General features: G+C 73.7%; 51 protein-coding genes (2 of these 51 running past the window's edge). 32 read left to right on the plus strand and 19 right to left on the minus strand.

Annotation, left to right across the window (positions count from 1 at the left end; translation table 11 throughout):
* Both ACZ6EM_RS08570 and ACZ6EM_RS08575 read left to right on the plus strand, forming a co-directional pair.
* Positions 1-331 carry the 3' end of a hypothetical protein gene (locus ACZ6EM_RS08570; protein WP_465772078.1) on the plus strand. 2057 nt of this gene lie to the left of the window's left edge, so the window shows 331 of its 2388 coding nt (coding positions 2058-2388); its start codon lies beyond the left edge, outside the window; it ends in the stop codon at positions 329-331.
* Positions 332-507: 176 nt separating this feature from the next.
* Positions 508-3564, plus strand: a complete 3057-nt coding sequence (locus ACZ6EM_RS08575; RefSeq protein ID WP_465772079.1) for a hypothetical protein — start codon at positions 508-510, stop codon at positions 3562-3564.
* A 275-nt stretch (positions 3565-3839) separates the two neighbouring features.
* Here ACZ6EM_RS08575 and ACZ6EM_RS08580 read toward each other — a convergent pair whose 3' ends face one another.
* On the minus strand, positions 3840-5105 hold the full coding sequence (locus ACZ6EM_RS08580; protein WP_452180597.1) for a polysaccharide deacetylase family protein: 1266 nt from the start codon (positions 5103-5105) through the stop codon (positions 3840-3842).
* Positions 5106-5415: 310 nt separating this feature from the next.
* On the opposite strand from ACZ6EM_RS08580, the gene ACZ6EM_RS08585 reads away from it, so the two are divergent.
* The 5 genes from ACZ6EM_RS08585 (at position 5416) to ACZ6EM_RS08605 (ending at position 12004) form a co-directional block, all read left to right on the plus strand.
* Positions 5416-6456 (plus strand): phosphotransferase family protein, encoded by a 1041-nt coding sequence (locus ACZ6EM_RS08585; protein ID WP_452180598.1) that lies wholly within the window; start codon positions 5416-5418, stop codon positions 6454-6456.
* A gap of 7 nt (positions 6457-6463) precedes the next feature.
* Entirely contained in the window at positions 6464-7690 is a 1227-nt protein-coding gene (locus ACZ6EM_RS08590; RefSeq protein WP_401055649.1) for an acyl-CoA dehydrogenase family protein, read from the plus strand.
* Between the two features lie 119 nt (positions 7691-7809).
* Positions 7810-9087, plus strand: a complete 1278-nt coding sequence (locus tag ACZ6EM_RS08595) for an alpha/beta hydrolase family protein (RefSeq protein WP_452180599.1) — start codon at positions 7810-7812, stop codon at positions 9085-9087.
* A gap of 433 nt (positions 9088-9520) precedes the next feature.
* Positions 9521-11419, plus strand: a complete 1899-nt coding sequence (locus tag ACZ6EM_RS08600) for a putative Ig domain-containing protein (protein WP_465772080.1) — start codon at positions 9521-9523, stop codon at positions 11417-11419.
* A gap of 141 nt (positions 11420-11560) precedes the next feature.
* On the plus strand, positions 11561-12004 hold the full coding sequence (locus ACZ6EM_RS08605; RefSeq protein WP_465772081.1) for a hypothetical protein: 444 nt from the start codon (positions 11561-11563) through the stop codon (positions 12002-12004).
* Positions 12005-12014: 10 nt separating this feature from the next.
* On the opposite strand, the gene ACZ6EM_RS08610 is transcribed toward ACZ6EM_RS08605, so the two are convergent.
* Complete coding sequence (locus tag ACZ6EM_RS08610) at positions 12015-12428, minus strand: winged helix-turn-helix transcriptional regulator (protein ID WP_401051919.1); 414 nt, start codon at positions 12426-12428, stop codon at positions 12015-12017.
* An 81-nt stretch (positions 12429-12509) separates the two neighbouring features.
* On the opposite strand from ACZ6EM_RS08610, the gene ACZ6EM_RS08615 reads away from it, so the two are divergent.
* Positions 12510-13331 (plus strand): NAD(P)H-binding protein, encoded by an 822-nt coding sequence (locus ACZ6EM_RS08615; RefSeq protein ID WP_452180600.1) that lies wholly within the window; start codon positions 12510-12512, stop codon positions 13329-13331.
* Between the two features lie 100 nt (positions 13332-13431).
* Here ACZ6EM_RS08615 and ACZ6EM_RS08620 read toward each other — a convergent pair whose 3' ends face one another.
* Complete coding sequence (locus ACZ6EM_RS08620; protein ID WP_465772082.1) at positions 13432-15723, minus strand: DUF7507 domain-containing protein; 2292 nt, start codon at positions 15721-15723, stop codon at positions 13432-13434.
* A 556-nt stretch (positions 15724-16279) separates the two neighbouring features.
* Between ACZ6EM_RS08620 and ACZ6EM_RS08625 the strand changes: the two genes are divergently transcribed.
* Positions 16280-16654, plus strand: a complete 375-nt coding sequence (locus ACZ6EM_RS08625; protein WP_465772083.1) for a chaplin — start codon at positions 16280-16282, stop codon at positions 16652-16654.
* Between the two features lie 84 nt (positions 16655-16738).
* Here ACZ6EM_RS08625 and ACZ6EM_RS08630 read toward each other — a convergent pair whose 3' ends face one another.
* The 3 genes from ACZ6EM_RS08630 to ACZ6EM_RS08640 form a co-directional block, all read right to left on the minus strand.
* Positions 16739-17710 carry an NADPH:quinone oxidoreductase family protein gene (locus ACZ6EM_RS08630; protein ID WP_401051444.1) on the minus strand — a complete coding sequence of 324 codons (972 nt, stop codon included), beginning with the start codon at positions 17708-17710 and terminating at the stop codon, positions 16739-16741.
* Complete coding sequence (locus tag ACZ6EM_RS08635) at positions 17707-18465, minus strand: SDR family oxidoreductase (protein WP_465772115.1); 759 nt, start codon at positions 18463-18465, stop codon at positions 17707-17709. The genes ACZ6EM_RS08630 and ACZ6EM_RS08635 overlap by 4 nt, the downstream gene beginning before the upstream one ends.
* A 71-nt stretch (positions 18466-18536) precedes the next feature.
* Positions 18537-19295 carry an SDR family oxidoreductase gene (locus ACZ6EM_RS08640; RefSeq protein WP_380551174.1) on the minus strand — a complete coding sequence of 253 codons (759 nt, stop codon included), beginning with the start codon at positions 19293-19295 and terminating at the stop codon, positions 18537-18539.
* Positions 19296-19507: 212 nt separating this feature from the next.
* Here ACZ6EM_RS08640 and ACZ6EM_RS08645 point away from each other — a divergent pair, with 212 nt between their 5' ends.
* The 4 genes from ACZ6EM_RS08645 (at position 19508) to ACZ6EM_RS08660 (ending at position 22941) form a co-directional block, all read left to right on the plus strand.
* Positions 19508-20134, plus strand: a complete 627-nt coding sequence (locus tag ACZ6EM_RS08645; protein WP_401053394.1) for a TetR/AcrR family transcriptional regulator — start codon at positions 19508-19510, stop codon at positions 20132-20134.
* 335 nt (positions 20135-20469) lie between these two features.
* Positions 20470-20733, plus strand: coding sequence for an ABC transporter permease (locus ACZ6EM_RS08650; RefSeq protein WP_359909251.1), 264 nt, complete (start codon positions 20470-20472; stop codon positions 20731-20733).
* Positions 20734-20751: 18 nt separating this feature from the next.
* Positions 20752-21534 carry a hypothetical protein gene (locus tag ACZ6EM_RS08655; protein ID WP_401053391.1) on the plus strand — a complete coding sequence of 261 codons (783 nt, stop codon included), beginning with the start codon at positions 20752-20754 and terminating at the stop codon, positions 21532-21534.
* Positions 21535-21540: 6 nt separating this feature from the next.
* A complete protein-coding gene (locus ACZ6EM_RS08660; protein ID WP_452180848.1) occupies positions 21541-22941 on the plus strand; it encodes a hypothetical protein in 1401 nt (466 codons plus the stop codon).
* A 96-nt stretch (positions 22942-23037) separates the two neighbouring features.
* Here the strand turns inward: ACZ6EM_RS08660 and ACZ6EM_RS08665 are convergent, their stop codons facing one another.
* From ACZ6EM_RS08665 to ACZ6EM_RS08675, 3 genes are all read right to left on the minus strand, one after another.
* Complete coding sequence (locus tag ACZ6EM_RS08665; RefSeq protein ID WP_452180849.1) at positions 23038-24111, minus strand: M14 family metallopeptidase; 1074 nt, start codon at positions 24109-24111, stop codon at positions 23038-23040.
* A 15-nt stretch (positions 24112-24126) separates the two neighbouring features.
* Entirely contained in the window at positions 24127-24456 is a 330-nt protein-coding gene (locus ACZ6EM_RS08670) for a hypothetical protein (protein WP_401056033.1), read from the minus strand.
* Between the two features lie 100 nt (positions 24457-24556).
* Positions 24557-25279, minus strand: a complete 723-nt coding sequence (locus ACZ6EM_RS08675) for a TetR/AcrR family transcriptional regulator (RefSeq protein ID WP_401056035.1) — start codon at positions 25277-25279, stop codon at positions 24557-24559.
* Positions 25280-25852: 573 nt separating this feature from the next.
* Between ACZ6EM_RS08675 and ACZ6EM_RS08680 the strand changes: the two genes are divergently transcribed.
* From ACZ6EM_RS08680 to ACZ6EM_RS08690, 3 genes are all read left to right on the plus strand, one after another.
* A complete protein-coding gene (locus ACZ6EM_RS08680; RefSeq protein WP_452180851.1) occupies positions 25853-26482 on the plus strand; it encodes a maleylpyruvate isomerase N-terminal domain-containing protein in 630 nt (209 codons plus the stop codon).
* 160 nt (positions 26483-26642) lie between these two features.
* A complete protein-coding gene (locus ACZ6EM_RS08685; protein ID WP_465772085.1) occupies positions 26643-28478 on the plus strand; it encodes a M1 family metallopeptidase in 1836 nt (611 codons plus the stop codon).
* Between the two features lie 234 nt (positions 28479-28712).
* Positions 28713-30395, plus strand: coding sequence for a S53 family peptidase (locus ACZ6EM_RS08690; RefSeq protein ID WP_452180748.1), 1683 nt, complete (start codon positions 28713-28715; stop codon positions 30393-30395).
* Between the two features lie 131 nt (positions 30396-30526).
* Here the strand turns inward: ACZ6EM_RS08690 and ACZ6EM_RS08695 are convergent, their stop codons facing one another.
* Positions 30527-31414, minus strand: a complete 888-nt coding sequence (locus ACZ6EM_RS08695) for a lysozyme (protein ID WP_452180747.1) — start codon at positions 31412-31414, stop codon at positions 30527-30529.
* A gap of 335 nt (positions 31415-31749) precedes the next feature.
* Here ACZ6EM_RS08695 and ACZ6EM_RS08700 point away from each other — a divergent pair, with 335 nt between their 5' ends.
* The 3 genes from ACZ6EM_RS08700 (at position 31750) to ACZ6EM_RS08710 (ending at position 36709) form a co-directional block, all read left to right on the plus strand.
* The gene (locus ACZ6EM_RS08700) at positions 31750-32319 is read left to right on the plus strand and encodes a GNAT family N-acetyltransferase (protein ID WP_401053307.1); all 570 of its coding nucleotides are present in this window, start codon (positions 31750-31752) and stop codon (positions 32317-32319) included.
* A gap of 267 nt (positions 32320-32586) precedes the next feature.
* Complete coding sequence (locus ACZ6EM_RS08705; protein ID WP_401053309.1) at positions 32587-34326, plus strand: glycosyltransferase family 2 protein; 1740 nt, start codon at positions 32587-32589, stop codon at positions 34324-34326.
* Positions 34327-34456: 130 nt separating this feature from the next.
* Positions 34457-36709, plus strand: a complete 2253-nt coding sequence (locus ACZ6EM_RS08710; protein ID WP_465772087.1) for an acyltransferase family protein — start codon at positions 34457-34459, stop codon at positions 36707-36709.
* A gap of 108 nt (positions 36710-36817) precedes the next feature.
* Here the strand turns inward: ACZ6EM_RS08710 and ACZ6EM_RS08715 are convergent, their stop codons facing one another.
* Positions 36818-37279 (minus strand): hypothetical protein, encoded by a 462-nt coding sequence (locus tag ACZ6EM_RS08715; RefSeq protein ID WP_401054183.1) that lies wholly within the window; start codon positions 37277-37279, stop codon positions 36818-36820.
* 271 nt (positions 37280-37550) lie between these two features.
* Between ACZ6EM_RS08715 and ACZ6EM_RS08720 the strand changes: the two genes are divergently transcribed.
* From ACZ6EM_RS08720 to ACZ6EM_RS08730, 3 genes are all read left to right on the plus strand, one after another.
* The gene (locus ACZ6EM_RS08720; protein WP_380549316.1) at positions 37551-37781 is read left to right on the plus strand and encodes a hypothetical protein; all 231 of its coding nucleotides are present in this window, start codon (positions 37551-37553) and stop codon (positions 37779-37781) included.
* Between the two features lie 162 nt (positions 37782-37943).
* Complete coding sequence (locus ACZ6EM_RS08725; protein ID WP_465772088.1) at positions 37944-38444, plus strand: hypothetical protein; 501 nt, start codon at positions 37944-37946, stop codon at positions 38442-38444.
* Positions 38441-39046 (plus strand): class I SAM-dependent methyltransferase, encoded by a 606-nt coding sequence (locus ACZ6EM_RS08730; protein WP_465772089.1) that lies wholly within the window; start codon positions 38441-38443, stop codon positions 39044-39046. Before ACZ6EM_RS08725 ends, ACZ6EM_RS08730 begins: the two co-directional genes overlap by 4 nt.
* Before the next feature lie 4 nt (positions 39047-39050).
* Here ACZ6EM_RS08730 and ACZ6EM_RS08735 read toward each other — a convergent pair whose 3' ends face one another.
* The 6 genes from ACZ6EM_RS08735 to ACZ6EM_RS08760 form a co-directional block, all read right to left on the minus strand.
* The gene (locus ACZ6EM_RS08735) at positions 39051-39338 is read right to left on the minus strand and encodes a hypothetical protein (protein ID WP_465772090.1); all 288 of its coding nucleotides are present in this window, start codon (positions 39336-39338) and stop codon (positions 39051-39053) included.
* A 33-nt stretch (positions 39339-39371) separates the two neighbouring features.
* Positions 39372-39530, minus strand: a complete 159-nt coding sequence (locus ACZ6EM_RS08740) for a hypothetical protein (protein WP_465772091.1) — start codon at positions 39528-39530, stop codon at positions 39372-39374.
* A 330-nt stretch (positions 39531-39860) separates the two neighbouring features.
* Positions 39861-40916: an SDR family oxidoreductase gene (locus ACZ6EM_RS08745; RefSeq protein ID WP_465772092.1), complete on the minus strand. Its 1056-nt coding sequence runs from the start codon at positions 40914-40916 to the stop codon at positions 39861-39863.
* 96 nt (positions 40917-41012) lie between these two features.
* Positions 41013-41588 carry a TetR/AcrR family transcriptional regulator gene (locus ACZ6EM_RS08750; protein WP_401056483.1) on the minus strand — a complete coding sequence of 192 codons (576 nt, stop codon included), beginning with the start codon at positions 41586-41588 and terminating at the stop codon, positions 41013-41015.
* Between the two features lie 121 nt (positions 41589-41709).
* Positions 41710-42339 carry a histidine phosphatase family protein gene (locus ACZ6EM_RS08755; RefSeq protein WP_465772093.1) on the minus strand — a complete coding sequence of 210 codons (630 nt, stop codon included), beginning with the start codon at positions 42337-42339 and terminating at the stop codon, positions 41710-41712.
* Positions 42340-42458: 119 nt separating this feature from the next.
* Complete coding sequence (locus tag ACZ6EM_RS08760) at positions 42459-43388, minus strand: aldo/keto reductase (RefSeq protein WP_452178646.1); 930 nt, start codon at positions 43386-43388, stop codon at positions 42459-42461.
* Positions 43389-43461: 73 nt separating this feature from the next.
* Here ACZ6EM_RS08760 and ACZ6EM_RS08765 point away from each other — a divergent pair, with 73 nt between their 5' ends.
* The 5 genes from ACZ6EM_RS08765 to ACZ6EM_RS08785 all read left to right on the plus strand — a co-directional run bounded on the left by ACZ6EM_RS08765 (position 43462) and on the right by ACZ6EM_RS08785 (position 47722).
* A complete protein-coding gene (locus tag ACZ6EM_RS08765; protein ID WP_401049131.1) occupies positions 43462-43845 on the plus strand; it encodes a hypothetical protein in 384 nt (127 codons plus the stop codon).
* 170 nt (positions 43846-44015) lie between these two features.
* Positions 44016-44984 carry a glycerophosphodiester phosphodiesterase gene (locus ACZ6EM_RS08770; RefSeq protein ID WP_465772094.1) on the plus strand — a complete coding sequence of 323 codons (969 nt, stop codon included), beginning with the start codon at positions 44016-44018 and terminating at the stop codon, positions 44982-44984.
* Positions 44985-45280: 296 nt separating this feature from the next.
* Positions 45281-45517: a hypothetical protein gene (locus tag ACZ6EM_RS08775; RefSeq protein ID WP_465772096.1), complete on the plus strand. Its 237-nt coding sequence runs from the start codon at positions 45281-45283 to the stop codon at positions 45515-45517.
* Positions 45518-45695: 178 nt separating this feature from the next.
* Entirely contained in the window at positions 45696-46664 is a 969-nt protein-coding gene (locus ACZ6EM_RS08780) for a D-2-hydroxyacid dehydrogenase family protein (RefSeq protein ID WP_452178643.1), read from the plus strand.
* Between the two features lie 41 nt (positions 46665-46705).
* Complete coding sequence (locus ACZ6EM_RS08785) at positions 46706-47722, plus strand: hypothetical protein (RefSeq protein ID WP_465772098.1); 1017 nt, start codon at positions 46706-46708, stop codon at positions 47720-47722.
* A gap of 4 nt (positions 47723-47726) precedes the next feature.
* Here ACZ6EM_RS08785 and ACZ6EM_RS08790 read toward each other — a convergent pair whose 3' ends face one another.
* On the minus strand, positions 47727-49322 hold the full coding sequence (locus tag ACZ6EM_RS08790; protein WP_401049140.1) for a M4 family metallopeptidase: 1596 nt from the start codon (positions 49320-49322) through the stop codon (positions 47727-47729).
* 159 nt (positions 49323-49481) lie between these two features.
* Between ACZ6EM_RS08790 and ACZ6EM_RS08795 the strand changes: the two genes are divergently transcribed.
* Together ACZ6EM_RS08795 and ACZ6EM_RS08800 are read left to right on the plus strand one after the other, a co-directional pair.
* Positions 49482-49883, plus strand: coding sequence for a GNAT family N-acetyltransferase (locus ACZ6EM_RS08795; RefSeq protein WP_465772100.1), 402 nt, complete (start codon positions 49482-49484; stop codon positions 49881-49883).
* A gap of 19 nt (positions 49884-49902) precedes the next feature.
* Positions 49903-51231, plus strand: a complete 1329-nt coding sequence (locus ACZ6EM_RS08800; protein ID WP_465772101.1) for a hypothetical protein — start codon at positions 49903-49905, stop codon at positions 51229-51231.
* Between the two features lie 12 nt (positions 51232-51243).
* Here ACZ6EM_RS08800 and ACZ6EM_RS08805 read toward each other — a convergent pair whose 3' ends face one another.
* The gene (locus ACZ6EM_RS08805; RefSeq protein ID WP_465772102.1) at positions 51244-53388 is read right to left on the minus strand and encodes an amino acid adenylation domain-containing protein; all 2145 of its coding nucleotides are present in this window, start codon (positions 53386-53388) and stop codon (positions 51244-51246) included.
* A 205-nt stretch (positions 53389-53593) separates the two neighbouring features.
* On the opposite strand from ACZ6EM_RS08805, the gene ACZ6EM_RS08810 reads away from it, so the two are divergent.
* From ACZ6EM_RS08810 to efeB, 3 genes are all read left to right on the plus strand, one after another.
* Positions 53594-54418, plus strand: a complete 825-nt coding sequence (locus ACZ6EM_RS08810) for an ABC transporter ATP-binding protein (RefSeq protein ID WP_380549262.1) — start codon at positions 53594-53596, stop codon at positions 54416-54418.
* 129 nt (positions 54419-54547) lie between these two features.
* Entirely contained in the window at positions 54548-55696 is a 1149-nt protein-coding gene (gene efeO / locus ACZ6EM_RS08815) for an iron uptake system protein EfeO (protein WP_380549259.1), read from the plus strand.
* A 112-nt stretch (positions 55697-55808) separates the two neighbouring features.
* Positions 55809-56475, plus strand: the 5' portion of a protein-coding gene (efeB, locus tag ACZ6EM_RS08820; protein ID WP_380549256.1) for an iron uptake transporter deferrochelatase/peroxidase subunit. The gene runs 635 nt beyond the window's last position; only the first 667 of its 1302 coding nucleotides appear in the window; it begins with the start codon at positions 55809-55811; its stop codon lies beyond the right edge, outside the window.

Here is a 56475-nt window from a genome sequence, read left to right on the forward strand (position 1 = left end):
TCGCGTCCACGGCGACCCGCGCCCGCTCGCCGCGATCAAGGACGCGGCGTACGCGTGGCGGCAGATGGTCTTCCACCTCTCGCTGTGCGCACCGGAGGAGCGGGCCCGGACCATCGCCGGCCTGGACGCGGAGGCCGCCCGCCACCCCGCGCACGTCGCCGCCCGCCTCGCCCCGGCCCTGACCGGCCTGCGCCGGGCCGCCGCCGGGGGCTCGGCGGACGAGGGGGCGGGCCGGGTGCTCCTCGGCTGGACCACGGGCCCGCACTGGCTGCGCGCCGACCCCCGCCTGCCCGTCGGCCACCTGCCGCCGGCCGTCGCCGTCCTCCCGTGACGTCGGGGGCGAACGACCGCCCGCCGGAGCGGGGTTGTGGTACGGCCGTTCGTATCCACCCCCTATGATCCCAGCCCGGGGGGAAGTGCGCCGAGCTGGTACGAAACAGCCGTGTCCGCTCCCTTCGGCGACGCACGCCCGCGCCGCCGATTCGACGACCGGAAGACGAAGACTCGGTGATACTCACTCAACGCCTGCGCCGGAGGCTGCTGGCCGGCGCCTCGGCGCTCGCGCTGGCGCTGCTGCCCGCGGGCCTCGCCCCCACCACGGCAGGCGCCACCACGGCAGGCGCCACCACGGCCGGCGCCGCACCGGCCGGTGCCGCACCGGCCGGTGACGGGTCCGGGCCGACGCCGGTGGACCTCGACACCACGCGCGCCTTCGCGGACACCTTCCGGCTGGACCCGTCCCAGGACACCGACCCGATGTACGGGCTGAACGTCGGGATCGACGCCCGGCAGTCGCCCCCGGAGAAGCAGCACGGGATCTCCTACACCCGGGTCTCCGGCCGCTGGGACACCTCGGTCGCGCCCGACCAGTGGTTCGTCCAGACCAGCCACCCGGACCACCCGAACAAGCTGCTGTTCGCCAAGGGCGTCTCCGCGGTCATGCTGGGCGCGCCGGCCGTCGCGGACGGCACCGGCCACTACACCGTCTCGACGGTGATCGACCCGGTCGTCGGCGACACCACCAGCAAGGACTGGGGCTCGATCGTGCTGAGCCGCAGCCACCGCGGCAACGGCTACGTCACCGGCGGCGACGTCGACCTCGGCCTGACCGTCAACTCGCGCGGCGAGCTCGCCCTCTTCCACGGCGGGGGCGGCGAGACGCCCTTCTGGACCGGTTCGGTGGCACCCACGGCGCAGTACGCCGTCGCGCTCACCGTCTCCACCGGCGCCGACCGGGCCGTCACCCTGACGGTGAACGGCACCCCGTTCACCGTCTCCGCGCCGGCCGGGGTGACCCGCTGGCCGGGCAGCGAGTTCCTCTACCTCGGCGCCTACCTCTCCGACCCGAACCGCGTCACCACCTTCGGCGACGGCGCCGGCCACGGCCTGAACGTCAGCCGGATCGACACCAGCGCCACCCGCAGCGCCAAGCCGCTCGTCGACACCTTCGACGGCGCGCCCAACGCCACCGCCGACTTCGGGCTCAACCAGGACCTCAGCGCCCGCCAGCCGAGCCTGATCTCCGCCGACTACACCGCCGTCTCCGGCGTCAAGGGCCTGGCCCTCGACCCGCCGGCGGGCTCGGTGCAGGTCAACAGCCCGGCCCAGCCGAACGTGCTGTCGTTCCCCAAGGGCACCTCGGCGGTGCGCCTGAACAAGCCGGCCACCTCGGACGTCCAGAGCGGCGCCTACACGGTGCACGCCGTCCTGACCCCGGTCGTCGGCGCCACCACCGGCCAGGACTGGGCCTCCCTCGCCGTCAGCAACGCCTCGGGCGGCACGGGCGCCGTGGACGCCGAGGACGTCGCGCTCGGCCTGCGCGTCCAGGCCGACGGCGGGCTGACGCTCTTCCAGGGCGGCACGCCGACCGCCCTGACCGCCGTCCCGGCGGCGGGCTCCTACGAGGTGTCGGTCGCGCTGAGGACCGGCGACAAGCAGCAGGCGACCGTGCGGGTCAACGGCGCGACGGTCTTCTCCGGCCGCACCGCCGCCCAGCTGCCCCGCGACGGCTACGTCTCGCTCGGCGCCCACCACTCGGCGGCCGGCCGGGTCACCACGGTGGACGACCTGCGGGTCTCCATGCTGGGCGGGCTCGGCTACTACGGGTTCTTCGACATCCGGGACCCGAACGAGCCGAACTACGGCGCCAACCACGCGCCGGAGGTGGCGCAGTGGACCAACTTCAACAACTACCTGCGCGACCAGGACCCCCGCCTGGAGTTCCTGGACCAGTGCCTGCCGGCCTCCTGCGTGATCGACCTCAACCAGGAGACGGTGATCCCGCGCTCGCCGGGTGACTGGCAGGTCACCCCGAACCCGAACGCCGCGCAGAACCTGCTCGATCTGGTGCAGCGCATCGGACCGAACATCGACAAGATCGCCGCCGTCGACATGACGGACGAGGCCTACTCCCACGGCCTGCACGAGGACCAGGTCAAGACGCAGGCCCAGCAGATCAGGGCCGCGTTCCCGGACAAGACGCTGATCATGAGCCTCGACCGCTGGAACGCCGAGCAGGGCGCGCCGATCCCGCCCGAGGTCGACATCGTCGGCTTCGACTACTACTGCGTGGGCCGCGGCGAGATCCAGTGGCGGCTGGCGAACCTGAAGACCTTCCTCTCCTCGCCCGACCAGCACCTGATGCTCTTCCCGGAGTCCACCAACGAGCAGGGCGTCGCCGACGGCTGCTACTCCGGCAGGACCGACGCGGACATCGCGGCGTACAACGCCGAGTACCGCGCGATCGCCGCGCAGGACCCCCGGGTCGTCTACCTGCAGAACTTCCGCTGGCTCGGCCCGGACCAGCCGACCAAGGTGCCGCTGACCGTCGCGGCGCAGCAGCGGATCGGCAGCGCGGTGGTCAACGCCACGCCCACGCCGGCACCCGCCTCGGTGGGCGTGTACCGGCCGTCGGACGCCGGCTTCGCCGAGGCCGCCCACAACGGCCGGTACACCGGCCGGACCGGGTTCGGCGCCGGCGGCGACGCCGTCCCGCTGACCGGCCACTGGAACGGTCCCGGCACCGACACCATCGGCGTCTACCACCCCGACACCTCGACCTTCCAGCTGTCGAACGACAACGCCACCGTGGCCGCCACCTTCCCGTTCGGGGTCCCCGGCGACATCCCGCTGGTCGGCGACTGGAGCGGACAGGGACGGACCACGGTCGGCGTCTACCGGCCCAGCGACCAGTACTTCTACCTGTCCGACGACAACTCCACCATCACGTACCGGATCAAGCTGGGCAACGAGGGCTGGAAGCCGCTGGTCGGCGACTGGGACGGCAACGGCACCACCACCGTCGGCGTCTACGACCCGCAGACCCAGACCTTCTACCTGAACGACTCCAACCGGACGGAGCACCCGCGCCCGGGCGTCAGGTTCGGCAACCCCGGCGACATCCCGGTCAAGGGCGACTGGGACGGCACCGGCAAGGAGACCATCGGCGTCTACCGGCCCGGCGACCAGAGCTTCTACGGGGCCGCCGAGAACTCCGACCTGGTGATCTACAGCAAGAAGTTCGGCAACCCGGGCGACGTCCCGCTGGTGGGCAACTGGGGCTGACGCCTCCGCCCCGCCCGCGCGTCCGACAGGGCGCCCTCCCGGCCGCCCCGCGGCGACCGGGAGGGCGCCCTCGCGCCGTCCACGGGGCGCGGGTCGGCCGTGCCCCGCGCCGAGCATGATCCGTGCGATCAGCTCCCGGCGGCCGCCCACGCCGCCCCATCCGGCGAAGCTGACACGCACCCGGCCGGCGCCCCCACGCCCCGAACGGCGGGGGTGCGCCTCTTCCTACCGGCAGCCCGGCGGCCGGGCCGACCCCGGGGAGCGGTCCCGTCCGGTCACTTGACCAGGCGGGACCATTCGGCCGGCTGGGCGGGGTCGAGTTGGCGGAGCTGGTCGAGGACCTTCGGGTCCTGGGCGTCGAGCCAGTCGGCGACCTGGCGGAAGGAGACGCAGCGGACGCCCTCGCGCTTGCAGACGTTCTTCATCACGTCCTCGATGGCCTGCATGTAGATGCCGCCGTTCCAGGACTCGAAGTGGTTGCCGATGAAGAGCGGGGCGCGGCTGCCGTTGTAGACGCGTTCGAAGCCGGCCAGGTAGCTCTCGCGGGTCTCCTTCTCCCAGGTGTCGTACTTCTTGGGGTCGCCGTTGGTGGTGTTCCCGGACTGGTTGGCCAGGAAGTTGAAGTCCATCGAGAGGCTCTGGGTCGACCTGCCGGGGTAGGGGAGCATCTGCAGCGGGAAGTTCCAGATGCCCTCCTTCTTCACCGGCCAGACCTGGAACTCGCCCGGGGAGCTGGCGTCGTAGCGGAAGCCCGCCGCCTTCTCGGCCGGCAGCAGGTTCTTCTGGCCCTCCAGGCAGGGGGCGCGGCCGCCGACCAGTTCCTTGGTGTAGTCGAAGGGGAGGGGCGGGACGTCCTTGAAGCCGGTGTTGGTCTTCCAGTTGGTGACGAAGGAGACGGCCTGGTCCAGCTCGCTCTTCCACTCCTCGGTGCTCCACTCGCCGCCGCCCTTGGCGTTGCAGAAGTGCCCGTTGAAGTGGGTGCCGATCTCGTTGCCGTCCTGCCAGGCGAGGCGCAGCTGTTCCAGGGTGTCCTTGATGTGGGGGTCGGTGGCGTAGTCGATGGAGGCGTCGCCGGGCTTGTGCTGCGGTGGCTTGTAGAGCGTGCTCTTGGACTTGGGGAGGGTGTAGAGGCCGCTCAGGAAGAAGGTCATCTGGGCGTTGTTCTCGACGCCGAGTTTGCGGAAGCGGGAGAACATGCGATCGTCGCCCTCCAGCGCGCCGTCCCAGGAGAAGACGACGAACTGCGGCGGCTTCTCGCCGGGCTTGAGCTTCTCGGGCGTGGGCTGCTTGGGCTGCGGGCCGGTGTAGGAGGTGGAGCCGTCGCCGAGCACCTTGACCTGGCCGTCCCAGGTGGGAGTGGGGGTGGGGGCGGGTGGTGGCGGGGCGGGGGTGTCGGTCGTGGCGCTCGGGGCGGGGCTGGACGGGGTGGTGCCGGTGGCGGCCGTGGGTCTGCTCTGCGTGCCGGAGCATCCCGTCGCCAGGGCGGAGGTCCCGAGGACCCCCATCGCCAGCAGGATGGCCGAGCCGCGAGCAGTCCTCACCGGACCCCATTTCTCTGATCTTCGATCAGGCGGTGTTCAGAAGACGATCGATGGAAGTGATCATCAGAACACTTTTGATCGACCTCTGTCGAGGCGGGGCCGGTGCGACCGCGGTGGCGGAGGGGCCGGCGAGCAACTCCCTTGTGTCGCACGGCGGATGCGTGATGAGCAGGCCTCGCCGGCGGCCCCCGCGCCGATCGGACCCCGGAGCCGTGCGGCGCGGGGGTTCGCGGCATTGACAGGGGGCCTCCTGCGGTTGAATGCTAAGCAAGCGCTTAGTCAATGATCCGCTTCCCCGAGGAGCCGCCCGATGGCCGAGACCCCCGTCGACCCGCCAGGCCTGGACCTGGCCCGCCTCCGGGCCCACCTGGACCGCGAGCTGCCCGGCATCCTCCAGGGCCGGGGCCGGGGGCCGCTGCGGGCCGACCTCATCGAAGGGGGCCGCTCGAACCTCACGTACGTGCTGAGCGACGGCGCCTTCCGCGCGGTCCTCCGGCGCCCGCCGCTCGGGCACGTCCTCGCCACCGCGCACGACATGGGCCGCGAGTACCGGGTGATGACCGCGCTGCGCGACACCGGGGTCCCCGTCCCCCGCACCCTGCTGCTCGATCCGGACACCGACACCCTCGGCGCCCCCTGGTACCTGATGGAGTACGTCCCCGGCACCGCCCACCGGGACGCCGCCCCGCTGGCCGCCCTCGGCGAACAGCGGGTGCACGCGCTCGGGCGCAGGCTGGTCGACACCCTCGCCACCCTGCACGGGATCGACCCGGCCGCCGTCGGCCTCGCCGACTTCGGCCGCCCGGAGGGCTACCTGGAGCGCCAGCTGCGCCGCTGGTCGAAGCAGTTGGAAGCCTCCCGCAGCCGCGACCTGCCCGACCTCGACCGCCTGCGCGCCGGGCTCGCCGAGCGGCTGCCGGTCTCGCCCGCGCCCGCGCTGGTGCACGGCGACTACCGGCTCGACAACGTCCTGGTCGACGCGGACGACACCATCGCCGCCGTCCTGGACTGGGAGATGTCCACCCTCGGCGACCCGCTCACCGACGTCGGCCTGCTGGTGATGTACACCGAACTCGCCGGCGTCGGCGGCGGCATCATCCCCTCCGCCATGACCGCCCCCGGCTTCCCGAAGCCCGACGAGATCGTCTCCTCCTACGCCGACGCGACCGGGCGCCGGGCGGAGGACCTCGACTGGTACGTCGCCTTCGCCTCGTTCAAGCTCGCCGCCGTCGCCGAGGGCATCCACTTCCGCTTCCGGCAGGGCCGCACCCTGGGCGCCGGCTTCGAGCGCGCCGGCGAGATGGCCCCGATCCTCGCCCGGTACGGCCTGAGCACCCTCAAGGAGAGCTGAGAACCCGATGGACTTCGCCTACGACGCCCGGACGAACGAGCTCCGCGAGCAGCTGCTCGCCTTCATGGACGAGCACGTGCACCCCGCCGAGCCCGTCCTCGCCGCCCAGCTCGCGGCCCGACTCGCCGACCCGGCCCGCGACCGGTGGGCCGTCCCCCCGGTCGTCGCCGACCTCCAGACCGAGGCCCGCAAGCAGGGGCTCTGGAATCTCTTCCTCCCCGGCGAGCCCGGCGCCGGCCTGACCAACCTCCAGTACGCCCCGCTCGCCGAAATCACCGGCCGCAGCATCCAGTTGGCCCCGCCCGCGCTCAACTGCGCGGCGCCCGACACCGGCAACATGGAGCTGCTCGCCCAGTTCGGCAGTGCCGAGCAGCGCGAGCGCTGGCTGCGCCCGCTGCTGGACGGCGCGATCCGCTCGGCCTTCGCGATGACCGAGCCCGAGGTGGCCTCCTCGGACGCCACCAACATCGCCACCCGGATCGAGCGGGACGGCGAGGAGTACGTCGTCAACGGCCGCAAGTGGTACATCACCGGGGCGATGAACCCCGATTGCCGGATCCTCATCGTGATGGGCAGGACCGACCCGGCGGCCGAACCCCACCGGCAGCAGAGCATGGTGCTCGTCCCGCGCGACACCCCGGGCGTGACCGTGCGGCGCGGCATGACGGTCTTCGGGTACGACGACGCCGACCACGGCGGCCACGCCGAGGTGCTGTTCGAGGACGTCCGCGTCCCGGTGGAGAACCTGATCGGCGAGGAGGGTACGGGCTTCGCCATCGCCCAGGCCCGGCTCGGCCCCGGCCGCATCCACCACTGCATGCGCGCCATCGGCATCGCCGAGCGGGCGCTGGAACTGATGTGCCGCCGGGCCGACGAGCGGGTGGCGTTCGGGAAGCCGCTGGCCGAGCAGGGCGTGGTGCAGGACTGGATCGCCGAGTCCCGGGTGCGGATCGAGCAGTTGCGGCTGCTGGTGCTGAAGACCGCCTGGCTGATGGACACCGTCGGCAACCGCGGTGCGCACACCGAGATCCAGGCGATCAAGATCGCCACCCCGCGCACCGTCGAGTGGATCCTCGACAAGGCCGTCCAGGCCCACGGCGCCGCCGGCGTCAGCCAGGACACCCCGCTCGCCCAGCTCTGGGCCGGCAACCGCACCCTGCGGCTGGCGGACGGCCCCGACGAGGTGCACAAGCGCTCGCTGGCCCGGAGGGAACTGCGCAAGTACCGGCGCTGACCCGTAGGGGTGTCATACCCGGGTATTCAGGGACGTGTTGGCCCTCTGGTATGACGGCCGCGGCCCGTTCCCGACCGTAGTGTCCTGCGTGTTCGATCGATCGGAGCACGGAGGACATCATGGGCATTCCGGGACGGGCCGTGGCGGCGGTGGTGCTGGCGGCGGCAACGGCGGTGGGCACGATCGGTACGGCCGTGGGAGCGGTCGGGCCGGGGGACGCGAGCCCCGGGCGGCAGGCCCGGGCCTGGCTGCCCGAGCCCAGCGGGCCGTACCCGATCGGGACCACCGCGCTGCACCTCACCGACACCGGACGGGAGGACCCCTGGCACCCCGGGCAGCGGCGCGAGCTGATGATCAGCCTCTGGTACCCGACCTCCCACCCGGCCTCCGGCGACGAGCGGGCCCCGTACATGGAGCCCGCCGCCGGTCGGCACTTCGACGGCCCGGACGGCGTCGGCCTGCTCAACTACGGCACCGAGCCCGGCCGCACCGACTGGTCGGCCATCCGCACCCACGCGCGCAAGGACGCCCCGGCACTGCCCGGCGGCCCGCGCCCGGTCGTGCTGTACTCGCCCGGCCTCGGCGACCCGCGCACCTGGGGGACGGCGCTGGTCGAGGACCTCGCCTCGCGCGGCTACGTGGTGGTCACCGTCGACCACACCTACGAGGCCTCCGAAGTCGCCTTCCCCGGCGGCGACCTGGCCACCTCGGTGCTCCCCGGCATGCTCGGTCGGCCCGGCCTGGACATCGGCGCGGTGCTGCGCAAGGCGATGGACACCCGGGTCGCCGACACCCGCTTCGTCCTGGACCGGCTCGCCGGCCTGGGCGGGCGTCCGGGCCTGCCCGCCGGGGTGGCCGGGGCCCTCGACCTCGGCCGGATCGGCATGGTCGGCCAGTCGGCGGGCGGCTTCACCGCGCTCCAGACCATGCACGACGACCCGCGGATCGCGGCCGGGATCAACATGGACGGGCAGATGCACTTCCCCGGACCCGACGGCCACACCGGCGTCCTCCTGCCCAGCGTCGCCGAGGACGGCCTGAACCGGCCGTTCCTGCTGATGGGCACCGGCGGCGAGGACTCCGGCGGCTACCGCGACCAGCCCGGCTGGAACGCCCTGTGGCAGCACAGCACCGGCTGGCACGCCGACGTCACCCTCACCGGCTCCCGCCACGGCTCGTACACCGACGCCCAGCCGCTGCTGCCGCAGCTCGCCCGCCAGGGCGTGCTCAGCGCCGAGCAGCTGCGCAAGGACGTCGGCGACATCCGCCCCGGCCGCGCCGAACTCGCCACCCGCTCCTACGTGGCGTCCTTCTTCGACCGCTGGCTGCGCGGCCAGGACGACCACCTGCTGGACGGGCCCTCGGCCCGCTTCCCCGAGGTGGCGTACGAGCGGTAGCGGGCCGGGGCGGCGGGCGGATTCCCCGCGCCGCCCCCTTCCGGACGCGCCGAGGGGGGAAGGTTCCGCACGGCGCCGAATTGCCGTCAGGGGGCCTCGCCGCACGGCCGCTCACGGATTTCGAAACGGCATTTCCTGTCGTATTCAGTGAATGACTACGCGCGTTGATCCCCTTTCATCAACGTTGCTTGACCTGCTTGGACGCGCTTCTTAATCGTTCCTTACCCAGCGCCGTTGACCGGTGTTCATCAGCTCTGCTTTCCTTCTTGCCACGCAGGCGGCAAAAGGCCGACGGGCAGTCAATTCCGGGTGTGCGAATGAATTCGACCGGAACCCGACCCGACGGAATCCGCCGCCGGCCCTTCCCCCACAAAGGGATCGTTCCCGGTCCCCGAGGCCGCGGACGATCGGCAGAAGAGAGGCACCCTCACCCATGGGTCACTCCCCCAGGACCGGACGCGCGAGGTACGCGGCGCTCACCGGAATAGCGTCGCTCGCGCTCGCCGCCGCCGGCTTGGCCGGCGCGGCCGGTCCGGCCTCCGCGCAGGACATCTCCGGCTCGCAGGGCAGCACCACCAACGAGTTCAACCCCTGGAGCCCGCAGAACGGCCACCCCTACCGGCACGGCGCGGTCCCCGGCATGTCCCAGCACGAGAACTACAAGAAGTGGCTCGCCGCCCATGACCAGGCCGCGGCGACCGGTCAGCAGACGCTGTCGTACGGCGGCGGCGTCGACGGCATCGGCGTGCAGAGCGGGCACTCCAAGGTCTACCTGGTGTTCTACGGCAACCAGTGGGGCACCCAGACCACCGACGCCAGCGGCAACGCGAAGTTCTCCAACGACTCGGCCGGTGCCGCCGGTGCCACCCAGCAGATGTTCAAGGGCATCGGCACCAACGGCGAGACCTGGTCGGCCGACCTGACCCAGTGGTGCGACGGCCCCACCGTCGCCACCGGTGCCGTGAGCTGCCCGTCCAACGCCAACTTCATCCCGTACCAGAGCGGCGGCGTCCTGTCCGGCGTCTGGTACGACAACGGGGCCGCCTCGCCGAGCCAGGCCAGCGGCAACCAGCTCGCCCAGGAGGCCGTCAAGGCCGCCGGACACTTCGGCAACACCACCGCCGCCGCCAACCGGGACGCGTACTACATCGTCCTGTCGCCGCACGGCACCAACCCGGACGACTACCAGAACCCGACCACCGGGTACTGCGCCTGGCACGACTGGAACGGTGACACCACCCTCACCGGCGGTGCGGCGAGCTCGCCCTACGGCGACATCGCCTTCTCCAACCAGCCGTACAACATCGACGCGGGCTCCAACTGCGGCGTCGGCTTCGTCAACTCGCCCGGCACGCTGGACGGCTGGACGATGACCCTCGGCCACGAGTGGCACGAGATGATGTCCGACCAGAACCCGGCCGGAGGCTGGACCAACCACGTCTCCGGCAGCAGCTACAACGGCCAGGAGAACTCCGACGAGTGCGCCTGGATCCAGCCCGGCAGCACCGGCGGCGCCGCCAACATCTCCTTCGGGGCATTCGGCAGCTACGCCGAGCAGGCCAGCTGGTCCAACGACACCAACTCCTGCGCGATCTCGCACGCCATCCTGACCCACGGCAACACGGTCACCGTCACCAACCCGGGCAACCAGAGCGGCACCGTCGGCACCGCGGTCAGCCTGCAGATCAACGCCACCGACTCGGCCACCGGCCAGACGCTGGGCTACTCGGCCACCGGCCTGCCGGCCGGCCTGTCGATCAACCCCTCGACCGGCCTGATCTCCGGCACCCCGACCGCCGCCGGCACCTCCAGCGTCACGGTCACCGCCACCGACACCACCGGCGCCGCCGGCAGCACCACCTTCACCTGGACCGAGTCCACCGGCGGGGGCGGCGGCAACGCCGTCACCAACGGCGGACTGGAGACCGGCAGCCTGACCGGCTGGACCACCGCCGGCAGCACCTCCGCCACCGCCTCCGCCGCCCACAGCGGCGGCTACGGCGCCATGGTCGGCTCCACCGGCCCGACCGGGGACTCCTCGATCGCCCAGACCTTCACCGCGCCGACCGGCACCAGCAAGCTGTCCTTCTGGTACAGCAACACCTGTGACGACACCGTCACCTACGACTGGGCCACCGCCACCCTGAAGGACAACACCACCGGCACCACCACCACGGTCCTGGCCAAGACCTGCACCACCACCGGTACCTGGACCAACAGGACGGCGACCGTCACCCCGGGCCACTCCTACACCCTCACCCTGAGCAACCACGACGACAACTACCCGGGTGACCCGACCTACACCTACTACGACGACGTGACCGTCTCCTGACCATCGCCGCGCCGAACGCACCGGGGTGGGCCCAGCGCCCGCCCCGGTGCCGTTTCCGGTCCGAGCGCCGTCCGGCGGGATCCGAACCGGCCGCCGGGGCGTCGAACCGGTACCCCCGGAACACCAGCAGGAGGAACCACCGTGAACCCGAGAAGATCCGCCGCCCCGGTACTCGCCGCCGCCCTGCTCACCCTGGCCGGCTGCGCCTCCACCGGAACGGGCCCGTCGACGCCCGCCGCCGCGTCGACCGCGCCGAGCCCGGCGACGGTCACGGTGGACGAGCACGCCGACCGCACCACCCTGAAGGCCACCGTCGGCACGACCGTCACGCTCGCCCTCCACAGCACCTACTGGTCCGCCGCGACCAGTTCCGCCCCCGACGTCCTCACCCCGGCAGGCTCCCCGGCCACCGCCCCGTCCCCGTCCTGCCGCCCCGGCGGCGGCTGCGGCACCGTCACCGCCTCCTTCACCGCCCGCGCCCCCGGCACCGCCCGCCTCACCGCGACCCGCACCAGCTGCGGCGAGGCCCTCAACTGCCCGCCCGAGCAGCGCGGCTACGAAGTCACCGTCGAGGTCACCGGGTGAGACCCGACTCCTAGCGGATCTCCGAGCCGGGGTTGGCCTCGTCCCACCGCCGCCGGGAGTCGACGATCGCGTCGTGGTGGCCGTACGACCAGTCCGCCATCGCCCGCACCAGGTGGGTCAGGCTGTGCCCGAGCCGCGTCAGCTCGTACTCCACCTGCGGCGGGACGGTCGGGTGGACGGTCCGCGAGACCAGTCCGTCGCGCTCCAGGCGACGCACGGTCAGGGTGAGCATCCGCTGCGAGATGCCCGGCAGGGCGCGCTGCAGTTCGCGGAACCGCCTTACACCCTGGGCGAGTTCGACGACGGTGAGGACCGACCACTTGTCGCCCAGGCGGTCCAGCAGGTCGCGGATCCCGCAGTCCACGCCGTCCTCGCACCAGACCACCGGACGGGACGTGGTTACCGCGGTGTGCCCTGCTGACATGAATGTGCCTCCTTACGCCGGACGCCCAGGCTATCGAGGATGGTCGTGCAGCCGACGACCGATCACCCCTGGAGGAACCCCATGCTGCTCGTCACCGGAGTCAACGGAGGCCTGGGCGCTCTCGTCCTGGCGCGGCTCGCCGGCCGGGAGGGCGTCGTCGCCGGCTCGCGCACGCCCGGGGAGGTGCCGCACGGCGTCCCGGCCCGGCTGGTGGACTTCGACCGGCCGGACACCCTGGCGGAGGCCTTCGCCGGGGTGCGGACCCTGCTGCTGATCTCGGCCGGCGCCGCCGAGGACGACGTGGTGATCGCCCGGCACGGCGCCGCGATCGAGGCGGCGGAGCAGGCGGGCGTCGAGCACCTCGTCTACACCAGCCTCTCCGGCGACGGCGACCACCTGCCCTACGCCCTCGCGCACCGCTGGACGGAGCGGCGGCTGCGCGCGTCCGCCACCCTGCGCTGGACGGTGCTGCGCAACGGCCTGTACGCCGAGTTGCTGGGGGCGATCACCGCGCCCGGCCCGGACGGGGTGATCGGCGCTCCGCTCGGGGACGGGAAGCTCGCGGCGGTGGCCCGGGCGGACCTCGCGGAGGTGGCGGTGAACGTCGCCCTGGCGCCCGCCGGGCACGCGGGCCGCACCTACGAGCTGGTGGGGGAGCGGGCGGTGGGCGGCGCGGAGGTGGCCGAGGCGCTCGGCGCCGAGTACCGCCCGGGACGGCTGACCGAGGCCCGGGCCGCGGCGGCGGCCTCGGACGCGCGGGACTTCCAGGTGCCGATGGTGGTCGGCACCTACTCGGCGATCGCCCACGGCTTCCTCGCCGGCCCGGGCGGGCCGGGCGATCTCGCGGCACTGCTCGGCCGCGAGCCCCGCCCGGCCCTGGAGGTCATCGCCGAGGGGCGGTGACCTCGGCGCGGGTGACCGCCGGTTGTGCGAGCCCCGACCCACGGCACCGGCCCGCGCGCTCCGCGCGGGCCGGTGCCGTGGGTCGTGCGGCGTCGCTGTGTCACTCCATGGGCTGGGTGCCCTGGTCCGCGCTGCCGGCCTGCGGGCGGCGTCTGCGGTTGGCGGTGAGGAGCACGGGGACGCCCGCGGCGAGCAGGAGCGCACCCGCCGTGCCGATGAGGGTCAGGTTTCCGGCACCGGTCTCGGGCAGTTGGCCGTGCGGCGGGTGGGGCTGGCCGGAGGGGTGGCCGGAGGGGTGGTGCGAGGGCGACGGAGAAGGAATGTGCGAGGGGGACGGCGAGGGGGAGGGGGACGGGGCCGACTGGGGCGGCGTGGCCGTGACCCGCGCCGTGGCGGGGCCCGACGTGACCGTGGTGGAGCCGGGCCCGGTGGCGGTGGCCACCGCGGTGTTGTCGATGTGCCCCTGGCGCAGGTCGGCCGCGGTGACGGTGTAGGTGCCCGTGCAGGTCGTCGACCCGCCGGGCGCCAGCGGCCCGGCGGGGCAGGTGAGGGTCGGGGCGGTGCCGGAGCCGGAGAACGCGGTGTCGGCGACGGTGATGCCGGTGAGGGTGACGTTGCCGCTGTTGGTGGCCACCAGGGTGTAGGTGACGGTCTGGCCGGCGGCGGTCACCGTGGCCGGGGACGCGGACTTGGCGAGGGTGAGGGCCGGGGACTGGGTCAGCGTCACGGTGGCGGTGGCGGGGGGCGAGGTGACCGGGGGCCCGGAGGGCGGGGTGCCGGTCGCGGTGGCGGTGTTGGTGATCGTCCCGGCGTCGATGTCGGCCTGGGTGACGGTGTACGTGGCCGTGCAGGTGATCGACGCTCCCGGCTCCAGGGTCGTCGACGGGCAGGTGATCACGGGCGGGGTGCCCTTGCCGGAGAAGGAGGTGTCCGTCACCGACAGGCTCGTCAGGGTGACGTTGCCGGTGTTGGTGACCACGTAGGAGTAGTCGAGGACCTGGCCGGGGGTGAGGGTCGCGACCACGGTGTTGCGCCGGGCGTTGCCGCCGCCGTTGTTGCCCCCGCCGTTGTTGCCCCCGCCGTTGTTGCCCCCGCCGTTGTTCCCACCGCCGCCGCCGGCGGACACGGTCTTGTCGAGGGTGAGCGAGGCCGGAGGACCGGTCACGGTGGCGGTGGCGGGCGGTGAGGTGACCGGGGGCCCGTAGGGCGGGGTGCCGGCCGCGGTGGCGGTGTTGGTGATCGTGCCGGCGGTGACGTCGGCCTGGGTGACGGTGTAGGTGGCCGAGCAGGTGAAACTCGTGCCGACGGGCAGGATGGCCGACGGGCAGGTGATCACGGGCGGGGTGCCCGTGCCGGAGAACGAGGTGTCGGTGACGCTGATGTCCGTCAGGTCGACGTTCCCGGTGTTGGTCACCGTGAAGTAGTAGATGAGGGTCTCGCCGACGGCGATGGTGGTCATCAGGGTGTTGCGCCGGCTGTTGCCGCCGCTGCTGCCCCCGCCGGCGGTGACGGCGATCTTGTCGAGGACCAGGCCGGCCTGGTTCTGCGGCGAGGTCACCGTCGCTGTGGCGGGCCCTGAGGTGACCGGGGGGCCGGTCGGCGGGGTGCCGGTCGCGGTGGCGGTGTTGGTGATCGACCCGGCGGTGACGTCGGCCTGCGTCACCGTGTACGAGCCGGTGCAGGTCATCGACATGCCCGGCGGCAGCGTGGTCGCCGGGCAGGAGATCACGGGCGGGGTGCCCGTGCCGGAGAAGGAGGTGTCCGACACCGACACCCCCGTCAGCGTGACGTTCCCGGTGTTCGTCACGTCGTACGTGTAGGCGATCGTCTCGCCGACCGTCAGGGTGGTGACGGAGGTCGAGCGCCGGCTGTTCCCGCCGCCGTTGTTGCCCCCGCCGTTGTTCCCGCCACCGTTGTTCCCGCCACCGTTGCCTCCGGACGGTGTCCCGGCCTTCTGCAGGGAGATCGCGGCGCTCTGGACGGCGGCCAGGGTGGCGGTGGCGCCGGGCGCGGTGACCGTGGATCCGGTGGACGTCCGACCGGTGGCGGTGCCGATGCTCGTGACGCCGCCCGCGTCGATGTCCGCCTGGGTCACGGTGTACGGGGCGGTGCAGGTCATCGCGGAGCCGGGGGCGAGGTCGGTCCCCTGGCAGGAGACCACCAGCGGGCCCGCGGTGCCGCTGAAGGACGTGGTGGCGACCGTGACTCCGGTGAGCGGCTCGTCACCGTTGTTCGTGACCGCGAAGGAGAAGGTCGCGTTCTCGCCGACCGTGTTGACGGTCGTCGGGGAGACCGACTGGGAGAGCGACAGCGAGGGCGACTGCGCCGAGGCCTTCCCGGCCAGGGGGAAGCCGGTGACGGACACGGTCGCCACGGCTGCCGCGGTCGTCAACGCCATCAGGGTCCGGCGGAGGACCCGCCGGGCCCTCGGCGCCCCCGAAGGCGGTCCGGACTCCCCCGAGTCGTGCGGCGGCCGGGTTGTGCGGACTCTCATGCGGGTACTCCCAGGTCGACTTGAGCACCGGCGCCCGAAACCTGGCGCGGCGGGTGGGAAGGCTTTGACGGTGTGAAACGCGAGCCGCGCATCCGTTCGTCGGAGGCACCCGGGCCGACCCGGTCGAACGTCTACGCACCATGTCGCCGCACGCCTGCCGCCTCGGCAGCGGACATGCAAGGTCGGTTATCGCCCCGGGCGGCGCCGCGCGGCATCGTGAAACGCCCGAAAGGCACCTGTTCGGTTGCCGTACGTCACCTCTCCGGCCGACGTCCCGCGGGCGGGCCGTGCTCCCGGGGCGCCGGCCCCACCCGGTTCGGACAGCGGGGACCGTCCGGTTCTGGTCCGATCGGGGTGGGACTCCTGCATCGGTGGTAGATCGGGCCTGCAACCGGGTGACCGCGCGGGCGGGGCTGCCCCGTGACGTCCGGGCCGACCGGCTACCCCTTCCGCCATGACCAACACCAGCAAGTACCTGCTCGCCGGCGGCCTCACGGTCGCGCTGGCCGTCCTCTCCACGGGCCCCGCGGCCGCGGGCCACGACGAGGGGGCCGGACACGGCGAGTCCGGATACACCCTGCCCTCGGGCGCGTGCGTCAATGCGGACGGTGACGCCGATGCCGACGGCATCGCCGCGGGATCGCCGGGCGTGCTGTCCGGCAACCTGATCCAGATCCCCGTCAACCTCCAGGCCAACGTCTGCGGCAACTCCATCGACATCGTCGGCCTGCTCAACCCGGCGGGCGGCGGGGGCGGCGGGGGCAACAACGGCGGGGGCAACAACGGCGGGGGCAACAACGGCGGCGGTAGCAGCGGGGGCAACAGCTAGGAGCGCGCCGACGTCGATCGGGGCGAGGCCACAGCCGACGGGCTGTGGCCTCGCCCCGTGTCGCGGTCCGAGCCGCGCGGCGGGTCAGTCGCCGAGGACGGCGATCCGGCCGGTGCTGTGCCCGGCGGCGACGAGCCGGACGGCGTCCGGGGCGGCGGCCAGCGGCACCCGGGCGCTCACCAGGGGGCGGACGGCGCCCTGCTCGGCGAGCCTGCCGAGCTCGTCGTGGGCGGTGCGGACGGCGCGCGGGTCGTGGGTGTTGTAGAGGCCCCAGTGCAGGCCCAGGATCGAGTAGTTCTTCACCAGGGCGTGGTTGAGCGCCGGGGCGGGGATCTGCCCGGCGGCGAAGCCGACGACCACGATCCGGCCCTCGAAGGCGATGCACCGGGTGGAGCCGGCGTAGGCCTCGCCGCCGACCGGGTCGAAGACCACGTCCGCGCCGCGTCCGCCGGTGGCCTCCTTGACGGCGGCGACGAAGTCCCGCTCCCGGCGGTCCACCACCAGGTCGGCGCCGAGCGCCCGCGCCGCCTCGGCCTTCGACGGCCCGCCGACCACGGCGATCACCCGTGCCCCGGCGGCCCGGCCGAGCTGGACCGCCGCGCTGCCGACGCCGCCGGCGGCCGCGTGCACCAGCAGGGTCTCGCCGGCCCGCAGCCGGGCCCGGCGGTGCAGCGCGAACCAGGCGGTCTGGTAGCCGATGTGCAGGGCGGCGGCCTCGGCGTCGTCCAGCACCTCGGGCGCCGGGAACGCGGCGGCGGCGTCCAGCAGCGCGTACTCGGCGAAGGCGCCGTGCGGCAGCACCGGGTTGCCGATCAGCCGCTCGCCCCGCCGGGCGCCGTCCACCACCTCGCCGCACAGTTCCACGCCGGGCGTGAACGGCAGCGGCGGGCGGACCTGGTACTGCCCGCGCACCATCAGCGCGTCCGGGAAGTTGACGGCCGCCGCCCGTACCCGCACCAGCAGCTGCCCCGGGCCGGGTACCGGCCGCGCGACGTCCTCGACCAGCCGCATCACCTCGGCGGGCTCGCCGAGCTCGTCAACCTGCCACGCCCTCACAGCAGTTCACTCCTCTCCAGCCCCTGCTGGAGCCGGTTCATCCCGGTGAGCCAGCGGTCCGGCGCGGTGGCCCGGGCGCGGCAGTAGTCGGCGACCTCGGGGTGCGGCAGGAGCAGGAAGCGCTCCGCGCGCATCCCGTCCAGGGCCGCCCCGGCGACGTCCGCCGGGTCGAGCGCGGTCGGGGCCAGCAGCGCCTCGCCGACCGCGCCGGTGGAGGCGAGCAGGTCGGTGCGCACGCCCTGCGGGCAGAGCGCGTGCACCCGCAGGCCCCGGTGGCGGTAGGTCGCGGAGAGCCACTCGGCGAAGGCCAGCGCGCCGTGCTTGGTCACCGAGTACGGGGCCGAGCCCAGCATGGTGAGCAGCCCGGCGGCGGAGACGGTGGCCAGGAACCGGCCCTCGCCGCGCTCCAGCCAGCGGGGGAGCAGCAGTTCGGCGGCCCGGACGTGGGCCATGACGTTGACCTCCCAGGCGCTCGTCCAGGCCGCGGCGGGCGCGTCCGCGCCGCCCACCGGGGCGACGCCCGCGTTGGCGCACCACACGTCGATCTCGCCGAGTTCGGCGCGGGCCCGGCCGACCAGGTCGGCGATCCCCTCGGCGGAGGCGGCGTCCCCGGGCAGTGCGGTGCCCGCGCACTCCTTCGCGACGGCGTGGGCGGCCCCGGCGTCCAGGTCGTTGACCGCCACCCGGGCGCCGGCCGCGGCGAAGGCCCGGGCCAGCGCGGCGCCGATGCCCCGGCCGCCGCCGGTCACCACCACGCCCCGGCCGTCGAACGCCCGGTTGTCGGACGTCCCGCTGCCGGCTGTCGGGTCGTCGACGTCCCCGGGGGTCACATTCCACCGCCGAGGGTGACCCCGCCGTCCACGACCAGGGTCTGGCCGGTGATCCAGCCGGCGTCCGGGGAGAGCAGGAAGGCGACGGCGCCGGCGATGTCCTCGGGGACGCCGAGGCGGCCGAGCGGGTAGGCCCTGGCGACCTTCTCCTCGCGGCCCTCGTACAGGGCCTCGGCGAATTTGGTCTTGACCACGGCGGGGGCGACGGCGTTGACCCGGATGCCCTGCGGGCCCAGTTCGGCGGCGAGTTCGGTGGTGAGCCGGATCAGCGCGGCCTTGCTGACGCCGTACATGCCGATCCCGAGCGAGGAGCGGATGCCGGCGATGGAGGCGACGTTGACGACGGAGCCGCCGTGCTCGCCCATCCAGGCGGCGTGCGCGCGGCGGGTCCAGGCCAGCGGGGCGAGCACGTTGACGGCGAGGATCTTGGCGGCGGCGGCCTCGTCGGTGTCCAGGACCGGCCCGTACACCGGGTTGATGCCGGTGTTGTTGACCAGGTGGTCGAGCCGCCCGAAGGCCTCCAGGGTGCGGGTGACGGCCTCCTCCTGGTGCGCCGGGTCGTCGGCCTTGCCCGCGACGGCGATCGCGTTGTCCGGGCCGCCCAGGTCGCGGACGGCCTCGGCGAGCGGTTCCGGGTTGCGGGCGGTGAGGCAGACCTTGGCCCCGCGGTCGACCAGCTCGCGGGCGATGCCGAGGCCGATGCCCCGGCTCGACCCGGTGACGACGGCCACCCGGCCCTTGAAGGAGTGCACCACGGAGCGTCCTGCCTTTCGTGCGAGGATCTCTGCCAGCAGCTGACTAAGCGCTTGCTCAGCATGCTGTCGGTGCGGGAGCCTGTCAACACTCCGCCGGCCGCCCACCCCCGGCCCGAGCGGTGGCCGACGGTCGGGCCGGATGATGGTCGACGGTCGGGCCGGGCGGGCGGTCGGAGGGAAAGCGTGTACGAGTTCTCTGGGAGGATGACGCCATGACCAGCACCCCGCTCGCCGACCTCTGGCCGACCCTGCCCGGCGCCGACGCCCGCCCCGAAGCGGCGTACCGGCTGCTCCAGGCCGCCGTCGAGTCGTTCGCGGAGCGCGGCTTCCACGCCACCACGACCCGGGACATCGCCACCGCGGCGGGGATGAGCCCGGCGGCGCTGTACATCCACTACCAGTCGAAGGCCGCGCTGCTGGCCGAGATCAGCCGGGCCGGGCACGCCGCCACGCTGACCCTGGTCCGGAACGCGGCGGCCGGCGAGGGCGGCCCGGCCGAACGGATGCGGCGGCTGGTCGAGCAGTTCACCGCCTGGCACGCCCGGGCCCGGACGGTCGGCCGGGTGGTCAACTACGAGCTGCACGCGCTGCCCGAGGACGCCTACGCGGTGGTCGCGGCGCTGCGCCTGGACATCGAGCGCGAGGTCAGCACGCTGATCGGGGCCGGTGTGGCGGCGGGGGACTTCCAGGTGGCGGAGGTGCGCACGGCGGCTCGCGCGGTCACCTCGCTGGGCATCGACGTCTCCCGCTGGTACACCGACAACTCGACCGAGACGCCGGAGGAACTCGGGCGCCGCTACGGCGAGTTGGTGCTGCGGATGCTCGGCGCCCGGGTCTGACGCGGGAGGCGGCCCGGTCCGCCCTTGACCTGCTCACGGAGTGCGAGCAGACTCGTATACGAAGTACGTGTGCCTCGTAGGCGTACAGCGCAGGGACGGGATGCGGACGACCCGCGATCCCCTCCCGGCCGCACTCCCACCGCAGCTCCGACGCTGCGGATCGAAGCAGATCACCTCCCGCGGCGATCCCGCCCCCGACCGGCGGTGCCGAAGGGAGCAGACCCCGACCCGGGCCGGCCCGGCCGGGTCGTGCCGCCGCCACGCGCGGCGGCACGGGAACGGCGCGCGCCGCGTCGCGGCGCGGCCCGGGCGGTTGGAGAAGGGGAGGCGCACTGATGCCCTTCCGGCAAACGAATCCGGTCCGGCCCCGCTTCTGGCTGGAGACGGCCCTCGGCGGACTGTCCGGACTGCTGTTCCTGCTCACCCTGGTGTGGCCGCAGTGGATCGAGACGCTCCTCGGCATCGACCCGGACGCCGGCAGCGGTGCGGCGGAGTGGCTCGTGGTCGCACTGGCGGCCGCCGTCACCGCCGCCTGCCTGCTCGGCGCGCGGATCGAGTGGCGTCGGGCGCACCCTTCCTCGGCCCGCGCGGTGCGGTGAGCGGAGAGGAGGACCGTCATGACTGACATGCCACCCGTCGCGCACGAGGAGCTCACCGAACTCGTCCGGCGGGCGCCGCTGAGCTTCGTCGGCACGGTCACCCGGGTCGGCGGCACCTCGCTCGCGGCCGTTCCGGCCGAGGCCAGGAACGACCGGACGGCCGTGGTCAGGGTGGACCAGGTGCTGCACGCGCCGGAAGCGTTCCGGCAGCTCGCGGGGAATGAGGTCACCGTCCAACTGTCGCCCGACGCGGGTCCGATGGGCGTCGGCGAGCAGGCCGCGTTCTTCACCCAGGGCATGGTGTACGGGGAGGGCCTGGGCGTCACCGAGGTGGGCCGGCTGCCCGCCGAGGCCGTCCAGCACCACGTGTCGCTCGCCGCCACCACGGCCGACGAACAGCCGTTCAGCTCGGTGCAGCGGGAGATCCGCCACCAGGATCTGGCCGCGCACGCCGCGGAGGCGGACGCCGTGGTCGTCGGCACGGTGATCGGCCTGGAACGGGCCGGCGGTGCCGACCGCGCCGACCGCCGGTCCGAGCACTCGCCGGACTGGTGGCGGGCGGCGATCGCCGTCACCCAGGTCGAGAGCGGCCGGGTGAACGACGCGACCCTCGCCGTGCTGTACCCCAACAGCCGCGACGCCCACTACTACCGGGTGCCCAAGCCCAAGGCCGGCCAGGAGGGGCTGTGGCTCCTGCACGCCACCCAGGACGACCAGCGCGAGCTCGCCCCGTACGAACTGATCCACCCCGAGGACTACCAGCCCGTGCACACGCTCGCCGTGCTGCGCGAACGGAGGTGAGCCGACATGCCCACCCTCAAGGTCGTCAACATCACCCCGAAGGCGCTGAGCGGCACCGCGACCCAGGACTCCGAGCCGTTTCTCGCGGTCAACCCCGAGACGCCCACCGAGATGGTCGCGACCGCCTTCACCCCCGACCCGATGGGCGGTCCGCTCGCCCCGGTCTACGTGTCCACGGACGGCGGCGACAGCTGGGTGCTGCACACCATCGTCCCCGGCGCCGCGCCGGATCTCGGTACCGCCGACATCACGGTGGCCTTCGCGGCCCGGGGCGGTGCCCTGTACGCGGGCATACTGAACGGCCTGGCCGCACTGCACCGGCCCAGGCCGATCACCCGGATGCAGATCCTTCGAACGCCGGGCATCGCCTCGACCGCGCCCATGGAAATCCTGGTGAGCCGGGACCAGGAGGACCAGCCGTGGGTCATCGCCGACACCGTGACGGCCGGCGGCGCCGACCGGGACCGGGTCTACGTCGGCAACAACGGTCCGGGCCCGCGGACCGCCGTCGTGGACGTCTCGGGCGACGCGCGGACGGCGCCCGCACCGGCCGGATTCGTGCCCACGGTGATCGAGCAGCGTGATCCGGCGAGTCAGGACGGGCCGCCGGTGCGCCTCGCCGTGCACCCCGACGGCACCGTCTACGCGGCGTTCGAGAGCTGGCGGACCAATGACCAGGGCGACCCGATCACCAACGTCACCTTCGACGTCGTGGTGAGCCGGGACGACGACGGGGGCGTCGGCGCCCACCCGTTCCAGGACCTCAAGGACGCCACCGACAGCGTCCCCGGGCAGCGGGTAGCGACCGACCGCTTCGTCGCGTTCAACTCGACCATGGGGCAGGAACGGCTCGGCGGCGACCTCACGATCGCGGTGGACCCGACCGACGCCGACCGCGTCTGGATCGCCTGGTGCGACCGTGTGGGCGGCCCGGGCGGTGTCGACAACACCCTGCACGTCCGGCACTCGCAGGACCGCGGCCAGACCTGGCGGAAGGTGCGCGACGACGTCACCGACGCCAAGAACCCGTCGCTGGCCGTCAACGAGGACGGTCTGGTGGGCTTGGTCTACCAGCGGTTCGCCGGCAATCAGTGGACGACGGTCCTGGAGGTCACCGCCGACAACTGGACCACCGCGCCGGAGTCCGACGTCCTGCACCAGGCACCCGCGAACGTGCCCCGTGCCGCGGGACTGCCCTTCCTCGGTGACTACATCCGGATGCTCGCGGTCGGGAAGGACTTCTACGGCGTCTTCGCCGGCAACAACACGCCGGACCGGGCCAACTTCCCGGTGGGCGTGACGTACCAGCGCAACGCCAACTTCACCGTCCACCAACTGCTCAGCACCGACGGCGTGACCCGGGTGCCGCCGTCCATCGACCCGTTCTTCTTCCACCGGGCCGCCTGAGCGTTCCACCGGGCCGCCCGAGCGCGCGCCCGGGGCGCCCGCCACGAAGGGTCGTGGCGGGCGCCCCGCTGTCGGGCACGGTGGTTCGGGGGGTGTTCAGGTGGTGGCCAGGCAGAGCTGCACCAGCCCGGCGTCCACGTCGCGGATGATCTGTTCCATCTCCGCCCACCGCGGGTGGAACTCGGTGCCCCACTCGACGGTGAAGCCGAGCACCTTACCCTGGTCCGGGTCGGCGAAGTTGCGGGAGTAGACGTAGTCGTCGCTGGTTCCGCTGGTCGGGTACAGGTGGAAGCCGCTCATCGGCTTGTATGACAGGCCGCGCACGCCGTTGACGCCCTTGCAGAACGCCTCGGCGAGCAGCACGGCGGTGTCCTCGTCGTCCTTGGGGATGTACTCGGCGTACGTGAGGTCGCCGGGCAGGCCGCGCTTGCCGTCGTAGTCGGAGTTGCGGAAGTTCATGTCGGGGTCGACCGACTGGTTCTCGTCGTCGCCCCAGTTGTAGAGCATGTCCTGCGAGTAGCTGTGCACGTCGACGAACCACCGGGTCAGCGGGAGCTGGTCCAGCAGCCACTGGACGTTGCGGGTCTCCGGCTCGGAGAACGGGCTCGGGCCGGCGTAGACCTGCTGGTCGCACGGGTCGTTCGACACCTGGGGGTTGGCACCCGGGGCGAAGGCGGTGACGAAGTCGAAGAGGAAGTCGTAGTTGCGGTTGAGGTCGACGCCGACGCAGTCCGGGGCCGGGTTGCCGCCGGCGTTCGCCGGGTTGCGGTTCTTGCGCCACATGGGCCTGACGGTCTGGCTGTAGTGCCGGCCGTCGGGGTTGACCAGCGGGTAGAGCACCAGGTCGAGCCGCTGGAGCAGGCCGCTGACCTGACCGGCGGTGAAGGCGGTGCCGCCGTAGCCGAGGCCGGTGCCGTCCCGGTGGGCTTCCAGCAGGTCGGCGGCGAGGTGGACGAGGATCTCGCAGCTGCCCCATTCACGGGCGTGGACACCCCCGATCATCATGACGCACGGCTTGGGGGCCGCCGCGGGTTCGCCGATCAGCAGGGCGTGGGCGGTGCGGCCCTCGAACGAGGGCTCGGGCAGGGTGACGAGTTGGGTCAGGTCGGGGAAGGCGGTGGCCAGGCTGGTCACGGCGGACTCGACCTCGGTGACGTTCAGGTACGGCATGGGGGGCCTCCCGGGTCAGCCGGAGAGCTTGGCGGCCAGGCCGTGCGGGACGGCGTCGGCGGGGGCGAAGCGGTCGCCGCTGCCGACCTCGGCCTGGGCGGCGCGCCCGGCCTCGCTGGCGTTGCCGGTCATGGTGACCGTGACGCCCTCGCGTTCGAGGGCCGGGATCCGGTCGGCCGGGACGTAGACGTCGATGCCGATGCGGCCGTCCTCCTCGACGTGCGGGCGTCCGCCGACGTCGGGGCGGGTGTCGCGCAGCAGCGCGCGCAGGGTCTCCGGGTCCTTGGCGGTGACGCGGAGGCGCAGGATGTCATCAGGGGGTGACGTGTGGGGTGCGGAGGACATGGGGACTTCTTCCGGGCGCCGTCAGCGGACTGCCGCGGTGGTGCCGGGCGGCGCGGCGGCGCCGATAGGAGCGGATATGTCCGACGTGTACCTCGTATCCTCAGGATCCGCCGTCACGGTAGAAGTCGTCAAGGGGCGGCTCGGGCACCCCGTCGAGCAGGCTGTCCAGGCCGCTCAGCATCTCGGCCTCGTGGTCGAAGTCGGCGAACCGGGGCACCAGGGCGCGCAGCCTGGGGTAGTCGGCGGCGGGCAGCCGGTGCAGGCCGAGCCGCAGGGCCGGGTCCGGCTCGCTCGGATTGTCGACCACCTGGCGCTTGTCCACCAGCAGGCAGCCGAGGTTCCAGGCGACGAAGGTGCGGTAGACGGTCAGCGCGCCGGCGTCGTCGAAGCCGGCCCGGCCGAGCACGGCCAGGATGTGCTCGGTGAGGTCCAGTACCGAGACCGGGCGGCGGGCCACCGGGACGGCCAGCGGGCGGGTCGCGACCAGCGGCAGGATCTCGGGGTGGGCGTGCGCGGTGGCGGCGAACGCCCGGGCGATCCGGCGCAGTTCGGCGCGCCAGCCGTCCGGGTGGGAACCGCCGGTGGAGTCGGCCCGCAGCCGGGCGTTGATCTCGTCGAAGTAGGCCTCGACCAGGCCGTCGATCAGGGCCTCCTTGCCCGGGGTGTAGCGGTACAGGGCCATCGACTCCACGCCGAGCTCGGCCGCGAGCCTGCGCATGGTCAGCGCGCCCAGGCCCTCGCGGTCGACCAGGGCCACGGCGGCGCCCAGCACCAGCGGGCGGCTCAGCCGGCCCCGCTTCTCGGGGGCGTCCTGCTCGGCCATCTCCGCACTCCTCCGGGTCGGTGGCAGCGTTCCCGGTCGCGCCCGGGCCGTTCGGACGGTTCGGCGGACCGGCCGTGGCGCGGGGCCCGCTGCCTGGGCTGGGGTTCGGCGTTTTCGGTGGATGTCACTCAGCGGATACAGAACCAGGATACAAGGTAGGAATCGGGCGTAAACGGGTCGACGGGATTTGCCGGTCGATTCGCCGATCCCGCTGGTCAGCCGACCGGCGGTGGAGCGACGGGGACGGCGGGCACGGCGACCGGGGCGGCGGGGTCGGTTGCGGAGGGTGGCCGACGCGGCGGCGGCGGACCGGCCCCGCGGAGTCCGGTGAGTGGCGGTGACCAGGCATGGGGCGGGGCATCGGGCGGCGGCTCGGTGACCAGGACGGCCGAGCCGGGTGCGGTGCGTCGTCGGGAGGTGGGTGGCGGTCGGTGGGTGGCGGTCGGTGGGGGAGTGGTGCCGGGCGGGCGGTGGCGGGTGGGGCGGGGTGCGGGCCGCCGCCCCGGGGCTCGCGCCCCCGGGAGCCCGGGATAGCGTGGGGAGACCCCGTGATCACCGTCCTGAGGAGAGCCGATGAGCAGTCAGAACGACCCGGTGCGCGCGCTGTTGGCGGAGGCCTGGGTGTCCTGGGCGGAGCGGGGCGCGGCCCTGGCCGCCGAGGACTGGGAGCGGCCCACCCGGCTGCCCGGGTGGACCGTACGGGAGTTGTACGCGCACGTGGCACCGGTGCCGGAGATGTTCACCGGGCTGCGCGCGGCCGTCCTGGACGGGTGGCCCGAGGTGGTGGACGGGGCCGGCATCCTGCGTGTCTACAACCGGCCCGGCGGCATCGCCCACACTGCCGCCGACCAGGTCGCCGAGGCGGCGAAACAGGTCGCCCAGGTGGCCGAACCCGCCGTGCTGATCGCCCGGTTCGGCGTCGAGGGGCCGGCCGCGCTGGACGGCCTCGCGGACCTTCCGCCGGGCGCCGCGGTGGCGCACCCGCTGCTCGGCAGCGTGACGGTCGGCGCGCTCGGCGAGGTGGCGCTGATGGAGGCGACCGTCCACCTGCTCGACCTGATCGCGGCCGTCGGCGGCCCGCCGCCCGCCGAGGGGGCGCTGGACTTCACCCGTGCGCTGCTGGCGCGGGTCGCCGACCCGGTGGACTTCATCGAGGCGGCGACCGGCCGCGGCGCGGCGGCGGTGCTGCCGGTGGTCCGGTAGGGCGCCGGGCCGGTCGTTCGCCGAGGTGGTCCCCGGCGGGCCGGTCCCCCGAGGGGCCGGCCGCCGGGTGAGGCGTATGCGTCTCATGTCATGAGCCTTTCAAAGGCGCGGGTTTGCTGTCACTCTGCTGCTCCCGGCCCGATCCCCACGAGAGGCTCCGATGAAAAGACTCCTGCCTGCCCTGACCGGCGCCGCGCTGTTCGCGGCGACCGGCCTCGCGGCGCTCGCCACCCCCACCGTGGCGAGCGCCGCGGACTGCACACCCGCCCAGGTCGTGGCCAACGGCGGCTTCGAGTCCGGCAGTTCGCCCTGGACGGCGCCGAGCGGCGCGATCACCGCCGACAGCGGCCAGAGCGCGCACTCCGGCAGCTCCTACGCCTGGCTCGACGGCTACGGCTCCAGCCACACCGACACCCTCTCGCAGTCCGTCACCCTCCCCGCCGGGTGCGGCACCGCGACGCTCGGCTTCTGGCTGCACGTCGACACCGCCGAGACGACCGCCGGCACGGCCTACGACAAGCTGACCGTCAAACTCGGCTCCACCACGGTGGCCACGTACTCCAACCTGGACGCCCTGAGCGGGTACGTGCACAAGACCGTCGACGTCTCCGCCTTCGCCGGCCAGACCGCGACGCTCGCCTTCACCGGCGTCGAGGACGCCAGCCTGCAGACCAGCTTCGTGCTGGACGACGTCACCCTGGACGTCTCCGGCGGCGGGACCACCCCCCAGCCCGGCGACCCGACCCGCACCCCGGCCGCGCCGGCGTACACCGTCGACCTCACCAGCGACGCCTCCGGTGGCAGTTGGACCGGGCACGAGAGCGTGACCTTCAGCAACGCCTCGCCCACCGCGCTGAACGAGGTGTACCTGCGGCTGTGGGACAACGCCCACGGCAGCTGCCCCAGCACCCCGATCACGGTCACCAACGTGACCGGCGGCACGCCCTCCCCGCTCACGGTGAACTGCACCGCGCTCAAGATCACCCTGCCGGCCCCGCTCGCCCAGGGCCAGAGCGGCACCGTCGGCTTCGACCTCGGCATCACCGTGCCGAGCGGCGCGGACCGCTTCGGCCACGACGGCGCGTACAACTTCCTCGGCAACGCCCTGCCCGTCCTGGCGATACGGGACGCGGCCGGCTGGCACCTCGACCCGTACACCAACAACGGCGAGTCCTTCTACTCGATGGCCTCGGACTTCACCGTCACCCTGGACCATCCGACCGGCCTGCTGGTCCCCGCGACCGGCACCTCGGTGGACACCCCCGGCACGACCGGCCGGACCGTCACCAAGGCGACCGCGAGCAAGGTGCGCGACTTCGCCTGGGGCGCCGGACCGTTCACCAGGATCTCCGGCACCTCGGCGGCCGGGGTGAAGGTCAACGTCTACTCGGTGGCGGGCATCAGCGCGGCCGACTCCAAGTCGATGCTCTCCACCGCGACCTCGGCGGTCGACGCCCACGCCCAGCGCTTCGGCGCCTACCCGTACGGCGAACTGGACGCGGTGATCGACAACAACTTCTGGTTCGGCGGCATGGAGTACCCGGGCTTCGTCCTCGACCTGGTCAGCACCACGGCGCTCACCCACGAGATCGGCCACCAGTGGTGGTACGGCATCGTGGGCGACGACGAGTACAACGCCCCCTGGCTGGACGAGGCCTTCACCGACTACGCCACCGACCTCGCCCTCGGCAAGACCGGCAACGGCTGCTGGAACAGCGTCTCCTGGGCCTCCTCGGCGGAGAAGATCACCAACTCGATGGCGTACTGGGACGCCAACTCCTCGCGGTACTCCACGGTCGTCTACGGCTACGGCAAGTGCGCCCTGCACGACCTGCGCCGGACGATCGGCGACACCGCGATGACCGCGCTGCTGCGGAACTACGCGCAGGCGCACTGGAACGGCGTCTCCACCACCGCGGAGTTCAAGGCCGCGGCCCAGGCCGCCACCACCGTGGACCTGACCTCCTTCTGGAGCCAGCACCGCATCGACGGCTGAGTCCGGGCAGCCCGTGGCGCCGCCTCCGGCTCCGGCCGGGGGTGGCGCCCGTCGGCGTCCTGTCGCGTTCCTGTTCGCGTCCACTTCGCGTCCCCCCTGCGTCCCCTTGACGGTGCCGGGGGCCGGGAGGACGCTGTACGTGTACGACATAAGCGTGTGCCGTACACGGACAGTCGAAAGCACGCGACCAAGAGTCGCGAGGCTCCCGGCGCTGACCCGACCGCTGGAGCGATCATGTCGACCAACCACTATGTGGCGCTGCCGGACAGCTCCCGCGTTCCGCTCGACGGAGCGCGGGTCATCGGACCGGCCGACCCACGGGCACCCCTGACCGTCACCGTCTACCTGCGGCGCGACCCCGACGCGCCCCCGCGGCCGGACCTGTACGAGCTGGCGCTCCAGCCGCCGACCCGCCGGACCGTCCCCACCGACGACGAGTACGCCGCCGTCCACCGCTGGCGCGACACCGACCTGAAGGCCGTCGAGACCTTCGCCGCCGAGCACCGCCTCGCCGTCTCCAACGAGAACCCGCTGGCCCGCAGCGTCCAGCTGACCGGCACCACCGGGGACGTCGCGGACGCCTTCCGGGTCACCCTGGCCCGCTACCGCTACCAGGACGCCCGCGACAACCCCCGCGTCTACCGCGGCCGCGAGGGCGCCGTCCACGTCCCCGAGGAGCTGAGCGGCGTCATCACCGGCGTGTTCGGCCTGGACGACCGGCCGATCGGCGCCAACCTGCTGATCCACCGGACGGACGTCAGCCTCCCGATCACGGCGAAGGCCGTACCGGCTCTGCCGACGGGCGTCTTCTTCCCGCACCAGCTCGCGAAGCCGTACACCTACCCGGCCGGTCTCGACGGCACCGGCCAGTGCATCGCCGTCCTCGCCTTCAACGGCGAGACGTCGCCCGGTGTGCCCTCCGGCGGCTACTCGTCGGACGCGTTGAGCACGTACTTCACCGCACTGGGGCTGCCCGTGCCGGACATCACCAACGTGGTGATCCAGAACGTCGGATCCCCCGGCAACGACCCGGGCCCGGGCGACGCCACCGCGGACCCGTTCGACAGCACCGACGAGATCATGCTCGACCTCGCGGTGGTCGGCTCCCTCGCACCCGGGGCGAAGATCGTCGTCTACTTCAGCAAGTTCACCGAACAGGGCTGGACCGATCTGATCAACCAGATCGCGACCGACACCGTCAACCGGCCCACGGTGATCTCCAGCAGCTACGGCAACACCGAGGACGGGGGCCCGCGTTGGACCCCCGCGGGCGTCGCCAACGTCGACGGCGTCTTCATCAACGCCGGCACCAAGGACATCAGCATCTGCTGCGCCTCGGGCGACGACGGCTCCCGGGACGTCCACTTCGGCGAGCGGGCCCACGCCGACTTCCCCGCGTCCAGCCCGCACGTGCTCGGCGTCGGCGGCACCCACCTGGTGGTCCAGGGCGGCGGGGTCGACAAGGAGATCGTCTGGGACGACGGACCGGGGGCGCGGACCGGGGGCGGCATCAGCAGGATGTTCCCGGTGCCCCCGTACCAGGTCGGCCTCGCGATGCCGGTCGCCGCGAACCCGCCGCACGTGCAGGGCCGGGGTGTGCCCGACGTGTCCGCGGTCGCCTCCCGGAACACCGGCGTGGTCGTCCCGAACGTGGACGGCGTGCACGTCGACCTGGTCGGCGGCACCAGCGCGTCGGCCCCGATGTGGGCCGCCCTGCTGGCCCGGATCAACCAGGGGCTCGGCCACCGGGTCGGCTTCCTCAACCCGCTGCTGTACGCGCACTTCGCGACCGGCGTCCTGCGGGACATCACCGTCGGCAGCAACGGGGCGTACCCCTCGGGGCCCGGCTGGGACCCGTGCACCGGCCTCGGCAGCCCGGGCGGCCAGCAGCTGCTGGACGGCCTCAAGGCCCTGTGAACCCCGTCGGTCCGACACCGGCCGGTGCGGGACGCGCTGCGGCGCCCCGCACCGGCGCGGGTGTGTCGGCCGTTAAGCCGTCAGCCGTCGGCCGTCAAGCCGTCAAGCCGTCAGCCGTCAGCCGTCGGCCGTCAGCCCAGGGCGAGGGCGCGGAGGCGGTCGGCCGCGCCGTTGAAGTAGTTCTGGTCACCGGGGAAGGTGCCGGAGTCGGCGAACTGCCAGAAGGTCTGGTAGCCCCAGCCGTTCGGCAGGGTGCCGACGGAGGAGGCGTAGCGGGCTATCCAGAGCGGGTTGGTGGTGCCGAAGCCGCCGTTGTTGCCGGTGCACTGGGTCCACCAGTTGGTGGTGGTGTAGATGGTGGGGTAGCGGCCGGTGCGGGAGTGCACGGTGTTGCTGAAGTCCCGGATCCAGCTGACCATGGCGCTCTGGCTGAGGCCGTAGCAGGTGGCGCCGTAGGGGTTGTACTCGATGTCCAGCGCGGGCGGCAGGGTCTTGCCGTCGGCGGACCAGCCGCCGCCGTGGCTGACGAAGTAGGTGGCCTGGGTGGCGCCGGAGGAGGCGTTCGGCAGCGCGAAGTGGTAGGCGCCGCGGACCAGCCCGGCGTTGTAGGAGCCGTTGTACTGCTGGGCGAAGGACGGGTTGGTGTAGCCGGTGCCCTCGGTGGCCTTGACGTAGGCGAACTTGGCGCCGTTGGCGGCCACCGAGGACCAGTTGACGTTGCCCTGGTAGCTGGAGACGTCCAGCCCCGGGGTCTGGGTGGCGGCGAGGGAGGCGAACGGGGCGGCGGCGCTGCGGCCCTCGCGGGCGGCGACGGTGGAGCCCGCGAAGTCCTGCTCGGGGTGGAAGCCGGGGCGGCCCTCGGCGACGGGGGCGACAGGGGTGGGTTCGGCCGCGTACGCGGGGGCGGCCACGCCGGCGACCAGGGCGGTCGCGGCGGCGAGGGCGGCGAGCGCGGGCAGACGGCGGCGGGCCGGTCTGTCGGTGCCGGTGGTGCGGGCGGAGCGGGAAGAGCGGGGCATGGGCACTCCTCTGGTCCGAGCATGGGGAGGGTCGAAATGACCCGGTTCGGCCGGGGCCTGACCGGCCGTACCGCAGAGTAGCCATGTACCTGGCACCGCCACCAGGCATCTTTTTTCACATAGTGAACGCACGTCAGATGTGCCGGAACACCGCGACCGGCAACCGGCGTTGCCGGTTCTGCCGGTCCGGTCGGCCGGGGGTGGGGAGGGGAGCGGGCTGCGGACGGCGCCGGAGGGGGGCTCCGGGGCGGCTCCGGGTGCGCCCGGCGCGCTGTGGCACGATGCCCGCGGGCCGGCCACCACGGGCGGCCCCGCACGTGAGGAGAGGACCAGCCATGACCGAGACCGCCACCGATTCCGCCCGGCCCGACGGGGAGCCCGTGTTCCGGCCCGCCACGCCCGCCGACGTCCCGGCGCTGGTCGCCCTGGTCGAGTCCGCCTACCGGGGCGACTCCAGTCGGGCCGGGTGGACCACCGAGGCGGACCTGCTGGACGGCCGGCGCACCAACCCGGAGGCCGTCACGGAGGCCGTGGGCCACCCCGAGGGCCTGGTGCTGCTGGCCGAGCGGGACGGCGAGCTGCTCGCCTGCTGCCAGCTGGAACAGCGCGGCGAGCGGGCGTACTTCGGGATGTTCTCGGTGCGCCCGGGTCTCCAGGGCGGCGGGATCGGCCGGGCCGTGCTGGCCGAGGCGGAGCGGCTGGCCGTCGAGCGGTGGGGCGTCGGCGCGATGGAGATGACGGTGATCGAGCAGCGCGCCGACCTGATCGCCTGGTACGAGCGGCGCGGCTACCGGCGCACCGGGGAGTTCAGCCCGTTCCCGTACGGCGACGAGCGCTTCGGCATCCCGCTCCGGCCGGACCTCCGGTTCGCCCACCTCGTCAAGGACTTGAAGGCGGATTCCTGACGGAATGGACGTCCGTGTACGGAAGTTGACGGTTGTGGCGGTGCTGGAGCCGTGACCGGCCGGGGAGTTGACGACCCCCGGAACGGCTCTGCCTCGGGGTCCGGTTCAGTTCCGCTGGACCGGATCTCCGCAGGTGACGCATGGTCAAGTCACTGAGCTGGGGCGATGCGGAGATGTCATACCTCGTTCATTATTGGTCTAGGCCAATGTGAGAAGCTGAGCGCGAACGGCCACGCTCCGTCCGCTGCCCAGGGGGGCCATTTCCGCATGCCCGTACTCCATGGCACCGCCATGCCCGCATCCGACACCGGTCCGCGCCGGACACCCGCGGACCCGGACGACCACCGCCTGCCCAGCCCGCCCGACGACGAGGAGCTCTACTGGTACTTCGGCCCGCAGCGCCGCTGGGTGCTGCTCTGCGCCACCCTGTCCTACGCGGGAGCCACCGCCACGCTCGGCCTGTTCGCCCTCAGCAAGCCGCTGCTCTGGCCCTTCCTGGTGCTCACCGTGCTCAACGCGGCCACCTGGCTGCTCTCGCTCACCGACGGCCAGCGCGCCCGGCGCTTCACCCGCGACTCCCACGACCTGCTGCTGCGCGCCTGGAACCCCGACCGCGCCCCGAGCGTCGACCTGCTGCTGCCGACCGCCGGTGAACCACTGGCCGTCCTCGACAACGCCTACCGGCACACCGCGGCCGTCCGGTGGCCCGGCGAGCTGACCGTGCTGGTCCTCGACGACGCCGGCCGCCCCGAGGTGCGCCGACTCGCCGAGTCCTACGGCTTCCAGTACCACGCCCGGCCCGACCGGGGCCGGTTCAAGAAGGCCGGCAACCTCAACCACGGCCTGGCCGAGGGCACCGGCGAGATCGTCGCCGTCCTGGACGCCGACTTCTGCCCCCGCCCCGACTTCCTGCACCACCTGGTGCCCTACCTCGACAACCCCGAGGTCGGCATCGTGCAGAGCCCGCAGTGCTTCGACACGGACGCCGACATGTCCTGGCTCGAACGCGCCGCGGGAGCCACCCAGGAGATCTTCTACCGCTGGATCCAGCCCTCCCGGGACGCGCAGGACGGCACCGTCTGCTGCGGCACCAACGCCCTCTACCGCCGCGCCGCGCTGAAGCGGATCGGCGGCTTCGCCGAGATCGACCACAGCGAGGACCTCTACACCGGCCTCGCCCTCGCCCGCGCCGGATGGGCCACCCGCTACGTCCCCGCGCTGGTCGCCAAGGGCATGTCGCCCACCGGCCTGCCCGCCTTCATCAGCCAGCAGTATCGCTGGTGCCTCGGCTCCCTGGCCCTGGTCCGCGACCCGGACTTCCGCAAGGGGCCGCTCCCGCGGTCCGCCCGGCTCTGCTTCTGGAACGGCATCCTCGGCTACGTCACCAGCGCCGTGAACGTCTTCGCCGTGCCGCTGCCCGCCCTGATCATGCTGTTCTTCCGGCCCGAGGAGATCCAGCCCTGGCAGGTGCTGCCGTTCCTGCCGCCGATCTGGGTCGCCCTGGTGCTGCTGCCCGCGATGTCCCGCACCCGCTGGCGCTTCGAGGTCACCCGGGTCCAACTCCTCGGCGGGCTCTGCCACGTGGTCGCCATCGTGCACGCGCTGCGCCGCCGCTCCGCCGACTGGGTGCCCACCGGCGCCGTGTCCGGCGGCAGCTCGCTCGCCCGTGCCGTCGCCCGGATCGGGGTCGGCTGGCTCGGGTTCGTCGTCCTCGCGGGCGCCGCCGGACTGGTCCGGGCCGCGCTGCTGCACGGCTGGCGGCCGTACTGGGCGCTCGCCGGGCTGCTCGCACTCACCGCGTACACCATGATCCCGCTGATCCGGGAACTGCGGCCGCTGCTCAACGGCACCGGTGGCGGCAAGGGAGCCGCCGTCGGCGAGGTCGCCGCGCCCGCACCGGGCCGCTCCGACCTCGGGTTCGGACGGGCCGAGGCCGTCGCCGTCACCGCCGTACTGCTGCTGTGCGGGCTGCTGGCCTCCGGCTGGGCCGACCCGCTGATTTTCTGACTCACCGTCACATCGCCTCTGTCCCACCGAGTTTCCTTGCGCGTCGCCCCACCGGCGCGGACACCGCCCGGCCGCCCCATCGGCCCGGCGGGCCCGACAAACCGCTGCCAGCCCTGCAAGGAGCACCGCCGTGTCAACGGCCGTACCATCGTCCTCAGCCTCGTCCTCCTCATCCGCCTCGGCCCCGTCGTCCTCCCCGGCCTCGTCGCCGCCGGCCGCGCCCGCCGCGACCGACACACCCACCGACCTGCTGCCCGGCGTCGTCCGGGTGGGCCGGGAACCCGCCGCCCCGCAGGGCGCCGCCGTCGCCGAGAGCGGGCAGACCCGCCGGCGCAGCGCCTTCCGCCCCGACATCGAGGGGCTGCGCGGCGTCGCCGTGCTCTCCGTCCTCGCCTTCCACTCCGCCGTCCCGGGCCTGACCGGCGGCTTCGTCGGCGTCGACGTCTTCTTCGTCGTCTCCGGCTTCCTGATCACCGGCCTGCTCGTCGGACGCCCGCTCGGCCTGTGGGACTTCGCCGCCCGCCGCGCCCGGCGCATCCTGCCCGCCGCCGCCACCGTGCTGGTCGCCACCGCCGTCGCCGGCGGCGCCCTGCTCGACCCGCTGCGCGGCACCGACCTCGCCCGCGACCTGATCGCCTCCGCCGGCCAGTTCGCCAACTGGCGCTTCGTCGGCGAGCAGACCGACTACCTGGCCGCCGAACGCGACCCCAGCCCGCTGCAGCACTTCTGGTCGCTGGGCGTGGAGAACCAGTTCTACCTGCTCTGGGGCGTGCTGCTGCTCGGCCTCGCCCGCTACCTCCACGGGCGCCGCCGCACCCTGGCGATCACCCTCGCCACGGTGGCCGTCGGCGGGGTCTCGCTCGCGCTCTGCCTGCGCTGGACGGCCACCTCCGCGCCGCTCGCCTACTTCTCCACCGGCAGCCGGCTCTGGGAGTTCGCGGCCGGCGCCTGCGCGGCGCTGGCGGGCCCGGCGCTGGCCGCCCGCGCCGAGCGGCGCCCGGTGGTGCGGACGCTGCGGGTGCTCGGTTGGCTCGGCCTCGCCGCCGTGCTCACGCCGGTGTTCCTGTACGACCGCAACACCCCCTTCCCCGGCACCGCCGCGCTGCTGCCCGTCCTCGGCACCGCCGCCGTCCTGCTCGCCGGGCACGGCACCCCCGGCGCCGCCGACGCCGGACGGCTGCTCGCCACCCGCCCGCTGCGCGCCGCCGGACGACTCTCGTACGCCTGGTACCTCTGGCACTGGCCGGTGCTGACCATCGCCCAGGCCCGCTACGGTCCGCTGCCCTGGAGCACCCTGCTCGCGCTCACCGCCGCCGCCGCGCTGCCCGCCTGGCTCACCCTGCGGCTGGTCGAACAGCCGCTGCGCTACGGCAGCAGCCCCGCCCCCCGGCGCGGGCTCGCGGTCGGCGCCAGCGCCCTGGTCATCCCGCTGATCGCCGCGCTCACCCTCGGCGGCGGCACCGTGCGCGCACTCGGCGACCCCGCCGCCGGGCCCGTGGCAGCCCCCGCCGGAGCCGCCGACGGCCCGAGCCTGCTCGCCCCCGGCGCCCGGGTGCTCACCCTGACGCCGTCGCTGGCCCGCGCCCGGGAGGACTTCCCGCCCGGCAAGGGCTGCGAGATCCCGCTCAACGCCGACAGCAGCCCGCGCTGCCTCTTCGGCGCCGAGGACAGCCCCGACCGGATCGTGCTGCTCGGCGACTCCCACGCCGGGCAGTGGATCTCCGCCGGCCTCGCCCTGGCCGAGCAGCGGCACTGGGCCCTGGAGGTCCTGGTCAAGCCCGGCTGCCCGCTGGCCACCCTCACCGTGCGCAACAACGTCCTCGGCCGCACCTTCGACGAGTGCGACCGCTGGCGCGAGAACACCCTCACCCGGCTGACCTCCGGCCCCAAGCCGCGCCTGGTCCTGATGGCGGGGCTCAACCGGTACGGCAGCCAGGAGGAGCGCGCCGAGGGCTGGACCCGCACCCTGGACCGGCTCACCGCGCTCGGCGCCCCGCTCGCCTACCTCGGCGACACCCCGATGCCCGGCAAGGACATCCCGACCTGCCTGGCCGCCTCCGACGGGCGCTCGGACGCCTGCTTCTTCCCGCGCGACACCGCCTTCGAGCCCGACCCGGTGCTGGACGGCGGGCTCGCCGCCCGGTACGGGGTGCGGACCCTCGACCTCGGTCCGCTGCTCTGCCCCGGCGCCGGGCCCTCCTGCCCGGCGGTGCTGGAGGGCGTGGTGCTGTACCGGGACACCGGGCACATCACCGACACCCTGGCGCGGGTACTGGCACCCCGGCTGGACAAGGGACTGCTGGGGACGGCGGGAGCCCCGGGCGCACCGGCCGGTTCTGCCGCGCCGACCGGATCGACCGCGCCGACCGGCCCCACCGGGTAGGCCGGCCCGACCGGTTCGGTTTGCTCCGACCGGTTCGGTTGTGCCGACCGGCCCGACCGGTTCGGCCGCGTCCATGACTCCGGGGCCGCCCTCGGCTCAGCCGTGGATTCAGCCGTAGATGCTGTGGCAGAGCCGGGCCGACTCCGACCCGGCCGGCCAGTGGCCCGCCCGCTCGGCCTGGTCGCAGATGCTGCTCCGGCCCCCGCCCGCCCCGGCACCCGCCGAGGTGGGCGCGGCCGACGGGCCGCGGGCCGGAGCCGGGGCGTGCGGGCTGTGCCCCGGCTTGGGGCGCGCGCTCGCCGAGGCGTGCGCGGCGTCGGTCGTCGCACCGGCCCCGGGCCCGGCCGCCGTCGTACCCGGCCCGCCCACCGCGATCACCGCGCTCGGGGTGGGCGGCGGCAGCGGGGACGGTGCCGGCGTGGCCGGTGACGGGGAGACCGGCAGCAACTGCGCCGCCGGGTCCGAGGCGGAGGGCGAGGCCTCCGGCAGCGCCGCCACGCTCAGCTCGTCACCCGCCCCCGGCCCGCACATCACCAGGACGGAGGCCAGCACGGCGCCCGTCCCGACCATCGCGGCCGTCCAGGCCCTGCGTGACAGACGCCTCGGCGGCGGCGTGGCGGTGGACCACGGCGGTAGCGGATTCGTCGGGACCGGCGGCGGCTGCCAAGCGTTCTGCGGCCACTGCCACTGCCCTCCGGTGGGCTGCCCAGTCATGTGCTCGTCCTTCCAGCGGCCCCCCTCAGAACCTTTCCGTGCTCAACGAGCGCGCCGACGCCGGGACATGACCCGGAAGAGGGGTCTGGACGGGCGTTGATTGCCACCGCGCCACATGCTGGGGGACATGGAGACCAACAGCACGTCCAAACCCCTGGTCGAAGTGGCCGAGTTCCGGACCGACAGCCGCTACCGCCTCATCCACTTCGAGGGCCACGGCTGGGAACCGCTCGCGCAGGAGGAGTTCGAGCCGCGCGTCCACCAGCTCTTCCCGGACCTCGACCCGCACGACCCGCAACGGGTCCACTGGGCCGACCGTCCCTGGGAGTGGCCCGCCTGGCACCCGGGCGAAGCCTGAACGCACCGCCCGAACGCACCGCCCGAACGCACGGTCCGGGCGAGCCGGGCGGGTTCCGGGCGGTCCGGTATGTCCCGGCCTGAACGGATGTGGCGCGGTGCGGTGCGACCCGAACCGCTCGGTGCAGGAGTGACGGCCCCGTTCCTTCGTTACGCTGAGCGGGTGAGAGTGGATCACTTCTGGCATCGCCTGCCGGGCCGGGCCGTGGGCACCTGCTCGCCGGAGCAACTCGGCGAACTCGTGCCCCGCGACCGCGACGTCCGGTACGACCGGCTGGCCGCCGCCGGCCTCGCCCTCGGCGTGCGGCGCACCGCCGTCCTGATGGAACTCGCGCTCACCGAGAACGGCCTGCATCCCGACCCGGCCGCCCGACTGCCCGTCTACGGCGGCGGACGGCGCCAGCCGGACGGCGCACTGCCGGACGGTGCCGTGCCCGTGCTGCGCCCCGAACAGGTCGTGGCGGCCTCCGCGTTCCTGCGCGACTCGGCGCTCGGCGAACTCGTCCGACAGCAGAACAGCGTGCTCGCCCGTACGGCCGTGCACCTCGGCTACCCGACGCCGTGGTCCGAGGTCTGGGCGACGCTCGTCGTCCACGACCTGCGGGACTTCTTCGCCCGCGCGGCCGCGGCCGGGGACGCGGTGGCCGTCCGGGAGGCGGAGTGAACACGCCCGCGGGGACCGCCGGGTACGGCGCGGCGGCCGAGCAACTCGCCGTCCAGTACGAGAGCGTGAGCTTCACCGAGGTGCACCGCGAGCTGCGCCACCTGTACCCGGCCCCGCCCGCGTCCGTCCTGGACGTCGGCGCCGGCACCGGCCGCGACGCCGCCGCCCTCGCCGCCCTCGGCCACCGGGTGGTCGCGGCCGAGCCGACCCCTGAACTCCGGGCCGTCGGAGAGCGGTTGCACGCCGGCTCGGACGTGCGCTGGGTCGCCGACGCGCTGCCCGAACTGCCCGCGCTCGTCGCCGAGGGCGCGTGCTACGACCTCGTCCTGCTCACCGCCGTCTGGATGCACCTCGCCCCCGCCGAGCGCCCACCCGCGATGGCCGCCCTCACCCGCCTCCTCGCCCCCGCGGGCCGGCTCGCCCTCACCGTCCGCCACGGCCCCGTCCCGCCGGGCCGCCACATGTTCGACCTCCCGGACGAGACCACCGTCACCCTCGCCGCCGACTGCGGGCTGCGCCTCCTCCACCGCGCCACCCGCGCGGACCTGCACGGCCGGGGCGAGGTCCACTGGACGCTGCTGCTCTTCGAGCGGGAGGCGTAGCCGGTCAGACGTGTCCCGGCCGTACGGTGTCGATGGGCGACGGAGGGCAGACGACCTTCTCCTCGGTGAGGTCCGCCAACGACTCGGGCGGCCCGGCCCCCTCCCGTACGGCCGGCAGGTACGCCTTCGCCTGCCGGATGCTCAGCCGCGGCGCCCGGCGGCGCAGGTGCGCCATCGCGACGACCGCGCCGTCCGCCCGCGCGAGCGTGCGCACCTCCGCCGCCAGGGGGTCGGGCGGCCGGATGCCCTTGACCTGCCGGAGGTAGAGCGCCGCCCAGTCGTGCAGGTCCACCAGGTAGGGCGCGCCGCCGATGAGCGCGTGCTGTCAGTCGCCGGTGCGGACGAACTCGGGCGAGTCGCAGGAGATGATCCACCCGAGGCTGTGCTCCACGACCGCGTGGACCACCAACTCGCGGTGCCCCGGCGGCAGTTCGGTCAGCGGTGATGCGACGAGCTCGACGGTCCGCGCTCTGGTGATGGCCACGCCCCCGATTCTCCGCACCACGGCAAGCGGATTTCGGGCGGGCGGTGTACGGCGGAGGCCCGGATCGGACCGGCCCGCATCGCCTACCTGCTCGGCCTGAACCCGGCCACCTTTCACCGGTCCTGATTCACTATCGGATCGCCCGCGGCGAGACCCTGGCCGACGAACGCGAGGAGACCGCCACCGCGTTCCGGCACCGGGCGAACGGCTGCTCGGCCCGGGCCGGAACCGCCGTCCAGCGGGTGATGACCGACAACGGCGACTGCCGCACGTCACACGCCTGGCGCGTGGCGCGTGGGAAGTCGGCCGGGCCGACTTCCCACGCCGGCGTCACGGTGCGCCGAATCCCTCCTCGACCAGGCGGGTGGCCCAGCGGGTCAGGGCCGGGGCGAGGGGCGGGTGGGTGAGGCCGGCGTCGGCGGCGAGGCGATCGGCGGAGCCGGTGTCGTAGCGGTCCTCGGAGAGGAAGGTGAGGGTCTCCGGGTCGGCGCCGGTGAGGACGCGGGGGAGGCGGCGGACCAGGGGGACGGGGATCAGGGCGCGGGGCGGGCGGACGCCGAGGTGGCGGGCGAGGAGGGTGATCAGCTCGGGGAGGCAGGGGGTGGTGGGGTCGAGGACGGTGTGGGCCGCGAGCGGGTCGTGGTCGTGCTCGGGCACGGCGGCGAGGAAGCGGGCCAGGTGGTCGACGGTGACGACGGGGAGGAAGGTGCGCCGGGTGCCGGGCAGCAGGGGGAGGCGCCCGCGGTGGAGTTGGCGGACGAGCTGGGCCGGGCCCAGGTACTGGCCGGCCTCGCCGGTCCGGGAGTGGCCGATGACGCTGCTGGGGTTGACGGTGGTGAGCGGGACGCCGAGGCGGGGTGCGGTGACCCGGACGGCGGCGTCGCCGAGGTGCTTGGAGGCCTCGTACGCGCCGAGGCGGGTGTAGAGGGTGGCGGTGGCGGAGGGGTCGAGGGGGTACCGCGGCCGCGGGTCGCGGCCGACGCGGTAGCCGGAGAGGTGGACCAGGCGGCGCAGCCCGGGCCGGGTGGCGGACCAGTGCAGGGCGTGCAGCGCGCCGTGGACGTTGGCGGGTTCGGCCTGGGCGCGGGTGAGGCCGAAGGCGTAGCGGGCGGCGAGGTTGTGGACGTCGCGGACCTCGCCGAGCCGGGCGTCGTCCTCGGGGGAGAGCCCGAGGCCGGGGCGGGTGAGGTCGGCGGTGACGGTGGTCGGCGCGGTGCCGTCCGCGCCGTGGTCGTGCAGCCACCGGCGCAGGGTGTCCGCGCCGGCGGTGTCGCGGACGGCGGCGGCCACCGGCTCGCCGCGGCCGAGGAGTTCGAGGACGAGCCAGCGGCCGAGGAAGCCGGTGGCGCCGAGGACGAGGGTGCGGGGCGGTGGGGCGGGCGTCACGGTGAACTCCAGGGATCCAGAATCAGTAGACCGGTCTGCATATTTTTCGGGCGCGGGCGGGCGGCGGCGCGGAACGGCCCGCCGCCCGCGCTCCGTCTACCGGCTGCCGAGCAAGTGCCGGACGGCGTGCCGGGCGTGGTCCAGTGGCTCGCGGCTGCGCCGGACGGAGGCGAGCAGGACGGCCCCCTCCAGCAGGGCGAGCGCCTGCCCGGCGGCGGCCCCGGCCTGCGCCGGGCCGAAGCCTTCGCGCTCCAGGCGGTCGGCCAGGACCTGCTGCCAGCCCGCGTACAGCCCGGCGCAGACCGTCCGCAGGGTCTCGTTGGTGCCGGCCACCTCCAGGGCGACGGTGGCGATCGGGCAGCCGCTGGTGTAGTCCGAGCGCTCCAGGCGCTCGGCGAAGGCCTCGATCAGCTGCTCGGCGAGGGTGGCGGTGTCGGCGCCCTCGCCGGCCAGCGTCGTGAGCAGCGCCTCGACCTCCTGGCCGGCCTGGGTGAGTGCGGCGGCCACCAACTGGTCCTTGCCGCCGGGGAAGTGGAAGTAGAGCGAGCCGCGCGGGGCGCCGGTGGCGGCCACGATCCGGTTGAGTCCGGTCCCGAAGTAGCCCTGCGCCTCGATCAGTTCCCTGGTGCCGGCGATCAGCCGGGCCCGGGTCTCCTCGCCCTTGACTCCCATGCGGCGATAGTAGACCGGTCTGCATATTTTTGTCGACGGGCCGTCGGGGCTGCTCCGGCGGTCCTCCGAGGGTCGTCCGGTGATCCTTCGGGGGTCCCTCGGAGAGGCGCTCGGGCCCTTGTCAGAAGCGGAGTTGGGGAGGGTAGCCGGTCCAGTGCAGCTCCTGAGGCAGGTGGCCCTGGTCGTTCAGCAGCAGCACGGCGGGCGGCCGGCCGGGCGCGTAGCGCAGGACGGTCAGCGCCGCGTTGGCGGCGTTGACGCCGAGCCAGCGCCAGGCCGGGGCGTCCAGGGCGTGCCGGACCAGCCAGCCGACCAGGAAGGCGTGGGTGACGACCAGCTCGTGCCGCTCCTCGCGGCCCGGCACCGGCCCGGTGAACCGCTCGACGGCCCGCCGCGCCAGCGCGGCGCCCTGCTCCCGCTCCTGCGCCGTGGTGGACAAGAGGAAGTTCAGCAGGAACTCGGCGCTGTCATCGGGGAGTTCGTCCCGCTCGGGCACGTGCGGCACGAAGTCCCCGGCCTCCTCGCACTGCTGCGGCCGCACGCCGGTCAGTTGTTCCGCGACCAGCCGCGCGGTCTCGGCGGCCCGGGGCAGCGGGCCGTGGTGCAGCACCGAGACCGGACGGCCGGCCAGCCGCCGGCCCAGCAGGGCGGCCTGTCGGCGTCCGGCGGCTGTGAGCCCGCTGCCGTCGCCTTCGGACGCGGCCTCGCCGTGGCGGGCCAGGTAGAGATAGCGGGTGGCGCGGTCGGTCATGTTCGGGGCCCCTCACGGTGGACGAAGATCGATTCGCCCCGGAGTGACGCGCCGTGGGCCGTGCCCGGTTCCGGCTCGGGCGGTGCCCCGTTCCGGCTCGGGCCGTGCCCGGTTCTGCCTCAGCCCGCGTGGGCCTCGTCCAGCAGCGCCAGCTCCTCGGCCGACAGTCGCAGTGCCCCGGCGGCGATGTTGTCCTCCAGGTGCGCCACGTCGCCGGTGCCCGGGATGGCCAGCACGTGCGGGCCGCGGTGCAGGGTCCAGGCCAGCCGCACCTGCGCGGTGCTCACCCCGCGCGCCTCGGCCACCGCCCGGACCTGGGCGGGCTCGGCCTCGCCGGCGCCGCCCTCCCGCCCGGCCCCGGCGATCGCGTAGAAGGGGACGAAGGCGATGCCCTGCTCCCCGCAGATCCGCAGCACCTCGTCCTGCGCCGGGGTGGCTCCGATGCCGTACGGGTTCTGCACGCAGACCACCGGCGCGATGGTCTGCGCCTCGGCGAGCTGGTGCGGGTGGACGTTGGACAGCCCCAGTCGGCGGATCAGCCCGGCCCGGCACAACTCGGCCAGCGCGCCGAAGCGTTCGGCGACCGAGTCGGTGCCGAGGACGCGCAGGTTCACCAGGTCGAGGTGGTCGCGGCCGAGCTGACGCAGGTTCTGCTCGACCTGGGCGCGCAGCCGCTCGGGGGTGCGGGCGTGCTCGGCCCACTCGCCGTCGAGGCCGCGGCCGGGGCCGACCTTGGTGGCGATCACCAGATCGTCGGGGTACGGCGCGAGCGCCCGGTTGATCAGCTCGTTGGCGGAGCGCAGCGGCGAGAAGTAGAAGGCGGCGGTGTCGATGTGGTTGACGCCCAGCTCGACCGCGCGGCGCAGCACCCGCAGCGCCTGCTCGCGGTCGCGGGGGACGGCGTGCGGGACGAGTGCCGGGCCGGTCTGGGGCAGACGCATGGTGCCGAAGCCGATCCGGTGGACGGTGCGGTCGCCGAGCTTCCACGTACCGGAGGCGGCGGCCGTGACGGGGGTGACGGGGGTGTTGGCAACTGCGCTCGAAGTCATGCCCATGATGATCACTGCTGCACCGGCCTGAGCGCCAACGATTCGACCATGCGTGAATCCACGGGGGTGGGGCTTGGCGGCCGAGCGCGGCGCGGCGCAGGTGCTGAACGACCTGCACGCCGGGCTTCGCTGGACGGAGGGCGCTCTGCGGCTGCGCCACCGCACCCGCCCGCTGCCGGGACCCACGGCCGGGGCGGGCCTCCCGCTGGTGCCGTCCGTCTTCACCGGCCCGGCGCTCCGCACCCGTCCGGCCCCGCCGGACCCGCTGCAGCTCGCCTGTCCGGCGCGCGGCACCGGCACCCTGTGGGCCACCGCCCCGGCGGCCGGCGCCGAGGCTGTGGCGGCCGTCCTCGGTCGCTCCCGCACCCGGCTTCTGACGGAGCTGGCGGCCCGGTCTCCACGACCGAGCTCGCCCGGCGCACCGGGTTGTCGGCGTCCGCGGTGTCCCAGTACCTGACGGCTGTGCGGGACGCCCGCCTGGTCGGCGCCCACCGGGCCGGGCGGTCGGTGCTGTGCGCGCGGCGCCGCCGGCGGAGGGTGAGCGGGTGTTGCTCCGCGCGCCGGCGTGTCGCCCCGGATGCCGGTGTCGTCGGGCCGCAGGTGCCGGACGGCCGTAATGTGCGGGACATGACACCCAATCGAGGTCCCCGGCAAGGCCCCCGGCACCCCCGGCACCTCCGGCAGCGGCGCCGTCGGACCGTTCTCGTCGCCGCGCTGCTCGGGGCCGCCGTCGGCGCCGTCGCGCTCGCCGGGGCACCGGTGCGGTCGGCCGCCGCACCCGCCGCCGCACCCGCCGCCGACACCCGGCTCCGCCCGGCCGGTGCACCGCCGACCGTGTACGCGCACCGCGGCGCCTCCTCCGCCGCGCCGGAGAACACCCTGGTGTCGGACGAGGTGGCCCGCCGGGCTGGCGCCGAGTGGGTCGAGAACGACGTCCAGCCCAGCAGTGACGGCGTCCCGTACGTGCTGCACGACGACACCGTGGACCGCACCACTGACGGCACCGGCCGGATCCGCGAGCTGACCGCCGCCCAACTGGACGCGCTGGACGCCGGCTCCTGGTTCGCCCCGGCCTACGCGGGCACCCGGCTGCCGACCCTGGCCGCCCAGCTGGAGGACCTGCGCACCCGCGGTGGCCGGCTGCTGCTGGAGATCAAGGGGCCGCACAGCCGCGACGAGGTCGCCCGGATCGTCCGGGAGGTGCGCGACCACGGCATGGCCGACCGGGTCATGGTCCAGAGCTTCGAGGTCGACGCCCTGCGCCACACCCGCGAACTGGCCCCCGAACTGCCCCTCGCGCTGCTCCGCTCCACCCTGGACGCCGACCCGGTCGCCACCGCCCGGGGCCTCGGCCTGGCCGCCTACCACCCCTCGGACGACGCGCTCTCCGCCCGCCCCGGCGCGGTCGGGGAACTGCACGCCGCCGGGGTGGCGGTCAACGTCTGGACGGTCGACCTGCCCGCCCGCTGGAAGGCCCTCACGGCGGCGGGCGTGGACGGGATCATCACCAACCGCCCGGCGGAGCTGGCCGGTTGGGCCGCCCCGGATCGTGCGGACCGAGGAGGGCTACGGCCTGCGGCCCCGGAAATGCGCTAGCCGGACGGTGGTCCGGTGTTCGGTGACGAACTTTATGGTGATTCCCCTGGATAAATGATTCTGATCAGCCGTGCGGTTGTAGGGGTGCGCCGACGGGGCCAGGAATAACCAGTGCCCACGACGATGACTTCACCGCTTCAGGTGGCTCTGAAATGCATGTCACCCGAACGGCCCATAAGTGCCTGTCCTTCCATGCGGCTTTCGGGAAGCACGTCGGTGCTTACCCCTGTGTGGGATATTCGGATCAACGCTTCGAACTCCGCTGGCCGGGGAACAATCCTGTCGACCTGTACAACATGGACTACAAGTCCTGTCTGAACATCTATACGCTGGAGGGCTCGGAGGTCGAAGGGGGGTACTGTGGGAATCTCAATGCCGACCTCCACGTCGAGGGGTCGCTCAATCCAGGGAACATCGTCAAGCTCTACATTCTGTACGACGGGACCAAGTACTGCCTGGATTACAACACCGAGGTCCTGTCCTGGAGGTGTCACACCATCGACCGCCAGGAATGGGAAGTGCTGAGCGGATAGCGGCGACTGCAATTCCTTCGGCCGGACAGCAGACCCCGGAACAGGGTCTGCTGTCCGGCGCCGCTGGTTTTCTCAGGTGGTGCCGACGTATCTCCCTCCGCAGGTCGGTCCGGCACCGCCACCGCCCCGGACCCGACCCGGGGCGCCGGGTGGCGGAGGCTTCTGCGAGAGTGCGGGCATGACGCCTCCGATCCTCAGCTGCGCCGTCCTGGACGACTACCAGGGCGTCGCCACCAGCAGCGCCGACTGGTCCCCGGTGGCGGGCCGGGTCTCGGTGACGGCCTTCCGCGAGCACTTCGGCTCGGAGGAGGAGCTGGCCGCCGCGCTCGCCGGGTTCGACATCGTGGTCACCCTGCGCGAGCGGGTGCCCTTCCCGGCCTCGCTGTTCGCCCGGCTGCCGCGGCTCCGGCTGCTGGTCGCCTCCGGGATGCGCAACGCGGCGATCGACCTCGCGGCCGCGCAGGCGCACGGGGTGACGGTCTGCGGCACCGCCAGCTCGGGCACCCCGCCGGTCGAGCTGACGTGGGCGCTGCTGCTCGGACTGGCCCGCGGCATCGTCCAGGAGAACACCGCGCTGCGCGAGGGCGGCCCCTGGCAGAGCACCGTCGGCGCCGACCTGCACGGCCGGACGCTCGGGCTGCTCGGCCTCGGCCGGATCGGCGGCCGGGTGGCCCGGGTCGGCCTGGCCTTCGGCATGGACGTGGTGGCCTGGAGCCGGAGCCTGACCGACGAGCGGGCCGCCGGGGCGGGCGTGCGGCGCGCCGCCGACAAGGAGGAGCTGCTCCGCGAGAGCGACTTCGTCTCGATCCACCTCGCCCTCGACCCGGGCACCCGGGGGCTGATCGGCGCGGCCGAGCTGGACCTGATGAAGCCCGGGGCGTACCTGGTCAACACCTCCCGGGCGGCGATCGTCGACCAGGACGCGCTGCTCACCGCGCTCATCGGCGGCCGGATCGCGGGTGCGGGCGTCGACGTCTTCGACATCGAACCGCTGCCCGCCGACCACCCGATGCGCACCGCTCCCCGGCTGCTGGCCACCCCGCACCTGGGGTACGTGTCGCAGGACAACTACCGGCGCTACTACGAGGAGGCGGTGGAGGACATCGCGGCGTTCCTGGCGGGCGAACCGATCCGTCGGCTGGGCTGACGCCTCCTGCGCCAGGGGGTCCTCCGCCGCATACTGACGGCATGACGGGTGGAGACGGCGGCCGGGCCGCGGGCCGGCGCGGGGTGCTGCGGGCGGGCGCGGCGGCGCTGGTGCTGGGTGCGGCGGGGTGCACGAGCGGGAGCGGGCCGCGGGCCGCGACCACCGGCCCGGCCGCCACGACGCCCGCCGCCACGAGTAGTGCCGGAACGCCCGCGCGGACACCGACCCCGCTGCCCCGGCCGCCCCTCTGGCAGCCCGGCCCCGGCGAGATCCAGCCCGACGTCAAGCGCCGCGCCGTCGAGCTGGTCGCCGCGCTCGGCGCCTGGCCGCCCGGCGGGCAGGGCACGGAGGCGGCCCGTGCCCGGGTGGCGGCGCTCGGCCTGCCGCCCGCGCTGGCCGACGCCGCGGGTCCGCTCGCCCCGGCGGCGGCCGAGGCGAGCCTGGAGGTGATCGTCGCCCAGTACGGAGGCATCCTCGACGACTCGGCGAGCGTGCTCGTGGTCTGCCGTCAGTGGACGCGCGGTCCGGACGGTTCGGTGGCCGAGGGCGGCACCACGGTGGACGTCCGGCTGAGCCGGGCCGAGCCGCGCTGGACGGTCACCGAGCTGCACCCGGGAGTGGCGGGCCCGGCGGCCGCCGCACCGCCGCCCGCGGTGGCCCGGGTGCTGGCCGAGCCCCGGGTCGAGCTGCCGCCCGAGGCCGCCGCAGACCTGCGCAGCGGCACCGTGCACGACAGCGTGCTGGAGGCGATGCTGCGGCTGGCCGGCCCGTACACGCTCTCGGTGAGCGTGGTGCGGACCGGCCACCCGCTGGACGTCTTCGGGACGACCCGGCCCAGCGACCATCCACTGGGCCGGGCCTTCGACGTCTGGCGGATCGACGGGCTGGCCGTGGTCGACCCGGGTACGTCCCGGCAGCTGGTCGAGTCCTTCATGCGGGACGCGGCCGCCGCCGGTGCGTACAACGTGGGCGGGCCGGTGGCGATCCCGGGCGCCGGCAACCGGTTCTTCACCGACGACACCCACCACGACCACTGCCACGTGGGGTTCAACTACTAGGAAGTCAGCTGACGTTGACCCCGCTCCAGGCCGCCGCGACCGCGTTGTACTCGGTGCTGGCGGCGCCGTACAGGTCGCGGGCGGCGTTCAGGGAGGCGGCGCGGGCGCCCTTGTAGTTGGTGGTGGAGGTCATGTAGACGGTCAGCGCGCGGTACCAGATCTTGGCGATCTTGTCGTGGCCGATGCCGGCCACCGTGGAGCCGTTGCAGGTCGCGCTGTTGTAGGTGACGCCGTTGATGGTCTTGCTGCCGCTGCCCTCGCTGGCCAGGTAGAACCAGTGGTTGCCGACGCCCGAGGAGTAGTGCACGTCGAGCTTGCCGACGCTGCTGCTCCAGCAGTCGGCCGAGGAGCCGTCCAGCGAGGGCTTGTCGAAGCGGCGCAGCCACGGCGGGGTGGACTGGTCGCTGAACAGGTAGTCGCCGGTGTCGACGCTGTTGTTGGCGTACCACTCGACCATGGTGCCGAAGATGTCGCTGGTGGACTCGTTGAGGCCGCCGGACTCGCCGCTGTAGCGCAGGTTGGCGGTGGCGCTGGTGACGCCGTGGGTCATCTCGTGGCCCATGGTGTCGAGGTCGACCTGCTCCGGGTCGCTGCTGCCGTTGCCGTCGCCGGTCATCATGCAGAAGCAGCTGTCGGACCACTGGGCGTTGTCCCAGTTGGTGCCGACGTGGACGAAGACGGTGGCGCCTTTGCCGTCGTTCTTGATGCCGCTGCGGCCGTGGACGTTCTTGTAATAGTCGTACGTCCAGGCGGTGTTGGCGTGGGCGTCGACGGCGGCGGTGGAGCGGTCGGTGGAGAACTTCTTCCCGTCGCCCCAGACGTTGGTGGTGCTGTTGAACGCGGTGCCGGAGGTCGCCTTGATCGAACTCGCGGAGAGGTTGTTGGCGTCCTTGGTGACGTGGCCGCGGACCGGGTCGGTCAGGGTGTAGCCGCCGCCGGACTTGGCGGTGGTGTCGATGCTGATCCTGCCGGTGTACTCGGAGTTCCCGGTGCCGGTCGCCTGGTGCTCGGCATCGTAGGACTCGATCTGCTCGCCGGTGGTGGCGTCGGTGACGACGACCTTGCCGGCCGGCTCGCCGTGCGCGCCGGTGCCCGCGACGGTGGTGCGCCAGGCCAGCCGGGGCGTGCCGTCGGCGGCCCAGACGACCAGCTCGGGGGTGCTGACGGCGTCCTGGACGCCCGGGGCGGCGGCGAGCGCGCCGGCCGCGCCGGACTGCGCGGTCACCTTCGGGACGGTCGACTTCACGGCGGCGTCGTGGGCGGCCGCGCGGGAGGAGTCCTTGAGCCTGCCCTTGGCGTCCTGGTGGACGACCAGGTCGCCGCCGACCACCGGCAGGCCCTGGAAGGTGCGGTCGAAGCGGACGTGCGAGGCGCCGTCGGCGTCCAGCACGACGTCCTTGAGCACGAGGTCCTGGCCGGCGCCGAAGCCGAACACCCCCGCGTTGTGGGTGACGTTGGCGCGGGCCTGGGATATCGCGGCCTCGCGCGGGGCGGTGGCGGCGGAGGCCGTGGCGGCCGGGACGGTGGCGCCGGCGAGGGCGGCGACGACCGCGACGGCTCCGGCCACGCGGGCACGGCGGGAGGAAGGCGTGGGGGTCACTCTGACTCCAGTGGGGGTAGCTGTGCAGGGAAAGGAGCTGCGTCAGAGATTGACCGGGGTCAGTCAGATTCAGCTAGAGGAAAGGTCATAACTTTGCCAAGTCGTGTCCTTGGTCGATAAAAAATGATCAGAACTTAACAAGGGGTCTACAGTGCCGTCGTGACGATCGACTACCTGTGGCGCGGCCCGCTCACCGACCCCGAACTCGACACCCTGCACGCCGAAGGCTTCGGCCACCCCGGGGAGTCGGGCGACCGGATCGCCCGCCTGGAGCGGCACAGCCTCGGCTGGGTCACCGCCCGGCGCACCGCCGACGACGCCCTGGTCGGCTTCGTCAACCTCGCCTGGGACGGCGGCGCCCACGCCTTCCTGCTCGACACCGTGGTCGCCCCGGACGCCCGGCGGCAGGGCATCGCCACCCGGCTGGTCGCCGAGGCCGCCGACGGCGCCCGCGCGGCCGGCTGTACCTGGCTGCACGTCGACTACGAGCCCCACCTGCGCCCCTTCTACCTCGACGCCTGCGGCCTGCGCCCCACCGACGCGGGGCTGTTGGCGCTCTGAAGCCCTAGGCTTCCGCCCCATGGACGGATGGGTGGGGGCCTGGACCGGTGGCCGGGCGGCGGTCCACGTGGGCGACGTCGCGGACTTCAACGCGCAGTTCTTCGCACCCGGCATGGACGAGGCCCAGCGCCTGCGTCGGCTGCGGCAGGCGCACCACTACGCCTGCCTGGCCGTCTGCTACAGCCCCGAACCGGCCCTGCTGGTCCTGCCCGCCGAGGTCGCCCCTGAGTGGACCGACTGGCTGGCCCGGGAGTTGGCCTGGGGCCCGGTCGAGGTGCACAGCGGTGTGGCGCCGGACCGGACGGTGGCCGAGGCGCTCGCCGCCCGCCCCGCCCTGGCCGCCCGGATCGCCGACTCCGGCCGCCCGGTGGTGAGTTGGGGGCGGAACGCCGCGCATGGCGAGGGGCCCGAGCTGGCCGCCGTGCGCCGCTACGAGTCCAAGGCCGCCGCGCACGACCTGTTCGCCGCCCTCGCCCCCGGGCACCCCGGCATCCGGCTGCCGCGCCAGGAGCGTCCGGAGGGCCGCCGCCGGGCCGCCCGTCGGCTCACCGCCCGCGCCGTCCGGGGACAGACCACCGTACTGAAGAGCCCGTACGGCGTCGGCGGCTACGGCACCGTGGTGGTGGAGTCCGCCGAACTGTTCGCGGCGGGCGGCGGCAGGGCGCTGCTGCGGCACCTGGTGCGTACCGAAGTCCTGCCCCCCGAAGGCGCGTTGCTGCTGGAGGAGTACGTCGACCCGGGCCCGGCGGCCCGGCTGCGCGACCTCACCTACGACGCCCTGGTCGGACCGGACGGCACCGTCCACCCGGTCGGCGCCGGTGCCATGGACGTGGCCGGCACCCGCTACCAGGGCGTCACCGTCGGCCCCGGCACGGTGCCGCACGCCGCCGCCGACACCGCCCGCCGGTTCGCCCTGGCGGTGGGGGAGCGGCTGGCCGCCGAGGGCTACCGCGGCTGGTACGACGTCGACTTCGTCACCGACCGGGAGCGCCGGCTCGCCCCCACCGAGATCAACCTGCGGCTCACCGGTCCGGCCGTCGCCTTCGTGCTGGCCGCCCGCCTCGACCGGGTGCGCGGCCCCGGCCACCTGGTGCGCACCCTGGACGGGATGCCGCTCGGCGCCCGGCTCGCCCCGGCCGCGCTGCACGACCACCTGGAACGGCTGCGCCCGCGCTGCGCCCGGCTCGGCGTCACCCTGCTGCCGCTGATCCCGACCGCGTGCCACGACCCGGAGCCCGTCGTCGGCCTCGCCCTCGCCGGGCCGGACGCCGAGGCACTGGACGCGGCCGAGGCGCTGGTCGAGGCCGCGAACCGGGGGCTGACCGGGATGTTCGAGGCGCTCAGGTGATGTTCGAGGCGCTCAGAGATGCCGGCCCTTCCTTTCGCCCCCTCCGGCCGGAGGCCGCCAGAGCATGAACCGGATCAGCACCAGCGCCGCGAGCATCAGCGAGACGTTGAACGCGAACACCATCACGGTCTCGCGCGGCCAGTCCGTGGCCTTGGTGAGCCGGTACAGGTTGTCCTGCGGCCACCAGTTGACCAGCAGCCAGGTGATCGCCAGGTGGGCCAGCGCCGAGAGCCGGACCGGCCTGCCCTGCCGCAGGACGGCCTCGAAGCCGGCACCGAACCAGACGAGCCCGGCGCCGAACGCCAGGTTCTCGCACAGATAGAGCAGCCGGAACCAGCCGCTGTACGGGGAGGGGACGCCGGTGAGATCGGTCGAGCCGGGGAAGAGCACATCGGTCATCGCCCACGCGCTCGCGGCGAAGATCAGCACGCAGAAGACCGCGCCGCAGCCGCTCCCGAAGTCCGAGTTCCCGGAACCGCCGCCCGCCTTGCCGCCGCTCCGGACGCCGCCCCCGGTCTTGCCGCCGTTCCGGCCGCCACCGGCCTTGGCGGAGCGCCGGGCGGCGTGTCCCGGCGGGGCCGGCAGCGGCAGGGCCGCGCGGTTCAGCTTGCCGGCCCGGGTGCGCGGCAGTTCGGGTACCGGGACGACGGCGGCGGGCACCGACTGGCCCCTGAGCGCGGTCCTCAGGTACTGGGAGAGCGACCAGCCGTCGGCGCCGTCCGTACCCGGCTCGGTCACCGCGTAGCCGACCAGCTGCGGTTTGCCCGGCACCGTCTCCACCTCGACGACGGCCGCCTCCCGCACCGCCGGGTGCCCGCGCAGCACGCCCTCCGCGCGGACCGCCGCCCGGACCCGCGCCAGCACGCTTGTCGGCCGTCTCGTGCCGAGCGGTCCGACCACGGCCGCGGCCCGGGCGGTGAACTCCAGCACGCCGTCCGCGCGCAGCACCCCGAGGTCGCCGGTCAGCAGCACCCGGCCGTCCGGGTCGAAGTCCGCCCGGATGAAGCGGCGGGCGGTGTCCGTGGGCCGGTTGAGGTAGCCGCGGGTCAGGCCGGCGCCGGCGATCGCGATCTCGCCCGTCATGCCCTGCTTGGCGGGGGTGCGGTTCGGGCCGAGCACGTACACCCGGGTGCCGGGAAAGGGCCGGCCGACCAGCGAGACCCGTTCGGCGCCCTCGGCGGCGGCGGTGCCCCGCGCGTCGAAGTAGGTGCTGTCCACGGTGGCCTCGGCCAGCCCGTAGACGTTCAGCACCCGGGTGCCCGCGCCGAGCAGGCGTTGCAGGCCCAACTGCTCGTCCAGGTACCACTTCTCGGCGCCGACGGTGAGCAGCCGTACCCCGGGCAGGCCCGCGCCGGCCCCCGCGCCGCCGGCCTCGGCCAGCAGGGCGGTCAGCCGGCGCGCGGTGCGGACGTTCAGCTCCAGGACGGTGATCCGCTCCGCGGCCACCAGGGCGGGCAGTGCCCCGAGGTCGGCGGCGCGGTCCAGGGTGAGGTTGAACGGGGTGACCACCAGGGTGGCGCCGGTACAGAGCGCACGCACCCAGTCGGCGGTGAAGACGTCGAACTCCAGGCTCGCCGTCTGCAGGATCCGGTCCTCGGCGGTCAGCTCGTACACCTCACGCCAGCCCTCGTACGCGGCCAGCAGGTTGCGGTGCTCGACCAGCGCGCCGACGGGCAGGCCGGTGGAACCGGAGGTGTAGAAGACGCAGGCGAGGTCCCCGGGGCCGGTCTCGGGCGGCGCGAACGGGGCCGTCGCGGGGGCGGCCGTGTCGACGCAGACCAGCCGGGCCCCGCCGGCGTCCGCCAGCCGTACCCGGTGGCACTCCTCGGTGACCACCAGGTCCGGTGCGGCGTCCGCGAGCACGTGCCGCAGCAGTGCGTCCGGCGCGGCCGGTTCCAGCGGCACGAACGCCGCGCCCGCCTTCAGCACGGCCAGCAGCGCCACGTACACCTCGGTGCCCCGGCCGAGCGCGACCGCCGCCCGGCCGCCCGGGGCCAGGCCCCGCTCCGCCAGCACCGCGGCCAGCCGCCCGGCCCGCGCGTCCAGCTCCCCGTAGCTCAGCTCCCGCCGGCCGCAGCGCACGGCCACCGCCTCGGGCGCCAGCCGGGCCTGCCGTTCGACCAGCGCGTGCAGGGTGTCGACCCGCTCCCCGGTCATCCTCGTCCCCCTCGTCCCCGCTTCCCCTCGGAGGCACGATCCTCCTCCCAACTCCCTCCGGACAACAGGGTTCTGGCGCGTCCACCCCTCGGACGTCCGGGCCCGTCCACGGCCGACGGTTGTACTCTGCACGCGGACGGACGGCGCCGGCCCGTCCGGTGCGGCGCCCCGCCCGCACCCTGCCCGGCGCCGCGATCGGAGTCCCATGAATTCATCCGCCCCCGACTTCGCCGGGCCGCTGCTGCGCACCCGGGACGTGGACGTCGTGCGCGACGGCCGCCACCTGCTGCGCGGGATCACCCTGGAGATCCGGCCGGGCGAGCACTGGGCGCTGCTCGGTCCGAACGGCGCGGGCAAGTCCACCCTGCTCGCGCTGCTCGGCGCGGTCTCCCACCCCACCCGCGGCGAGGTGGACGTGCTCGGCCGCCGGCTCGGCCGGGTGGACGTCCGCGAGCTGCGCGCCCACCTCGGGCACGTCAACCCGCGCCACCCGCTGCGTTCACCGCTGACCGTGCGCGAGGTGGTGCTCACCGGGCACACCAACACCATCGAGCCGGAGTTCCACCGCAAGCCGGCCCCGGAGGCGCTGGAGCGGGCCGAGCGGCTGATCGACACGCTCGGGATGCGCGCGATGGCCGACGCCGCGTGGACGACGCTGTCCCAGGGCGAGCGCGGCCGGGCCCTGATCGCCCGTGCGCTGATGCCCAGCCCCCGGCTACTGCTGCTCGACGAGCCCGCCACCGGGCTGGACCTGACCGCCCGCGAACTGCTGCTGGACAGTCTGGACCTGCTGCGCCACCAGCATCCGGAGCTGGCCAGCGTGCTGGTCACCCACCACCTGGAGGAGCTGCCGGAGAGCACCACCCACGCCCTGCTGCTGCGCGGCGGCGAGTGCGTCGCGGCCGGGCCGGTGGCGGAGGTGATGACGACGGAGCTGATCAGCGAGACCTTCGGGCACCCGATCAGGATCAGCCGCCACGAGGGCCGCTGGACGGCCCGGGCGGCCGCCCGCCGGACACCGGGAAGGTAACGGTTCAGGGGGTGGGTGTAGACGAAAAATCGTCTTTACGTAAGGTATGCCTTAGCTAATGATGGTCGGCTGGCCCCCAGCCGCCCGCACTGCCATGGCACACCCATGCCCTTTTCCGTTGGAGCCCGCATGTCCGCCCGTCGCCGTTCCACCGCAGCCGCGCTGCTCACCCTCGCCGTGGCGACCGCAACCCTGGCCGGCTGCGCGTCCAAGAAGGACGACAAGGCGGCCTCCTCCGGCGCGGTCACGGTGAACGCGACCGACACCGCCTGCGAGGTCTCCAGGACCAGCTTCCCGGCCGGCCACGTCGTGCTGGACATCAGCAACAAGGGCTCCAAGACCACCGAGGTCTACGTCTACGGCGACGGCGACAAGATCGTCACCGAGCGCGAGAACATCGGCCCCGGCACCAAGGCCAGCATCAACGCCGAGATCAAGGCCGGCTCGTACGAGATCGCCTGCAAGCCCGGCATGGTCGGCGACGGCATCCGCCAGAAGATCACCGTCACCGGCGAGGGCGGCAGCGCCGCGCCGGCCGACCCGCGCCTGGCCGCCGCCGTCACCGCCTACCGCACGTACGCCCAGGAGCAGGCCGACGCCACCATCCCGGCCGTCGAGGCCTTCGCCGCCGCGATCAAGTCCGGCGACCTGGAGAAGGCCAAGTCGCTGTACGCGCCCTCGCGCACCGGCTGGGAGCGCACCGAGCCGGTCGCCGAGAGCTTCGGCGACGTCGACCCGAAGACCGACACCCGCGAGGACAAGCTGGAGCAGGGCCAGGAGTGGACCGGCTGGCACAAGCTGGAGAAGTCGCTCTGGGCCGACGCGAAGATCGGCGACGACGAGAAGAAGCTCGCCGACCAGCTGGTCGCCGACCTCAAGGACTGGCAGAAGAAGATCCCCGAGGCCGAGATCACCGCGACCAGCATGGCCAACGGCGCCAAGGAGTTGCTGGACGAGGTCGCCACCAACAAGATCACCGGTGAGGAGGACCGCTACAGCCACACCGACCTGGCCGACTTCCAGGCCAACGTCGAGGGCGCGCAGAAGGCCTACGAGCTGCTGAAGCCGGTCGCCTCCGAGAAGGACGCGGAGCTCGCGAAGACGCTGGACTCCGAGTTCGCCGCCATCAACGCCCTGCTGGCCAAGTACAAGCAGGCCGACGGCACCTTCACCTCCTACGACAAGGTCACCGAGACCGAGCGCAAGGCCTTCTCCGACGCGGTCAACTCGCTGGGCGAGCCGCTGTCGAAGCTGGCCGCCGCCGTGGTCGTCAAGTAACCGGCCACCCCACCCGAAGTACCCCGCCGACGCCGTGGCGGCCCGCGATCCGGGTCCCACGGCCTCCGTGGGTCAGCGCACAGTCCAGCACAGTAGAAGGGCCCGCCCGCCGATGGACGCGGAGAACGAGCAGCAGAACGGGACGCCGGCCACCGCCGACGCCGCCGGCACCAGGAGCGCGGTCAGCCGACGCGCCGTCATCGGCTGGGCCGGCGCGGGCGTCGCGCTCGGCGCCGCCGCCGTCGGCTCGGTGGCGGCCGCCACCCGGCAGGACGACGCCGTCCCGGTCGCCGCCCCGGTCGGCGCCGAGCTGCCGTTCTACGGCGAGCACCAGGCGGGCATCTCCACCCCGGTCCAGGACCGGCTGCACTTCGCCGCCTTCGACGTCTCCGAGAAGGCCACCCGGGAGTCCCTGGTCAAGCTGCTCAAGGAGTGGACCAAGGCGGCCGCCGCGATGACCGGCGGCCGCGAGGTCGGCACCGGCGCGGTGCCCGGCTCGCCGGAGGCGCCGCCGGACGACACCGGCGAGGCCCTCGGCCTGCCCGCCTCCCGGCTCACCCTGACCATCGGCTTCGGCCCGAGCCTGTTCGAGAAGGACGGCGTGGACCGCTTCGGCCTCCGGGCCAAGCGCCCCGAGGCCCTGATCGACCTGCCGAACTTCAAGGGCGACAAGCTCGACCCGACCCGCAGCGGCGGCGACCTCTGCGTCCAGGCCTGCGCCGACGACCCGCAGGTCGCCGTGCACGCGATCCGCAACCTGGCCCGGATCGGCATGGGCA

It is taken from the genome of Kitasatospora sp. NPDC041917 (genome assembly GCF_055589745.1).

What these genes read in the sequence shown, in the direction of transcription:
- ACZ6EM_RS08585 (WP_452180598.1), top strand. Translation starts at nt 5,416, where the DNA reads ATGGCCGAGACCCCCGTCGACCCGCCAGGCCTGGACCTGGCCCGCCTC.
- ACZ6EM_RS08590 (WP_401055649.1), top strand. Translation starts at nt 6,464, where the DNA reads ATGGACTTCGCCTACGACGCCCGGACGAACGAGCTCCGCGAGCAGCTG.
- ACZ6EM_RS08595 (WP_452180599.1), top strand. Translation starts at nt 7,810, where the DNA reads ATGGGCATTCCGGGACGGGCCGTGGCGGCGGTGGTGCTGGCGGCGGCA.
- ACZ6EM_RS08600 (WP_465772080.1), top strand. Translation starts at nt 9,521, where the DNA reads ATGGGTCACTCCCCCAGGACCGGACGCGCGAGGTACGCGGCGCTCACC.
- ACZ6EM_RS08610 (WP_401051919.1), bottom strand. Translation starts at nt 12,428, where the DNA reads ATGTCAGCAGGGCACACCGCGGTAACCACGTCCCGTCCGGTGGTCTGG.
- ACZ6EM_RS08615 (WP_452180600.1), top strand. Translation starts at nt 12,510, where the DNA reads ATGCTGCTCGTCACCGGAGTCAACGGAGGCCTGGGCGCTCTCGTCCTG.
- ACZ6EM_RS08625 (WP_465772083.1), top strand. Translation starts at nt 16,280, where the DNA reads ATGACCAACACCAGCAAGTACCTGCTCGCCGGCGGCCTCACGGTCGCG.
- ACZ6EM_RS08645 (WP_401053394.1), top strand. Translation starts at nt 19,508, where the DNA reads ATGACCAGCACCCCGCTCGCCGACCTCTGGCCGACCCTGCCCGGCGCC.
- ACZ6EM_RS08650 (WP_359909251.1), top strand. Translation starts at nt 20,470, where the DNA reads ATGCCCTTCCGGCAAACGAATCCGGTCCGGCCCCGCTTCTGGCTGGAG.
- ACZ6EM_RS08655 (WP_401053391.1), top strand. Translation starts at nt 20,752, where the DNA reads ATGACTGACATGCCACCCGTCGCGCACGAGGAGCTCACCGAACTCGTC.
- ACZ6EM_RS08660 (WP_452180848.1), top strand. Translation starts at nt 21,541, where the DNA reads ATGCCCACCCTCAAGGTCGTCAACATCACCCCGAAGGCGCTGAGCGGC.
- ACZ6EM_RS08665 (WP_452180849.1), bottom strand. Translation starts at nt 24,111, where the DNA reads ATGCCGTACCTGAACGTCACCGAGGTCGAGTCCGCCGTGACCAGCCTG.
- ACZ6EM_RS08670 (WP_401056033.1), bottom strand. Translation starts at nt 24,456, where the DNA reads ATGTCCTCCGCACCCCACACGTCACCCCCTGATGACATCCTGCGCCTC.
- ACZ6EM_RS08675 (WP_401056035.1), bottom strand. Translation starts at nt 25,279, where the DNA reads ATGGCCGAGCAGGACGCCCCCGAGAAGCGGGGCCGGCTGAGCCGCCCG.
- ACZ6EM_RS08680 (WP_452180851.1), top strand. Translation starts at nt 25,853, where the DNA reads ATGAGCAGTCAGAACGACCCGGTGCGCGCGCTGTTGGCGGAGGCCTGG.
- ACZ6EM_RS08685 (WP_465772085.1), top strand. Translation starts at nt 26,643, where the DNA reads ATGAAAAGACTCCTGCCTGCCCTGACCGGCGCCGCGCTGTTCGCGGCG.
- ACZ6EM_RS08690 (WP_452180748.1), top strand. Translation starts at nt 28,713, where the DNA reads ATGTCGACCAACCACTATGTGGCGCTGCCGGACAGCTCCCGCGTTCCG.
- ACZ6EM_RS08695 (WP_452180747.1), bottom strand. Translation starts at nt 31,414, where the DNA reads ATGCCCCGCTCTTCCCGCTCCGCCCGCACCACCGGCACCGACAGACCG.
- ACZ6EM_RS08700 (WP_401053307.1), top strand. Translation starts at nt 31,750, where the DNA reads ATGACCGAGACCGCCACCGATTCCGCCCGGCCCGACGGGGAGCCCGTG.
- ACZ6EM_RS08705 (WP_401053309.1), top strand. Translation starts at nt 32,587, where the DNA reads ATGCCCGTACTCCATGGCACCGCCATGCCCGCATCCGACACCGGTCCG.
- ACZ6EM_RS08715 (WP_401054183.1), bottom strand. Translation starts at nt 37,279, where the DNA reads ATGGTCGGGACGGGCGCCGTGCTGGCCTCCGTCCTGGTGATGTGCGGG.
- ACZ6EM_RS08720 (WP_380549316.1), top strand. Translation starts at nt 37,551, where the DNA reads ATGGAGACCAACAGCACGTCCAAACCCCTGGTCGAAGTGGCCGAGTTC.
- ACZ6EM_RS08750 (WP_401056483.1), bottom strand. Translation starts at nt 41,588, where the DNA reads ATGGGAGTCAAGGGCGAGGAGACCCGGGCCCGGCTGATCGCCGGCACC.
- ACZ6EM_RS08755 (WP_465772093.1), bottom strand. Translation starts at nt 42,339, where the DNA reads ATGACCGACCGCGCCACCCGCTATCTCTACCTGGCCCGCCACGGCGAG.
- ACZ6EM_RS08760 (WP_452178646.1), bottom strand. Translation starts at nt 43,388, where the DNA reads ATGACTTCGAGCGCAGTTGCCAACACCCCCGTCACCCCCGTCACGGCC.
- ACZ6EM_RS08770 (WP_465772094.1), top strand. Translation starts at nt 44,016, where the DNA reads ATGACACCCAATCGAGGTCCCCGGCAAGGCCCCCGGCACCCCCGGCAC.
- ACZ6EM_RS08775 (WP_465772096.1), top strand. Translation starts at nt 45,281, where the DNA reads ATGGACTACAAGTCCTGTCTGAACATCTATACGCTGGAGGGCTCGGAG.
- ACZ6EM_RS08780 (WP_452178643.1), top strand. Translation starts at nt 45,696, where the DNA reads ATGACGCCTCCGATCCTCAGCTGCGCCGTCCTGGACGACTACCAGGGC.
- ACZ6EM_RS08785 (WP_465772098.1), top strand. Translation starts at nt 46,706, where the DNA reads ATGACGGGTGGAGACGGCGGCCGGGCCGCGGGCCGGCGCGGGGTGCTG.
- ACZ6EM_RS08800 (WP_465772101.1), top strand. Translation starts at nt 49,903, where the DNA reads ATGGACGGATGGGTGGGGGCCTGGACCGGTGGCCGGGCGGCGGTCCAC.
- ACZ6EM_RS08805 (WP_465772102.1), bottom strand. Translation starts at nt 53,388, where the DNA reads ATGACCGGGGAGCGGGTCGACACCCTGCACGCGCTGGTCGAACGGCAG.
- ACZ6EM_RS08810 (WP_380549262.1), top strand. Translation starts at nt 53,594, where the DNA reads ATGAATTCATCCGCCCCCGACTTCGCCGGGCCGCTGCTGCGCACCCGG.
- efeO (WP_380549259.1), top strand. Translation starts at nt 54,548, where the DNA reads ATGTCCGCCCGTCGCCGTTCCACCGCAGCCGCGCTGCTCACCCTCGCC.